The sequence below is a fragment of the Pseudomonas entomophila genome, assembly GCF_029193575.1.
GTDB lineage: Bacteria > Pseudomonadota > Gammaproteobacteria > Pseudomonadales > Pseudomonadaceae > Aquipseudomonas > Aquipseudomonas entomophila_G.
Genome location: NZ_JARGCS010000032.1, coordinates 1 through 53,753 on the forward strand (window position 1 = coordinate 1; position 53,753 = coordinate 53,753).

Annotated in this window: 59 protein-coding genes (1 of these 59 running past the window's edge); 31 read left to right on the top strand and 28 right to left on the bottom strand. The window is 66.5% G+C overall.

The genetic code is table 11. The features are described 5' to 3' along the window. Positions 1-553 (top strand): NAD-binding protein (locus tag P0Y43_RS14675; RefSeq protein WP_275637867.1); only part of this gene is annotated, 553 nt, incomplete at its 5' end. A gap of 130 nt (positions 554-683) precedes the next feature. Here the strand turns inward: P0Y43_RS14675 and glcC are convergent. Then, positions 684-1,457, bottom strand: a complete 774-nt coding sequence (gene glcC, locus P0Y43_RS14680) for a transcriptional regulator GlcC (protein ID WP_275638079.1) — start codon at positions 1,455-1,457, stop codon at positions 684-686. A 233-nt stretch (positions 1,458-1,690) separates the two neighbouring features. Between glcC and glcD the strand changes: the two genes are divergently transcribed. The 6 genes from glcD (at position 1,691) to P0Y43_RS14710 (ending at position 9,900) form a co-directional block, all read left to right on the top strand. Further along, complete coding sequence (gene glcD, locus P0Y43_RS14685; protein WP_275637976.1) at positions 1,691-3,190, top strand: glycolate oxidase subunit GlcD; 1,500 nt, start codon at positions 1,691-1,693, stop codon at positions 3,188-3,190. Next, a complete protein-coding gene (gene glcE, locus P0Y43_RS14690) occupies positions 3,190-4,242 on the top strand; it encodes a glycolate oxidase subunit GlcE (RefSeq protein WP_275637977.1) in 1,053 nt (350 codons plus the stop codon). The genes glcD and glcE overlap by 1 nt, the downstream gene beginning before the upstream one ends. Positions 4,243-4,251: 9 nt before the next feature. Continuing rightward, on the top strand, positions 4,252-5,469 hold the full coding sequence (glcF, locus tag P0Y43_RS14695; RefSeq protein ID WP_275637978.1) for a glycolate oxidase subunit GlcF: 1,218 nt from the start codon (positions 4,252-4,254) through the stop codon (positions 5,467-5,469). 11 nt (positions 5,470-5,480) lie between these two features. After that, positions 5,481-5,879 (top strand): heme-binding protein, encoded by a 399-nt coding sequence (locus P0Y43_RS14700; protein WP_275637979.1) that lies wholly within the window; start codon positions 5,481-5,483, stop codon positions 5,877-5,879. Between the two features lie 46 nt (positions 5,880-5,925). Further along, the gene (locus P0Y43_RS14705) at positions 5,926-8,103 is read left to right on the top strand and encodes a malate synthase G (RefSeq protein WP_275637980.1); all 2,178 of its coding nucleotides are present in this window, start codon (positions 5,926-5,928) and stop codon (positions 8,101-8,103) included. A 111-nt stretch (positions 8,104-8,214) separates the two neighbouring features. After that, the gene (locus tag P0Y43_RS14710) at positions 8,215-9,900 is read left to right on the top strand and encodes a lactate permease LctP family transporter (protein WP_275637981.1); all 1,686 of its coding nucleotides are present in this window, start codon (positions 8,215-8,217) and stop codon (positions 9,898-9,900) included. A gap of 3 nt (positions 9,901-9,903) precedes the next feature. Here the strand turns inward: P0Y43_RS14710 and P0Y43_RS14715 are convergent, their stop codons facing one another. After that, a complete protein-coding gene (locus P0Y43_RS14715; protein WP_275637982.1) occupies positions 9,904-10,887 on the bottom strand; it encodes a GlxA family transcriptional regulator in 984 nt (327 codons plus the stop codon). 98 nt (positions 10,888-10,985) lie between these two features. Between P0Y43_RS14715 and P0Y43_RS14720 the strand changes: the two genes are divergently transcribed. Then, positions 10,986-11,804 carry a dienelactone hydrolase family protein gene (locus P0Y43_RS14720; protein ID WP_275637983.1) on the top strand — a complete coding sequence of 273 codons (819 nt, stop codon included), beginning with the start codon at positions 10,986-10,988 and terminating at the stop codon, positions 11,802-11,804. A 308-nt stretch (positions 11,805-12,112) separates the two neighbouring features. Continuing rightward, positions 12,113-12,973 (top strand): CAP domain-containing protein, encoded by an 861-nt coding sequence (locus tag P0Y43_RS14725; RefSeq protein WP_275637984.1) that lies wholly within the window; start codon positions 12,113-12,115, stop codon positions 12,971-12,973. Between the two features lie 107 nt (positions 12,974-13,080). On the opposite strand, the gene P0Y43_RS14730 is transcribed toward P0Y43_RS14725, so the two are convergent. Continuing rightward, entirely contained in the window at positions 13,081-14,052 is a 972-nt protein-coding gene (locus tag P0Y43_RS14730) for a GlxA family transcriptional regulator (protein ID WP_275637985.1), read from the bottom strand. Positions 14,053-14,152: 100 nt separating this feature from the next. Here P0Y43_RS14730 and P0Y43_RS14735 point away from each other — a divergent pair, with 100 nt between their 5' ends. Continuing rightward, entirely contained in the window at positions 14,153-14,764 is a 612-nt protein-coding gene (locus P0Y43_RS14735; RefSeq protein ID WP_275637986.1) for a LysE family translocator, read from the top strand. Between the two features lie 60 nt (positions 14,765-14,824). Next, the gene (locus P0Y43_RS14740; protein ID WP_275637987.1) at positions 14,825-15,157 is read left to right on the top strand and encodes a cupin; all 333 of its coding nucleotides are present in this window, start codon (positions 14,825-14,827) and stop codon (positions 15,155-15,157) included. Positions 15,158-15,223: 66 nt separating this feature from the next. Here P0Y43_RS14740 and argE read toward each other — a convergent pair whose 3' ends face one another. Both argE and P0Y43_RS14750 read right to left on the bottom strand, forming a co-directional pair. Next, positions 15,224-16,384 (bottom strand): acetylornithine deacetylase, encoded by a 1,161-nt coding sequence (argE, locus tag P0Y43_RS14745; RefSeq protein WP_275637988.1) that lies wholly within the window; start codon positions 16,382-16,384, stop codon positions 15,224-15,226. Next, positions 16,377-17,054: a DUF1028 domain-containing protein gene (locus tag P0Y43_RS14750; RefSeq protein WP_275637989.1), complete on the bottom strand. Its 678-nt coding sequence runs from the start codon at positions 17,052-17,054 to the stop codon at positions 16,377-16,379. The genes argE and P0Y43_RS14750 overlap by 8 nt, the downstream gene beginning before the upstream one ends. 389 nt (positions 17,055-17,443) lie before the next feature. Between P0Y43_RS14750 and P0Y43_RS14755 the strand changes: the two genes are divergently transcribed. Together P0Y43_RS14755 and P0Y43_RS14760 are read left to right on the top strand one after the other, a co-directional pair. Next, complete coding sequence (locus tag P0Y43_RS14755; protein WP_275637990.1) at positions 17,444-18,763, top strand: flavin-containing monooxygenase; 1,320 nt, start codon at positions 17,444-17,446, stop codon at positions 18,761-18,763. Continuing rightward, positions 18,763-19,179 carry a RidA family protein gene (locus P0Y43_RS14760; protein ID WP_275637991.1) on the top strand — a complete coding sequence of 139 codons (417 nt, stop codon included), beginning with the start codon at positions 18,763-18,765 and terminating at the stop codon, positions 19,177-19,179. Before P0Y43_RS14755 ends, P0Y43_RS14760 begins: the two co-directional genes overlap by 1 nt. Before the next feature lie 152 nt (positions 19,180-19,331). Here P0Y43_RS14760 and P0Y43_RS14765 read toward each other — a convergent pair whose 3' ends face one another. From P0Y43_RS14765 to P0Y43_RS14825, 13 genes are all read right to left on the bottom strand, one after another. After that, a complete protein-coding gene (locus tag P0Y43_RS14765; protein WP_275637992.1) occupies positions 19,332-19,583 on the bottom strand; it encodes a bacteriocin immunity protein in 252 nt (83 codons plus the stop codon). Then, the gene (locus P0Y43_RS14770; protein WP_345774564.1) at positions 19,567-19,785 is read right to left on the bottom strand and encodes an S-type pyocin domain-containing protein; all 219 of its coding nucleotides are present in this window, start codon (positions 19,783-19,785) and stop codon (positions 19,567-19,569) included. Before P0Y43_RS14770 ends, P0Y43_RS14765 begins: the two co-directional genes overlap by 17 nt. A gap of 21 nt (positions 19,786-19,806) precedes the next feature. Next, positions 19,807-20,058, bottom strand: a complete 252-nt coding sequence (locus tag P0Y43_RS14775) for a bacteriocin immunity protein (RefSeq protein ID WP_275637994.1) — start codon at positions 20,056-20,058, stop codon at positions 19,807-19,809. A 120-nt stretch (positions 20,059-20,178) separates the two neighbouring features. Further along, the gene (locus P0Y43_RS14780) at positions 20,179-21,084 is read right to left on the bottom strand and encodes a LysR family transcriptional regulator (protein WP_275637995.1); all 906 of its coding nucleotides are present in this window, start codon (positions 21,082-21,084) and stop codon (positions 20,179-20,181) included. A gap of 124 nt (positions 21,085-21,208) precedes the next feature. After that, complete coding sequence (locus P0Y43_RS14785) at positions 21,209-21,679, bottom strand: hypothetical protein (RefSeq protein ID WP_275637996.1); 471 nt, start codon at positions 21,677-21,679, stop codon at positions 21,209-21,211. Between the two features lie 170 nt (positions 21,680-21,849). Beyond that, positions 21,850-22,473 carry an urease accessory protein UreG gene (gene ureG / locus P0Y43_RS14790; RefSeq protein WP_275637997.1) on the bottom strand — a complete coding sequence of 208 codons (624 nt, stop codon included), beginning with the start codon at positions 22,471-22,473 and terminating at the stop codon, positions 21,850-21,852. Positions 22,474-22,483: 10 nt separating this feature from the next. After that, entirely contained in the window at positions 22,484-23,158 is a 675-nt protein-coding gene (locus P0Y43_RS14795) for an urease accessory protein UreF (RefSeq protein ID WP_275637998.1), read from the bottom strand. Then, the gene (locus P0Y43_RS14800) at positions 23,158-23,703 is read right to left on the bottom strand and encodes a HupE/UreJ family protein (RefSeq protein WP_275637999.1); all 546 of its coding nucleotides are present in this window, start codon (positions 23,701-23,703) and stop codon (positions 23,158-23,160) included. The genes P0Y43_RS14795 and P0Y43_RS14800 overlap by 1 nt, the downstream gene beginning before the upstream one ends. Before the next feature lie 18 nt (positions 23,704-23,721). Beyond that, positions 23,722-24,201, bottom strand: coding sequence for an urease accessory protein UreE (ureE, locus tag P0Y43_RS14805; RefSeq protein ID WP_275638000.1), 480 nt, complete (start codon positions 24,199-24,201; stop codon positions 23,722-23,724). Between the two features lie 10 nt (positions 24,202-24,211). Continuing rightward, positions 24,212-25,915 (bottom strand): urease subunit alpha, encoded by a 1,704-nt coding sequence (ureC, locus tag P0Y43_RS14810; RefSeq protein ID WP_275638001.1) that lies wholly within the window; start codon positions 25,913-25,915, stop codon positions 24,212-24,214. After that, positions 25,912-26,229: an urease subunit beta gene (locus tag P0Y43_RS14815; protein WP_275638002.1), complete on the bottom strand. Its 318-nt coding sequence runs from the start codon at positions 26,227-26,229 to the stop codon at positions 25,912-25,914. The genes ureC and P0Y43_RS14815 overlap by 4 nt, the downstream gene beginning before the upstream one ends. Positions 26,230-26,242: 13 nt before the next feature. Continuing rightward, a complete protein-coding gene (locus P0Y43_RS14820) occupies positions 26,243-26,545 on the bottom strand; it encodes an urease subunit gamma (RefSeq protein ID WP_275638003.1) in 303 nt (100 codons plus the stop codon). Between the two features lie 10 nt (positions 26,546-26,555). Further along, complete coding sequence (locus P0Y43_RS14825; protein ID WP_275638004.1) at positions 26,556-27,389, bottom strand: urease accessory protein UreD; 834 nt, start codon at positions 27,387-27,389, stop codon at positions 26,556-26,558. Positions 27,390-27,702: 313 nt separating this feature from the next. Here P0Y43_RS14825 and P0Y43_RS14830 point away from each other — a divergent pair, with 313 nt between their 5' ends. From P0Y43_RS14830 to P0Y43_RS14845, 4 genes are all read left to right on the top strand, one after another. Continuing rightward, positions 27,703-28,071 carry a glyoxalase superfamily protein gene (locus P0Y43_RS14830; RefSeq protein WP_275638005.1) on the top strand — a complete coding sequence of 123 codons (369 nt, stop codon included), beginning with the start codon at positions 27,703-27,705 and terminating at the stop codon, positions 28,069-28,071. A 282-nt stretch (positions 28,072-28,353) separates the two neighbouring features. Continuing rightward, on the top strand, positions 28,354-29,370 hold the full coding sequence (locus tag P0Y43_RS14835; protein ID WP_275638006.1) for a branched-chain amino acid aminotransferase: 1,017 nt from the start codon (positions 28,354-28,356) through the stop codon (positions 29,368-29,370). A 167-nt stretch (positions 29,371-29,537) separates the two neighbouring features. Next, on the top strand, positions 29,538-30,218 hold the full coding sequence (locus P0Y43_RS14840; RefSeq protein ID WP_275638007.1) for a response regulator transcription factor: 681 nt from the start codon (positions 29,538-29,540) through the stop codon (positions 30,216-30,218). Further along, positions 30,196-31,575: a sensor histidine kinase gene (locus P0Y43_RS14845; RefSeq protein WP_275638008.1), complete on the top strand. Its 1,380-nt coding sequence runs from the start codon at positions 30,196-30,198 to the stop codon at positions 31,573-31,575. The genes P0Y43_RS14840 and P0Y43_RS14845 overlap by 23 nt, the downstream gene beginning before the upstream one ends. A gap of 118 nt (positions 31,576-31,693) precedes the next feature. On the opposite strand, the gene cysS is transcribed toward P0Y43_RS14845, so the two are convergent. Beyond that, a complete protein-coding gene (cysS, locus tag P0Y43_RS14850; protein ID WP_275638009.1) occupies positions 31,694-33,076 on the bottom strand; it encodes a cysteine--tRNA ligase in 1,383 nt (460 codons plus the stop codon). A gap of 9 nt (positions 33,077-33,085) precedes the next feature. Next, positions 33,086-34,786, bottom strand: a complete 1,701-nt coding sequence (locus P0Y43_RS14855; protein WP_275638010.1) for a glutamine--tRNA ligase/YqeY domain fusion protein — start codon at positions 34,784-34,786, stop codon at positions 33,086-33,088. A gap of 247 nt (positions 34,787-35,033) precedes the next feature. On the opposite strand from P0Y43_RS14855, the gene P0Y43_RS14860 reads away from it, so the two are divergent. The 3 genes from P0Y43_RS14860 (at position 35,034) to P0Y43_RS14870 (ending at position 36,869) form a co-directional block, all read left to right on the top strand. Then, positions 35,034-35,534 carry a peptidylprolyl isomerase gene (locus tag P0Y43_RS14860; RefSeq protein WP_275638011.1) on the top strand — a complete coding sequence of 167 codons (501 nt, stop codon included), beginning with the start codon at positions 35,034-35,036 and terminating at the stop codon, positions 35,532-35,534. Beyond that, on the top strand, positions 35,531-36,253 hold the full coding sequence (locus P0Y43_RS14865) for a UDP-2,3-diacylglucosamine diphosphatase (protein WP_275638012.1): 723 nt from the start codon (positions 35,531-35,533) through the stop codon (positions 36,251-36,253). The genes P0Y43_RS14860 and P0Y43_RS14865 overlap by 4 nt, the downstream gene beginning before the upstream one ends. A gap of 241 nt (positions 36,254-36,494) precedes the next feature. Then, complete coding sequence (locus P0Y43_RS14870) at positions 36,495-36,869, top strand: fe2+ zn2+ uptake regulation protein (RefSeq protein ID WP_275638013.1); 375 nt, start codon at positions 36,495-36,497, stop codon at positions 36,867-36,869. A gap of 36 nt (positions 36,870-36,905) precedes the next feature. On the opposite strand, the gene P0Y43_RS14875 is transcribed toward P0Y43_RS14870, so the two are convergent. Further along, positions 36,906-37,094, bottom strand: a complete 189-nt coding sequence (locus P0Y43_RS14875) for a hypothetical protein (RefSeq protein ID WP_275638014.1) — start codon at positions 37,092-37,094, stop codon at positions 36,906-36,908. A 148-nt stretch (positions 37,095-37,242) separates the two neighbouring features. Between P0Y43_RS14875 and P0Y43_RS14880 the strand changes: the two genes are divergently transcribed. The 4 genes from P0Y43_RS14880 to P0Y43_RS14895 all read left to right on the top strand — a co-directional run bounded on the left by P0Y43_RS14880 (position 37,243) and on the right by P0Y43_RS14895 (position 39,682). Continuing rightward, positions 37,243-37,701, top strand: coding sequence for a hypothetical protein (locus P0Y43_RS14880; RefSeq protein WP_275638015.1), 459 nt, complete (start codon positions 37,243-37,245; stop codon positions 37,699-37,701). A gap of 275 nt (positions 37,702-37,976) precedes the next feature. Next, positions 37,977-38,357 carry a Mor transcription activator family protein gene (locus P0Y43_RS14885; protein WP_275638017.1) on the top strand — a complete coding sequence of 127 codons (381 nt, stop codon included), beginning with the start codon at positions 37,977-37,979 and terminating at the stop codon, positions 38,355-38,357. Positions 38,358-38,404: 47 nt separating this feature from the next. After that, positions 38,405-39,037, top strand: a complete 633-nt coding sequence (locus P0Y43_RS14890; protein WP_275638018.1) for a DUF2589 domain-containing protein — start codon at positions 38,405-38,407, stop codon at positions 39,035-39,037. Positions 39,038-39,136: 99 nt separating this feature from the next. Further along, positions 39,137-39,682 carry a DUF2589 domain-containing protein gene (locus P0Y43_RS14895; protein ID WP_275638019.1) on the top strand — a complete coding sequence of 182 codons (546 nt, stop codon included), beginning with the start codon at positions 39,137-39,139 and terminating at the stop codon, positions 39,680-39,682. A gap of 15 nt (positions 39,683-39,697) precedes the next feature. Here P0Y43_RS14895 and P0Y43_RS14900 read toward each other — a convergent pair whose 3' ends face one another. Genes P0Y43_RS14900 through P0Y43_RS14910 form a run of 3 tightly spaced genes read right to left on the bottom strand, consistent with a single transcriptional unit; the run spans position 39,698 to position 45,814 of the window. Further along, positions 39,698-43,369: a translocation/assembly module TamB domain-containing protein gene (locus P0Y43_RS14900; protein ID WP_275638020.1), complete on the bottom strand. Its 3,672-nt coding sequence runs from the start codon at positions 43,367-43,369 to the stop codon at positions 39,698-39,700. Then, positions 43,369-45,111, bottom strand: a complete 1,743-nt coding sequence (locus P0Y43_RS14905) for an autotransporter assembly complex protein TamA (protein ID WP_275638021.1) — start codon at positions 45,109-45,111, stop codon at positions 43,369-43,371. The genes P0Y43_RS14900 and P0Y43_RS14905 overlap by 1 nt, the downstream gene beginning before the upstream one ends. Before the next feature lie 52 nt (positions 45,112-45,163). Beyond that, complete coding sequence (locus P0Y43_RS14910; RefSeq protein WP_275638022.1) at positions 45,164-45,814, bottom strand: GNAT family N-acetyltransferase; 651 nt, start codon at positions 45,812-45,814, stop codon at positions 45,164-45,166. Positions 45,815-45,980: 166 nt separating this feature from the next. On the opposite strand from P0Y43_RS14910, the gene xthA reads away from it, so the two are divergent. Further along, on the top strand, positions 45,981-46,793 hold the full coding sequence (gene xthA, locus P0Y43_RS14915; RefSeq protein ID WP_275638023.1) for an exodeoxyribonuclease III: 813 nt from the start codon (positions 45,981-45,983) through the stop codon (positions 46,791-46,793). A 117-nt stretch (positions 46,794-46,910) separates the two neighbouring features. On the opposite strand, the gene P0Y43_RS14920 is transcribed toward xthA, so the two are convergent. Then, positions 46,911-47,660, bottom strand: a complete 750-nt coding sequence (locus tag P0Y43_RS14920; protein WP_275638024.1) for an anti-sigma factor family protein — start codon at positions 47,658-47,660, stop codon at positions 46,911-46,913. Next, positions 47,657-48,178 (bottom strand): sigma-70 family RNA polymerase sigma factor, encoded by a 522-nt coding sequence (locus P0Y43_RS14925; protein ID WP_275638025.1) that lies wholly within the window; start codon positions 48,176-48,178, stop codon positions 47,657-47,659. Before P0Y43_RS14925 ends, P0Y43_RS14920 begins: the two co-directional genes overlap by 4 nt. Positions 48,179-48,308: 130 nt before the next feature. Here P0Y43_RS14925 and P0Y43_RS14930 point away from each other — a divergent pair, with 130 nt between their 5' ends. From P0Y43_RS14930 to P0Y43_RS14950, 5 genes are all read left to right on the top strand, one after another. Continuing rightward, positions 48,309-49,355, top strand: coding sequence for a catalase family peroxidase (locus tag P0Y43_RS14930; protein ID WP_275638026.1), 1,047 nt, complete (start codon positions 48,309-48,311; stop codon positions 49,353-49,355). Continuing rightward, positions 49,352-49,885, top strand: a complete 534-nt coding sequence (locus P0Y43_RS14935; RefSeq protein ID WP_275638027.1) for a cytochrome b — start codon at positions 49,352-49,354, stop codon at positions 49,883-49,885. The genes P0Y43_RS14930 and P0Y43_RS14935 overlap by 4 nt, the downstream gene beginning before the upstream one ends. Before the next feature lie 76 nt (positions 49,886-49,961). Further along, positions 49,962-51,152 carry an MFS transporter gene (locus P0Y43_RS14940; RefSeq protein WP_275638028.1) on the top strand — a complete coding sequence of 397 codons (1,191 nt, stop codon included), beginning with the start codon at positions 49,962-49,964 and terminating at the stop codon, positions 51,150-51,152. 87 nt (positions 51,153-51,239) lie between these two features. Next, positions 51,240-51,785, top strand: coding sequence for a cupin domain-containing protein (locus tag P0Y43_RS14945; RefSeq protein ID WP_275638029.1), 546 nt, complete (start codon positions 51,240-51,242; stop codon positions 51,783-51,785). Positions 51,786-51,791: 6 nt separating this feature from the next. Then, positions 51,792-52,088: a DUF7693 family protein gene (locus P0Y43_RS14950; protein ID WP_275638030.1), complete on the top strand. Its 297-nt coding sequence runs from the start codon at positions 51,792-51,794 to the stop codon at positions 52,086-52,088. 4 nt (positions 52,089-52,092) lie between these two features. Here the strand turns inward: P0Y43_RS14950 and P0Y43_RS14955 are convergent, their stop codons facing one another. Next, on the bottom strand, positions 52,093-52,683 hold the full coding sequence (locus tag P0Y43_RS14955; RefSeq protein WP_275638031.1) for a 2-hydroxychromene-2-carboxylate isomerase: 591 nt from the start codon (positions 52,681-52,683) through the stop codon (positions 52,093-52,095). A gap of 27 nt (positions 52,684-52,710) precedes the next feature. Then, a complete protein-coding gene (locus tag P0Y43_RS14960) occupies positions 52,711-53,442 on the bottom strand; it encodes an SDR family oxidoreductase (protein ID WP_275638032.1) in 732 nt (243 codons plus the stop codon). 110 nt (positions 53,443-53,552) lie between these two features. Here P0Y43_RS14960 and P0Y43_RS14965 point away from each other — a divergent pair, with 110 nt between their 5' ends. After that, positions 53,553-53,753, top strand: partial view of a TetR/AcrR family transcriptional regulator gene (locus P0Y43_RS14965; protein WP_275638033.1) — the beginning only. 363 nt of this gene lie beyond the right edge of the window; only the first 201 of its 564 coding nucleotides appear in the window; its start codon is at positions 53,553-53,555; the stop codon falls past the right edge of the window.

Consider the following 53,753-nt stretch of genomic DNA (forward strand, 5'->3'; position numbering starts at 1 on the left):
CTACCTCGACGCCCCGGTCTCCGGCGGCGAAGTCGGCGCCAAGGCCGCGACCCTGAGCATCATGGTCGGCGGCTGCCCGAACGCCTTCGAGCGCGCCCTGCCGCTGTTCCAGTCCATGGGCAAGAACATCACCCGCGTCGGCGGCAACGGCGACGGCCAGACCGCCAAGGTGGCCAACCAGATCATCGTCGCCCTGAACATCCAGGCCGTTGGCGAAGCGCTGCTGTTCGCCGCCAAGAACGGCGCCGACCCGGCCAAGGTGCGCGAGGCGCTGATGGGCGGCTTCGCCTCGTCGAAGATCCTCGAAGTGCATGCCGAGCGCATGATCAAGGGCACCTTCGACCCGGGCTTCCGCATCAACCTGCACCAGAAGGATTTGAACCTGGCGCTGCAAGGGGCCAAGGAACTGGGCATCAACCTGCCGAACACCTCCAACGCCCAGCAGGTGTTCAGCACCTGCGTGGCGCTGGGCGGCGGCAACTGGGACCACTCGGCGCTGATCAAGGGCCTGGAGCACATGGCCAACTTCTCGATCCGCGGTGACGACGCCTGATTCGCCGCCTTCGACGGCCTCATCGCGGGGCAAGCCCGTTCAGGCCCCCACTGTTAGCAAAGACGGTGGGGGGCCTGAGCGGGCTTGCCCCGCGATGAGGCCCTGAGCAACACCGCCGCCCCGGCGCCGTTCAACTCCACCCCTCCAAGCGCATCGTCGCGCGCACCAGCCGCTGCTCTTCCTGCTCGATCTCCCGCAAGTTGTCGCGAATGCTGTTGATATGCTCGCGCGCCGCCCGCTGCGCCTGCTCGGGCAACTGCTCCATCACCGCGTGATACAGCCGCGTATGCTGCCGGTCGATCTGGCGCATCTGCGCCGGGCGCCCATACAGGTTGTTAACCGACGCGAACACCGTACTCAGGTTCAACTCACTCAACGACTGCAACGTGTGCACCAGCACTGGGTTGTGCGACGCCTCGCTGATCGCGCGGTGAAAGGCATGGTCGCGCCGGGCATGCTCGCGCGGGTCGTGCGCCTGCGGGTCTTCGTGAGCCTTGACCATCTCGTCATAGCGGCGCTTGATCAACAGCCGATCGACGTCCGTGGCTCGCAGCGCCGCCAGCCGCGCCGACTCGCCTTCGAGCAGCGCGCGCACCTCCAACAGGTCGTACAGGGTGCGCGGCTGCGAGCTGAACAGGTGCATCAGCGGTGTGGTGTGGTCGGCGCCGCTCAGGTCGGCGACGAACGAGCCACGCCCCTGCTCGGTGTCGACGATGCCGCGCCCGCGCAACACCCGCAGCCCTTCGCGCAACGCCGAGCGCGAGCAGCCCAGTTTCTCCACCAGGCGCCGCTCCGACGGCAGCGCCTGGCCTACCTTCAGCACCCCGTCGACGATCAGCTTCTCGATGCGTTCGGCCACCTGGTCGGCGACCTGGGGTTTGCCTTGCTTGCCTGAACCGGACATTGCCATCGCCACGCTCCGCGAACTGGTAGGACCAGTGGCCATGCCGCCGCCACCTGCCAGCACTGTATACCCACGCAGCCCGCCGCTTCTACGCCTGCTCGGCCGCGCTCGATAAAAAGTGGTAGGACCAGTTCACGCCGCCATCGACGCCCGCCGCGCCCGCGCGCAGTCTGCAAGGGCCCCGCGGCGCACCGCCGCGGGTTCCAAGAACAACAACAAGCCGCGTGAGCCTCATGAACATTCTCTACGACGAGCGCGTCGATGGCGCACTGCCCAAGGTCGACAAAGCCGCCCTGCTGCAGGCCTTGCACGACGCCCTGCCCGACCTCGACATCCTCCACACCGAGGAAGACCTGCGCCCCTACGAGTGCGATGGCCTTTCCGCCTACCGCGTGGTGCCGCTGCTGGTGGTACTGCCCGAGCGCCTGGAGCAGGTGCAGGCGCTGCTGAAGATCTGCCACGCCCGCCAGGTGCCGGTGGTGGCCCGTGGCGCCGGCACCGGCCTTTCCGGCGGCGCATTGCCGCTGGAGCAAGGCATCCTGCTGGTGATGGCGCGCTTCAACCGCATCCTCGAAATCAACCCCCAGGGGCGCTTCGCCCGGGTCCAGCCTGGGGTGCGCAACCTGGCCATCTCCCAGGCCGCCGCGCCCCATGGCCTGTACTACGCCCCCGACCCGTCGTCGCAGATCGCCTGTTCGATCGGCGGCAACGTCGCCGAGAACGCCGGCGGCGTGCACTGCCTGAAGTACGGGCTGACCGTGCACAACCTGCTCAAGGTCGACATCCTCACCGTCGAGGGCGAGTACCTGACCTTGGGCAGCGACGCGCTGGACGCCCCAGGCTTCGACCTGCTGGCGCTGTTCACCGGCTCCGAGGGCATGCTCGGCATCGTCACCGAAGTCACCGTCAAGCTGCTGCCCAAGCCCCAGGTCGCGCGGGTGCTGCTGGCCAGCTTCGACTCGGTGGAAAAGGCCGGCCGCGCAGTGGCCGACATCATTGCCGCCGGCATCATCCCAGGGGGCCTGGAGATGATGGACAACCTGTCGATCCGCGCCGCCGAAGACTTCATCCACGCCGGCTACCCGGTCGAGGCCGCAGCCATCCTGCTGTGCGAGCTCGACGGTGTGGAGGCCGACGTGCGGGACGACTGCGTGCTGGTCGAAGCGGTGCTCAAGGCCGCCGGCGCCACCGACGTGCGCCTGGCCTGCGACGAGGCCGAGCGCGTGCGCTTCTGGGCCGGGCGCAAGAACGCCTTCCCGGCGGTGGGGCGCATCTCGCCGGACTACTACTGCATGGACGGCACCATCCCGCGCCGCGCCCTGCCCGGGGTGCTCAACGGCATCGCCGAGCTCTCCGAGCAGTACGGCCTGCGGGTGGCCAACGTGTTCCACGCCGGCGACGGCAACATGCACCCGCTGATCCTTTTCGATGCCAACCAGCCCGGCGAGCTTGAGCGCGCCGAGGCACTGGGCGGCAAGATCCTCGAACTGTGCGTGGCGGTCGGCGGCAGCATCACCGGCGAGCACGGCGTCGGCCGCGAGAAGATCAACCAGATGTGCGCGCAGTTCAACAGCGACGAGCTGACCTTGTTCCACGCCGTCAAGCACGCCTTCGACCCACAGGGCCTGCTCAACCCCGGCAAGAACATCCCCACCCTGCACCGCTGCGCCGAATTCGGCTCGATGCACGTGCACCACGGCAGGCTGCCCTTCCCTGAACTGGAGCGTTTCTGATGCGACACGATCACGACGCCAGCGCCGCGTTGCTGGAACAGGTCAACCAGGCGCTCAACGAACGCACCCCGCTGCGCATCCAGGGCAGCAACAGCAAGGCCATGCTCGGCCGCCCGGTCAAGGGCGAGGTGCTCGACACCCGCAGCCACCGAGGCGTCGTCAGCTACGACCCGACCGAACTGGTGCTGACCGCCCGCGCCGGCACCCCGCTGGCGGACATCGAGGCCGCGCTGGACGCCGCCGGGCAGATGCTGCCCTTCGAGCCTCCGCACCTCGGCCCTGGCGCCACCCTCGGCGGCATGGTCGCCGCCGGGCTGTCCGGCCCGCGCCGCCCCTGGGCCGGCTCGGTGCGCGACTACGTGCTCGGCACCCGCGTCATCACCGGCCACGGCAAGCTGCTGCGCTTTGGCGGCGAGGTGATGAAGAACGTCGCCGGCTACGACCTGTCGCGCCTGCTGGCCGGCAGCTTCGGCTGCCTGGGCGTGCTCACCGAAGTGTCGCTGAAAGTGCTGCCCAAGCCACGCCGCCGCCACAGCCTGCGCCTGCCCATGGACGTGCGCCAGGCCTTGGCCGAGCTGGCCGAATGGGGCCAGCAGCCCATCCCGATCAGCGCCGCCTGCCACGACGGCCAGGCCCTGCACCTGCGCCTGGAAGGTGGCGAGGGCTCGGTGGCCTCGGCGGTCGAGCGCCTGGGTGGCGACACCCTGGCCGACGACTACTGGGCCGACCTGCGCGAACAGCGCCTGGTTTTCTTCGACGCGCCCGAGCCGCTGTGGCGCCTGTCGCTGCCGCACAACAGCGCGCCCCTCGACCTGCCGGGCCAGCAGTTGCTGGACTGGGGCGGTGCGCAGCGCTGGCTGAAGTCCGACGCCACGCCGCTGCGGATCCGCCAGGCCGTGGCTCGCCTGGGCGGCCACGCGACGCTCCACGAAGCGGACCCCGAGCCGTTCCACCCGCTGCCCGCAGCGCTGCTGCGCTACCACCGCACCCTCAAGCAGCAACTCGACCCCCAGGGCATCTTCAACCCGGGCCGCTTGTACGCCGACGTCTGAGGCCGCACCATGCAAACCAACTTGAGCGAACACGCCAAACAGCTCCCCCGCGCCGCCGAGGCCGAGCGCATCCTGCGCTCCTGCGTGCACTGCGGCTTCTGCACCGCCACCTGCCCGACCTACCAGTTGCTGGGCGACGAACTGGACGGCCCGCGCGGGCGCATCTACCTGATCAAGCAGGTGCTCGAAGGCCAGCCGGTCACCGCCAAGACCCAGGCCCACCTGGACCGCTGCCTGACCTGCCGCAACTGCGAGACCACCTGCCCCTCCGGCGTGCAGTACCACAACCTGCTGGACATCGGCCGCGCCGTGGTCGAGCAGCAAGTGCCGCGCTCGCTGGGCGAGCGCCTGTTGCGCGAGGGCCTGCGCGCCGTGGTGCCGCGCCCGGCGCTGTTCAAGGCGCTGACCAGCACCGCCAAGGCGTTCCGCCCGCTGCTGCCGCAAGCCCTGCAAGCCAAGCTGCCACGTCACCCGCAGCCAGCCAAGCCACGCCCACAGTTGCTGCACGCACGCCGCGTGCTGATGCTCGAAGGCTGCGTGCAGCCGGCGCTGTCGCCCAACACCAACGCCGCCGCCGCACGGGTGCTCGACCGCCTGGGCATCTCGGTGACGCCCGCCCGCGAGGCTGGCTGCTGTGGCGCCGTGGACTACCACCTCAACGCCCAGAACAAAGGCCTGGACCGCGCCCGACGCAACATCGACGCCTGGTGGCCGGCCATCGAGGCCGGCGCCGAGGCCATCGTGCAGACCGCCAGCGGCTGCGGCGCCTTCGTGCGCGACTACGGCCACCTGCTCGAGGGCGACCCGGCCTACGCCGAGAAAGCCGCGCGGGTCAGCGCCCTGGCCCGCGACCTGGTCGAGGTGCTGCGCGCCGAGCCGCTGGAGCGCCTGGGCATCCACGGCGACCGGCGCCTGGCGTTCCACTGCCCGTGCACCCTGCAACACGCGCAAAAGCTCGGCGGCGCCGTCGAAGGCGTACTCGAGCGCCTGGGCTTCAGCCTCACCCAAGTGCCCGACGCGCACCTGTGCTGCGGCTCGGCGGGCACCTATTCGCTGACCCAGCCCGAGCTTTCCCAGCAGTTGCGCGACAACAAGCTCAACGCCCTGGAAAGCGGCAACCCGGAAGTGATCGTCACCGCCAACATCGGCTGCCAGACCCACCTCGACGGTGCCGGGCGCACGCCCGTGCGCCATTGGATCGAGCTGGTCGAAGAAGCCCTCGCCTAAGGAGAACCCCCATGCAACACAAAGCCGTGCTCGAACAGGCGGACGTCGCCCGCCTGCTCGCCGCCGCCCGCGCCGAAGCCCAGCGCAACCAGTGGCCGGTGACCATCGCCGTGGTCGACGACGGTGGTCACCTGCTGGCCCTGGAGCGCCTCGATGGCTGCGCGCCGATAGCCGCCTACATCGCCACCGAGAAAGCCCGCAGCGCCGCACTGGGCCGACGCGACACCAAGGGCTACGAGGAGATGGTCAATGGCGGGCGCACGGCGTTCGTCAGCGCGCCGTTGCTGACCTCGCTCGAAGGCGGGTTGCCGCTGCGGGTCGAGGGGCAGGTAGTCGCGGCGGTGGGCGTGTCGGGCGTGAAGGCCGAACAGGATGCCCAAGTGGCGGCGGTCGGGATCGCGGCGTTCTGAAGCCATTTTCGTGTCAGTGCCGGACACCCCTCAATTAGGAGAAAACATGACCCAGTACGTCCCCTGCCAGCACCTGCGAGTGGCCGAACCCTTCAAGCGCTTCATCGAGGATGAGGTCCTGCCCGGCACCGACCTGTCCGCCGCCGTCTTCTGGGCCGGCCTCGACACCCTGGTCCACGACCTGGCCCCGCAAAACCGCGCCTTGCTGGCCGAACGCGAGCGCCTGCAAGCCGAACTCGACACCTGGCACCGCGCCCACCCCGGCCCGGTCACCGACTTGCCCGCCTACCAGCGCTTTCTCGAAACCATCGGTTACCTGCAACCACAACCCGACGCGGTCAGCGTCACCACCACCCACGTCGACACGGAAATCACCGTGCAGGCCGGCCCACAACTGGTGGTGCCCGTGATGAACGCCCGCTACGCCCTCAACGCCGCCAACGCCCGCTGGGGCTCGCTGTACGACGCCCTCTACGGCACCGACGCCATCGCCGAAGACGGTGGCGCCAGCAAAGGCCCCGGCTACAACCCGGCACGCGGCGCACGGGTGATCGCCTTCGCCCGCGCCTTCCTCGACCAGGCCTTCCCCCTCGACGGCGCCTCGCACCGCGACGCCCGCGCCTATCACGTCGAGGCCGGCCAACTGCGGGTCAGGCTCGGCAACGACACCACCACCGGCCTGGCCCAGCCCGAGCAATTCCTCGGGCACCAAGGCAGCGCCAGCGCGCCCGTGGCCGTGCTGCTGAAGAACCACGACCTGCACGTGGAAATCCAGGTCGACCCCAGCAGCCCGATCGGCGCCAGCGACGCCGCCGGGGTCAAGGACCTGCTGCTGGAGTCGGCGCTGACCACCATCATGGACTGCGAAGATTCGGTGGCTGCCGTCGACGCCGACGACAAGGTCGCGGTCTACCGCAACTGGCTGGGCCTGATGAAAGGCGACCTTACCGAGACCGTGGACAAAGGCGGCCAGCGGTTCACCCGCGCGCTCAACCCCGACCGCCACTACCAGGGCCGCGACGGCGCGCCGCTGACCCTGCCGGGCCGCGCGCTGCTGTTCGTGCGCAACGTCGGCCACCTGATGAGCAACCCGACCCTGCTCGACCGCCACGGCGAGGAAATCCCCGAAGGCATCCTCGACGCCGTGGTCACCAGCCTGGCCGCCCTGCACGACCTGCGTCGCCAGGGCAACTCACGCAGCGGCAGCGTGTACATCGTCAAACCAAAGATGCACGGCCCCGCCGAAGTGGCCTTCGCCAACCAGCTGTTCGGCCGCGTCGAAGACCTGCTCGGCCTGCCACGCCACACCCTGAAGATGGGCATCATGGACGAGGAGCGGCGCACCAGCGTCAACCTCAAGGCCTGTATCGCCGAAGCCCGCGAACGGGTGGTGTTCATCAACACCGGCTTCCTCGACCGCACCGGCGACGAGATGCACAGCGCCATGGAAGCCGGCGCCATGCTGCGCAAGGGCGACATGAAGGCCAGCGCGTGGATCGACGCCTACGAGCGCAACAACGTACTGGTCGGGCTTGCCTGCGGCCTGCGGGGCCGGGCGCAGATCGGCAAGGGCATGTGGGCGATGCCCGACCTGATGGCCGCCATGCTCGAGCAGAAGATCGCCCACCCGCGCGCGGGCGCCAACACCGCCTGGGTACCCTCGCCGACCGCCGCCACCCTGCATGCCCTGCACTATCACCAGGTGGACGTGCGCCAGGTGCAGCAAGCCCTGGAAGGCATAGACCCGGCCAGCCAGCGCACGCGCCTGCTGCATGGCCTGCTCAGCGTGCCGGTCAGTCGCGACCGCGACTGGAGCGCGGCCGACATCCAGACGGAACTGGAGAACAACTGCCAGGGCATCCTCGGCTACGTGGTGCGTTGGGTCGAACAGGGCGTGGGGTGCTCCAAGGTGCCAGACATCCACGACGTCGGCCTGATGGAAGACCGCGCCACCCTGCGCATCTCCGCGCAGCACATCGCCAACTGGCTGCACCACCGGGTGGTCGGCGCCGGGCAAGTGCGCGCGGCGCTGGAACGCATGGCCCAGGTGGTCGACCAGCAGAACGCCGGCGACCCGGCATACCGCCCCATGGCACCGGACTTCGAGAGCTCCCATGCCTTCCGCGCGGCTTGCGACCTGGTGTTCAAGGGCCGCGAGCAACCCAGCGGCTACACCGAGCCCTTGCTGCATGCCTGGAGGTTGAGATTCAAGCAGGCGCGGTGAGCCTGTAGCGACCCTATCGCGGGTGTGGGAGCGGGCTTGCCCCGCGATAGGGCCCCGCAGAACACCCCAAAAAACCGCAGAGCTACCAACAATAAAAAGAGGCTTTTCGTCATGCAAACCTGGCAACAGCTGTACACTCCCCTGGGCAGCTTGGGCCTTTCCGCCCTGGTCGCGCTGATCCCCATCCTGTTCTTCTTCGTCGCCCTCGCCGTGCTGCGCATGAAGGGCTACATCGCCGGCACCCTGACGCTGGCGCTGTCGATCCTGGTCGCCACCCTTGCCTACGGCATGCCCGTTGACATGGCCTTCGCCGCCGCCGGCTACGGCTTCGCCTACGGCCTGTGGCCGATCGCCTGGATCATCGTCGCCGCGGTCTTTCTCTACAAACTCACGGTCAAGAGCGGCCAGTTCGAGATCATCCGCAGCTCGGTGCTGTCGATCACCGACGACCAACGCTTGCAGGTGCTGTTGATCGGCTTCTCGTTCGGGGCCTTCCTCGAAGGCGCGGCCGGTTTCGGCGCGCCGGTGGCGATCACCGGGGCACTGCTGGTGGGCCTGGGCTTCAACCCGCTGTACGCCGCTGGCCTGTGCCTGATCGCCAACACCGCGCCAGTGGCCTTCGGCGCCCTGGGCGTGCCGATCATCGTCGCCGGGCAAGTCACCGGCATCGATGCCTTCAAGATCGGCGCCATGGCCGGCCGCCAACTGCCGCTGCTGTCGATCATCGTGCCGTTCTGGCTGGTGGCGATCATGGATGGCTGGCGCGGGGTCAAGGAAACCTGGCCTGCCGCCCTGGTGGCAGGCACCAGTTTCGCCATCACCCAGTACCTGACCTCCAACTACATCGGCCCGGAACTGCCGGACATCACCTCGGCGCTGGTGAGCATCGTTTCGCTGACGCTGTTCCTCAAGGTCTGGCAACCGAGCCGCGCCGAGGACCGTGAGGTGGTCGGGGTGTCCGGCGGCGCAGCGGTGATGGGCGGTGGCTCCAGGCCTCGCGGCAGCCTGCCGTCGCCGTACGGCTTTGGGCAGATCCTCAAGGCCTGGTCGCCGTTCCTGATCCTCACCGTGCTGGTGACGATCTGGACGCTCAAGCCGTTCAAGGCGCTGTTCGCCGCGGGCGGAGCATTCGAGCGACTGGTGCTGGTGTTCAACATCCCGCACCTGGACCAACTGGTGATGAAGGCCGCGCCCATCGTCGCCCTGCCCACGCCGATGGCGGCGGTGTACAAGTTCGACCTGGTCTCGGCCGGCGGCAGTGCGATCTTCCTGTCGGCGCTGCTATCGATGCTGGTGCTGCGCATCGACTGGAAGACCGCGCTGACCAGCTTCAAGGAAACCCTGGTGGAGCTGAAGCTGCCGATCCTGTCGATCGGCATGGTGCTGGCGTTCGCCTTCGTCACCAACTACTCAGGCATGTCCACCACCCTGGCGCTGGTGCTGGCCGGCACTGGCGCGGCGTTTCCGTTCTTCTCGCCGTTCCTCGGCTGGCTGGGGGTGTTCCTGACCGGTTCGGACACCTCGTCCAACGCCCTGTTCGGCTCGCTGCAGGCCACCACAGCGCACCAGATCGGCGTCAGCGACACCCTGCTGGTGGCCGCCAACACCAGTGGCGGGGTGACCGGCAAGATGATCTCGCCGCAGTCGATCGCCGTGGCCTGCGCGGCCACCAGCATCGTCGGCAAGGAGTCGGACCTGTTCCGCTTCACCTTGAAGCACAGCCTGGTGTTCGCCGCGATCATCGGCCTGATCACCCTCTCCCAGGCCTACGTGTTCACCGGCATGTTGGTGCACTAGCGGTCAACGCCGCGCCTCGCACAGCTGCGGCCTGAGCTGACGCGGCGTGGCGCGGGTGCTCTTGCGCAACAGACGCCGCAGCGCGGTGGTGTCGGCATAGCCGACCTGTCGCGCCACCTCCTCCACCGACAAGGTGCTGGTCTCCAGCAGCATGCGCGCACGCTGGATACGCACGCTCTGCAACAGCGCCGAAACGCTGCGCCCGGTGGCGGCCTTCACATGGCGCGCCAGGGTGCGGCTGGACATGCACAGCTCGGCGGCCAGCTCGGCCACCGACGGCGGCTCGGCCAACCGCGCCTCGAAGCGCGCCACCAGGCGACTGGCCAAGTCGTTGCCAGCGGCCAGGGTGCGCGCGGCGATGTACGGCGCCTGGGACTGGCGGCCATCGACCAGCAGCGTGCGCGACACCGCCTCGGCCAGCGCCGGGTTGAAGCGGCTGCGCAGCAGGTGCAGGAGCAGGTCGACGTTGGCGAAGGCCGCGCCCGCCGTGAGCACGCTGCCGTCGGCGACCACCATCTGGTCGACGTCCACCACGCAGGTAGGCTCCAACTGTTGCAGCAGGCCACCGAGCCACCAGGTGGTGGTCACCCGTTTGCCCGCGAGCAGCCCGGCGCCCTGCAACAGGAACACCGCCGAACAGCAGGCGGCGACCGTGCCCCCTGCCGCCACCTGGGCCTGGAGCGCGCGCATCGCCCGCCGCGCATCGGGCTGGGCCAGGCGCGCGTCGATCGCTTGCGGGGTGTCGACGCACAAACCGGGCACCACCCAGATCGAGCGGTCGGCCTGGGGCTGGCGAGGCAGCAACTCGGCCTCGACCCTCACGCCATTGCTCAAGGTCACGCTGCGCGCCGGCCCGCACACCCGCCAGCGGATCGCCGCACAGCCGCGCGCATGGGCCTGGGCGGCAGCGCAGGCCAGCAGGTCGAGGGTGGCGCTGACGCCGGAGGCAAAAGCGCCGGGCAGCGCCAGGAGGGTGAAATCGTGCATTGGCTCAATCAGCCTCAAAAAGGTCGAATCGGACACTGCAAGCTAAACCTGCCCGGCGCTCCAATACAAGCCCACCCATCCCCACATGAGGACGCACCATGGGCACCCGACCGCTCGACGCCTACGACCCGCTGGAAGACTTCCAGGCCCGCAAGATCACCCTAGAGGGCAGCACCCGCACCGTGCAGGTGGCCGGCAGCGGCCCGGCGGTGATCGTCATTCCCGAACTGCCGGGCATCAGCCCGCACGTGGCGCGCTTCGCCCGCTGGGTGCGCGACGCCGGCTTCACCGTGTACATGCCTTCGCTGTGGGGTCGCGACGGCGAGCCGGTGGGGCTGGAGCTTGGCCAGGCGATCATGAAGCGTCTGTGCGTCAGCGCCGAGTTCCGCGCCTTCGGTGGCGGCGGTTCGGCGCCGGTGACGCGCTGGCTGCGGGCGCTGGCGCGCCAGGCCCACGGCGAATGCGGCGGGCCGGGGGTGGGGGCGATCGGCATGTGCTTCTCGGGCAACTTCGCCCTGAGCATGATGCTCGAACCGTCGATGCTGGCCCCGGTGCTGTCGCAACCGGCCTTGCCGCTGGACGACGAGGCCGGGTTGCAGATCGCCCCGGAAGAACTGCGCACGGTGCGCAAGCGCCTGGAGGATGAAGACCTGACCGTACTGGGGTACCGTTTCGAAGGGGACGCGTTCTGCAAGGCCCAACGCTTCGCAGCGTACCAGGAGGCGCTCGGCGCGCGCTTCGTTGCACGAGTGTTGCCCGATAGCGCGGCGAACCCGGATGTGCCGGCGTTCTTCCGCGAGGTGGTGAAGACGCCGCACAATGTGGTGACCGTGCACTTGATCGATGAAGCCGGGCAACCAACGGTACAGTCACGGGATGAGGTTCTGGCCTTCTTCGCGTTGCGCCTGAAAGGATGAGCCTGGGCTTACCGGCCCTATCGCGGCGCTAGCGGCCTCTGAGGGCCTGCCGGTCAGGCGCTATCCCCCTGCGACGGAACAGCAGACGGCGAACAGGGTCAATGCAATGTCGGCTGGGGTTTACAGTCGGCATTGCGAATTATGTCCACTTGACCGCACTTTTCCTGACACCACCGGTCTACTGGCTCCTTTGTCGTTGGCAATCGATTGCCAGCCGTGATGCACAAGGCGGGGCCAAAAGCGCCGTGCTTGTGTAGGATGGGCAGCGCATAGACCCAAGGTCGCTGCCAGTCATAGGGAGATTCTTGATGCGCGTCCTGTCATCCGTTGCCGGCCTCGCCAGCCTGTCGCTGGGCCTGATGCTCTCCACCAACGCCCAGGCCATCAGTGGCGAAGAAGCGCAACTGATCGATTCGATCAACGCCTACCGCAGCCAGGCCCAACGCTGCGGTGGCGAAGGCTCGCTGGAGCTGCCACCGCTCAACAGCGACACGCGGCTGGCGTTGTCGCCGGAAGGCACCCGTGACCTGCAGCAGGCCATGACCCGCGCCGCCTACCCGATGGTCAACGTGCAGGCGATCAGCTTGTCTGGCCCGCGCAATGCGCCGGCGGCGATGAAGGCCATCGAGGAAAGCTTCTGCCAGGTCGTGCTCGACCCGCAGTTCGTCGACATCGGCGTCAGCCAGGAAGGCCGCGACTGGCGCATCGTGCTGGCGCGCCCGTTGCTCAGCGGGCGCCTGGGCGACTGGCAGACCGAGGGCCAGAAGCTGCTGCAAGAGATCAACGCCGCGCGCAACCTGCCGCGCCAATGCGGTGGCCAGCCCTTCGCCGCGGCGCCGGCGCTGAGTTGGAGCACCACCCTGGCAGGGGTCGCGGCCAACCACACCCGGGCCATGGCCAACCAGAACTTCTTCGACCACATCGATCGCGATGGCCGCACCCCCGGCGACCGTGCGGAGTTGGCCGGCTACCTGTACCGGCAGATCGGCGAAAACATCGCCGCCGGCCGCGACACCGCGCGCAAGGTGGTCGACGGCTGGCTGGCCAGCCCCGGCCACTGCGCCACGCTGATGAACCCGGATTTCCGTGAGCTGGGCGCGGCCTATGCGGTCGACCCGAAGAGCGATGCGGGCATCTACTGGACCGGGTTGTTCGGGACGCCTCAGTAAGGCATGAGGACCTCCTCGCGGGGCAAGCCCGCTCCTACAGGCTCAGCGTTGGCACTGAAAACCGCGGGGTACTTGTGGGCGCGGGCTTGCCTCGTGATAGGGCCCGATCAGACACCACCCCCTTTGCGCAACTGCATCGCGGTACAGCCAAACCGCCGCCGCACGCACTTGCCCAGGTAACTGGCATCCCCCAATCCCACCTCCTCGGCGATCTGCCCCACCCCATGGGCGCAATTGAGCAACCGCCAACGCGCTTGCTGCAAACGCATCTCCAGCCACCAGGCCTTGGCGCTCATGCCATGCTCGACCTGGAACTGACGGTCCAACTGACGCCGACTGATGCCTAGTTGCGCCGCCAACCGCTCGGTCGACAGCCCCGAGCCCAGGTGATGACGCATCAAGGCCGTGGCCCGCTGCACGTGGCGCCCCAGCCCGCCTGCGGCCTCCAGCGAGCGCAAGGCGTGGCGGCTGTCGCGGCTCTCGTCCACCAGCATGTCGGCCAACCCCTTGAGCGCCCGCGCCCGGCCACTGGCGCGCGACAGCAACTCCACCGCCAGGTCGATGGCCGCGGTGCCGCCCGCGCAGGTGATGCGCGCGCCATCGAAGCAATACAGTTGCTCGGGCTGCAGCTCGAGCTGCGGGAACATGGCGCGGAACTCCGCCTCGTGGCGCCAGTGCACCACCACCTTATGGCCGTCGAGCAGGCCGCACGCGGCCAGCAGAAATGCGCCATTGTCCACACTCACCAGTTTCACCCCGGCCCTGGCCGCGCGTCGCAGCAACGCCCGGTAGCGAGGCGCCAGCGCCGCAGTGGCCGCCGCACCGCGCCCACCGAACAGCACCAGGTAGTCGAACCCCGACCACACCACGGTTTCGGCGCAGACCTCGACCTGCACCACAGCGCCACTGCTGGAGGGCACGGGCTCCGGCGTGAGGCCCAGGAGTGTCCACTGGCAATAGCGTTGACGGCTGTAGTCCTCGTCGTCGGCACTGAAACGCAGCTTGTCGAGGAACGCGCCAAACGGCAGCAAGGCGAATTCCGGCAACGGCAGGATCAACACGCGCAGGTCGGGGATCATTGATCATGTCCAATAATGACCGAAAGATGTCCGAATCATACCGCGCGTTCAGGCCGCCCTGCTCTAGACTGGCCACCTCTATTCCGTTGAAGGCACCTCCATGGCACTCGACACGTGGCTCATCTACCTGCTGGCCAGCATCGGCCTCTCGCTGACGCCCGGCCCCAACAGCCTGCTGGCCCTCACCCATGGCGCGCTGTATGGCGCGCGGCGTACCTTGTTCACCATCCTCGGTGGGGTGTTCGGCTTCAGCGCCCTGATCGCCCTGGCGATGTTCGGCCTCAGCGCCCTGCTGCAAACCTCGGCCTCGGTGCTGGTGGTGCTCAAGTGGGTGGGTGGCGCCTACCTGCTGTGGCTGGGCATCCAGCTCTGGCGCAGCCCGGCGCTGCACCTGGAGCTTGCCCAGGGCCAGGCGCGGCTGGGCAATGCAGGGTTGTTCCGCCAGGGGCTGCTGTCCGCCGTGGCCAACCCCAAGGTGCTGCTGTTCTATGGCGCCTTCCTGCCCCAGTTCATCGACCCACAGCGGCCGCTGGCCGTGCAGTTCGTGGTGATGGCGGCGACGTTCGCCAGCGTGGAGTGCCTGGTCGAGTACCTGCTGGCACGCTTGGCGTACAGGATTCGGCCATGGTTGGCCAAGGGGGGACGGGGCTTCAATCGGTGCTGTGGCGGGTTGTTTGCGCTGATCGGGGTGGCGCTGCCGTTGGGACGTTGACCGTGGGGTGTGCTTGGCGGCCTAATCGCGGGGCAAGTCCGCGCCTACAAGGGATCATCGATGCAAGACAATCTGTTCAGCGCGCTGCCGCGCCCCGATCCGAATGCCGACGAGTTGTTCGATGAACTGCTGCGGCGTCCGGGGCTGCGTATCGAGCGCATCGTCTCCAGCGGCCAGGCCAGCCCGCCCGGGTTCTGGTACGACCAACCCGAAGGCGAATGGGTGCTGCTGCTCAGCGGCGGTGCCGGGCTGCGCCTGGAACATGAGACAGAGCCTCGCGTGCTGCGCCCGGGCGACCACCTGGATATCCCGCCCCATTGCCGCCACCGGGTGGAATGGACCGAAGCCGGGACGAATACGGTTTGGCTGGCGGTGTTCTACGCAGGTGAGTGACGGCCTTATCGCGGGGCAAGCCCGCGCCTAGGGGCTTGCCCCGCGATAAGGCCATCACACCCCCCATCAATCAGCGCGCAGATACGCCGCCAGCCTCAGCAACATCGCATCGCACCCGTGCAACTGTTCGACACTGACGAACTCATCCGGCTTGTGCCCTTGGTCCATGCTCCCCGGCCCGCACACCACGGTGGGAATGCCGGCCTGGTCGAACAGCCCGCCCTCGGTGCCAAAGGCCACGGTGCCGAATTCATTCGAGCCACTGAGCAACGCCACCAGCCGCGCCGCCTCGCTATCAGCCGGCGTGGCCAGCCCAGGGTAGGCGCTCAACGGTTGCAGGCGAATGTCGCTGGCGGAGCTGACCGCGCGCATGCGCGGCAGCAACTCGGCTTCGGCGTAGGTCTGCAGCTGGTCGGCGACGCTCTGCGCGGCAAAGCCCGGCAAGGCGCGCACCTCGAAGTCGAACGCGCACTCGGCGGGCACGATGTTCAGCGCCCTGCCCCCTTGGATCACCCCGGTCTGCACCGTGGAGAACGGCGGGTCGAACCGCGGGTCGTGGTGTTCGGGACGGGCCAGGCCGTCGCCGATCTCGCCAAGCTTGCCGATCAGCCGGGCGGCATATTCGATGGCGTTCACGCCATAGGGCGCATAGGCCGAATGGCACGCCGCGCCCTGCACCTGGCAGCGCATCGCCAACTTGCCCTTGTGGCCGAGCACCGGCTTGAGCTCGGTGGGCTCGCCGATCAGGCACAGGCGCGGCTTGTTCGGGCGCTGTTCGAGTGCGCCGAGCAACGAGCGCACGCCCAGGCAACCGACCTCCTCGTCATAGGAAAACGCCAGGTGCACCGGCAGCTTCAATGGCTGCGCGAGAAACGCCGGCACCGCCGCCAGCACCGAGGCGATGAAGCCTTTCATGTCGGCGGTGCCGCGCCCGTACAGGCGGCCCTCGCGCTCGGTCAGCTGGAACGGCTCGACCGTCCACCCCTGGCCGTCCACCGGTACCACGTCGGTATGCCCGGAAAGCACCACGCCGCCCCGATCACTGGGCCCAAGGGTGGCGAACAGGTTGGCCTTGGTGCCCTCGTCGTTGAGAAACACCTCGCTGGCCACGCCAAACCCAGCCAGGTAGTCGCGGATGAAGGCGATCAGTTCCAGGTTGGAATCGCGGCTGACCGTGGCGAAGCCGACCAAGCGGGCGAGCAATTCGCGGCTGCTGGCTTCACTCATCGCCCGGCACCCCGTAGCTGGGCGCGGCGGTGGGGTTCAGCGCACGGGTCACGTAGTCCTGCATCTGGGGGCGGTAGGCTTGCCACAGGCGGTCGAGCTCGCCGATAGGGTCGTGCTCGGCCCAGTCCACGCGCAGGTCCACCAGCGGCCAGGTCAACTCACCGGCGACCTTGAGCGCCGCCGAATGCACCGGCCCAGCCTCGCCACCGGCGTCGATCGCCGCGCGCATGGCCGCGAGCAAGCGGTCGGCAAGGTGCCCGCCGGCTTGCTCGAACGCCTGCACCATGGCGTCGATCACCTCACGCGAGGACAACAGGTTGCCCGCCGCCGCGCACTGCTCGCCCGCCACGGCATGGTGCACGCCGAGGGCCTCCTTGCCGGTGAACAGCGCCACGCGGCCCTGGCTGTCGATCACGGTGAGCTGGCGGTACTCGCTCCAGCCATTGGCGCTGAGCACGCGGTCCAACGCGGCGGCCGGCGGCAGTTGGCCCTGCTCCAGGGCATCGAGCACCTGCGGGCCGAGCGCTGGCAGGGTGATGTTCTGGGTGGCGACAGCGCCTACCCCGGCACGCACCCAGGGGCAGCGCGCGCCGACGGCGATGCTCGACGAGCTGATGGCGATGCCGACCTGGCCGGTTTCCGGGCAGCGTCCGATGATGGAGAAGGTCATGTTGGTGCTCCTGCTGTGATTCGTGACGGGGCGATCTACGCGGGTTTGCAGGCATTCTGGGGGTAAGCGCGGGGGTGGGAAATTACGTTTTTCCTGGGTCTTGGCGAGGAAAAAAATAGGGGGTGCCCATCGCGAGGCAGGCCTGCTCCCACAGGTACACCGCAGTACTCGAGGACCACGCGGTACCTGTGGGAGCAGGCCTGCCCCGCGATGCGACGAATACCGCCCCAACCCCGCCACAGCCCACTGACGCCGGGGCCTTCGCCGTTTTATCGGCAAGCCCCAGCTAAATACTATTTTCGCTGCTTTCCCCCCTTCCCTAGTCTGGCCCCAGGCAAAGGCGGCCCCCAACCGACCTGAATAGAACCGCCTTACAAGAAGGGCTCGACATGACACTGAACAACCTCGAAATCGACACCCTCGTGGTCGGCGCCGGCCAGGCCGGCGTGGCCATGAGCGAACACCTGAGCAAACTCGGCGTGCCGCACCTGGTGCTGGAGCGCAAGCGCATCGCCGAAGCCTGGCGCAGCGGGCGCTGGGACTCCCTGGTGGCCAACGGCCCGGTCTGGCACGACCGCTTCCCAGGCCTGGAGTTCGACCTCGACCCGGACGCTTTCGCCGGCAAGGACCAGGTCGCCGACTACTTCGAGCGCTACGTACGCAAGTACAACCTGCCAGTGCGTACCGGCATCGAGGTGAAGAAGGTGGTGCGCAACGCCGACCGCCCCGGCTTCACCGTCGAGACCAACGAAGGCGTGATCCGTGCCAACCGCGTGGTGGCCGCCACCGGTCCGTTCCAGCGCCCGGTGATCCCAGCCATCGCGCCAAACGACGCCAACCTGCACCAGATCCACTCCGCCGCCTACTACAACCCGCAACAACTGCCCGAAGGCGCGGTGCTGGTGGTCGGCGCCGGCTCCTCCGGCGTGCAGATCGCCGAGGAGCTGATGCGCGCCGGGCGCCAGGTGTACCTGTCGGTCGGCGCCCACGATCGCCCGCCACGCGCCTACCGCAACCGTGATTTCTGCTGGTGGCTGGGCGTGCTCGGCGAGTGGGACGCGGAAATCGCCAAGCCCGGCCGCGAGCACGTGACCATCGCCGTGAGTGGCGCCCGTGGCGGCCACACCGTGGACTTCCGCGCCCTCGCCCACCAGGGCATGACCCTGGTCGGCCTGACCCAGTCGTTCGAGGACGGGGTGGCGCGCTTCCAGGACAACCTGGCCGAGAATATCCGCCGCGGCGACGAAAACTACCTGGCCCTGCTCGACGCCGCCGATGCCTACGTCGAACGCAACGGCCTCGACCTGCCGGAAGAACCGCAGGCCCGCGAGCGCCTGCCAGACCCGGCCTGCGTGACCGATCCCCTGCGCGAGCTGGACCTGGCCAAGGCCGGCGTGCGCTCGATCATCTGGGCCACCGGCTACGGCGTGGACTTCAGTTGGCTGCAGGTCGACACCTTCGACGCCAACGGCAAGCCCCAGCACCAGCGTGGCGTGTCCCGCGAGCCGGGCGTGTACTTCCTCGGCCTGCCCTGGCTGTCGCGCCGAGGCTCGTCGTTCATCTGGGGCGTGTGGCACGACGCCAAGCACGTCGCCGGGCATATCGCCACGCAGCGCACCTACCTTGCCTACCGCGACCGCGAGCAACGCGACGCGGATGAACAGCAACAACCCTCGACCCGCAACGTCAGCACCCTCGGAGCCCACTGATGCCTACCCATACCCGCATTCGCATGTTCAACACCAAGGCCACCTACCCCAACCAGACGCTGGACAACGACCTCTGCCAGGCCGTGCGCGCTGGTAACACTATCTACGTGCGCGGCCAGGTCGGCACCGACTTCGAAGGCCGCCTGGTGGGCCTGGGCGACCCGCGTGCGCAGGCCGAGCAGGCGATGAAGAACGTCAAGCAGTTGCTCGAAGAGGCCGGCTCCGACCTGTCACACATCGTCAAGACCACCACCTACATCACCGACCCGCGCTTCCGCGAGCCGGTGTACAAAGAGGTCGGCAAATGGCTCAAGGGGGTGTTCCCGATTTCCACCGGGCTGGTGGTCGCGGGGCTGGCGCAGGCCGAGTGGCTGATGGAGATCGATGTGATCGCGGTGGTGCCGGACGAGGCGTGACCGTTTGAAAGAATGATCGCGGGGCAAGCCCGTTCCAGGCTCACCGCCGACTCTGAGAGTAGCGCTGTACCTGTAGGAGCGGACTTGCCCCGCGATAGGGTTAGTCTGGACGACCAAATGACCCATGGTAATACCGGTCTTTGACGTTGATATCAGCTGGCTTTGAACCCGGCTTTCCCATTGGCGGTACGCCAAGCGATTACTTCCAAAACGATAGCTTGAGGCCCATCCTTTCCTGGCTCGGGATAGAAGAATAAATCGGACTTTGCCGGATGCTCAGCGATTCGCTCGAACTCAAAAACGGCATTAATGTGGTCTTGGTCTGTAGGATAGTCGGCATTGTAAATCTTAGTCGCAAACTCAAGGAATTCCGCTTGAGTGAAGTCGCTAATCAATCTTTTCATTTTTCATCTTCTTTGTGGATGTTGATTTGCGAGGCGGTATATCGGCGGTGGTGGCGCTGTAGAGCTTGCGTTGCGCATCATAGGTTGCCGCCAGCATGCGCACATCCGCCGGGATCGCCTGGCCATCGGTAGGCATCACCAGAATTTCCGAATGCCCCCGGCTTGCCCGCGATGAAGGTAGGGTGATGACTCGTTGGTGCAGATCTAGATTTTCAAATAGGGATTACTCGTCTTTGAAGCCTGGTTTACCGTTGTCCGCGCGCCAGATTTTTACTTCCTGAACAATAGCTTCAGGGCTATCTTTGTCGGCGTCGGCCGATATAAAGAGATTGGATTTTTCTGGGTGCTCTGACAGTCGCTCAAACTCGAAAAGAGCATTGATATGCTCTTGGTCGATGTCGTAGTTGGCGGTATGTATCTTCGTTACGAAATCAAGAAACTCACTTTCGGTGTAGTCGCTGATTGTTTTTTTCATTTTTCTCCTCCTACCCAATCCGAGGGGGACTCAAGAGAGATCGCCCTCTTTTCATCCGTGCAATGTTAATAAGGGTGAATTGTTTGGAACGCGTCTCATCGGGCTTGCCCCGCGATGCTTTTACATCCGCACCAGTTCCTCCCGGCAGAACTCCACGAACAGCTGCGCCGGCTTGGTCAACTGCACCCGCTTCAGGTGCGCCGCCGCCAACCCCGACAACGCCACCGGCTCGGCGATGTCCAGCATCACCAGGCGTTTGCCATCGTAGGTGCACTCCGAATGCGGCCGGGTCACCAGCAGCGAAAAGCCGAACCCCTGCCCGACCATGCCGCGCACCATCTCGATCGACGGCGAACTGAAGACGATGTTCGGGGTCAGCCCCAGTTCGTTGAACAGGCTGACGAAATAGGTGCGGCTCGGCGCCACGTCGAGCAGGATCATCGGCTCGGGGCACAGGTCGCGCAGCGATACCTGGGCCTGGCTGGCGAAGCGGTGCTTTTCCGGCAGCAGCACGTAGGGCTTCTGCGGCGGCATCAGCGGCTCGGCCTCGATAGTGCCGTCCAAATCGTGGTCGTAGAGAAAGGCCAAGTCGAAGGTGCCGGCGGTCAAGCCTTGGATCAGCTCCTGCTGTTCGCCGTCACGCAAGCGGATGTCCACCCCTGGGTAGCGTTCGCGAAAACCGGCGATCAGTCGCGGCAGGTACAGCGGCGCCACGGTCTCGAAGCAGCCGATGTCGATCTGCCCGGCCACGGTGTCGTTGTCGGCCAGGGCGTTCTGCTCGAACTCGTGGGCCATCTGCAACAGCGCCTTGGTCTTGGCGTAGAAGCGCTTGCCGCTGGGCGTCAACGACACGCCCTGGGCGTGATGGCGAATGAACAGCTGCACGCCGAAGCTCTCTTCCAGGCTCTTGATCGCCGTGGAGATCGACGGCTGGGCGATGTACAGCTGGCGCGACGCTTCGGCGACGCTGCCAGCCTCCACCGTGGTGACGAAGTACTTCAATTGACGCAAGGTGTAGGAAGCCAAGGGGCACCTCTCTGGCGCCGTGGACGGCGCGCGGGATTTTCCTCCCACCTTACCTTAGCGCCCGCCTGGCGGGTGCGCGGGCGCGCCAGCATTTGCCTAAGGCCTGAACATATTTTTACTGGACTCAGGGTTGCCGCCAGCGGATTTCAGCGGGTTCGACGATGGTGTTGACGGTGGTGGTGAAGGTCCCATGCTGGGGCGGGATGCCCTGATCGGCGTGCGTGGTGGCCTGTTGCTCGAAGACCTGGCGCTGGTTGTCGAACTTCAACTCGTGCTTGGCGACGTTGCCACCCCAGTCGTCCGATGGCAGGGATAGATAGCTGATACGGTAAGAGGGGTCGCCGATGCCCCCTTCGATGAGGTAGACGCCGTAGTGGTCCTCGCCTGGGGAGACAATCTTGTACAAGCCATTGTCGTAGTAGTAGAGCGTGGCCAGCTCGAAGGGCTTTTCGCTGTACAGCACTTCGTACCTGAGCTGGTGGATCATCGTCGGCTTGCCCACCGGAACGGTGATGTGCGGGTTCGACGCTTCGTTGGCCTGGGCCTGGGCGCAAAGGCCCAGAGCGGCGCCAAGCAGGATGGATCGTGCAGTCATGTTGGCTCCTGTGCACTACTGGAACGGGAGCGGCAAGCGTAGGCGCGGATGAGCTGGATAGCGGGCGGAAAGTATCGATACAGACAGCGCTGACGGCGTCTGCCGAACAATCCTACGACGCCATCTCGGACCGAGCCGCGCCAGTGGAGCGGCTCGGCAGCGTTCGTTGCTCAGCCTCTGACACCCAACATCCCACGGTCGACGATGAAATCGATCACCGCCTGCAATCCCTCGCCCTTTTTCAGGTTGCTGAAGGTCCACGGCCGCTCGGGGCGCATGCGGTTGGTGTCGCGCTCCATCACTTCCAGCGAAGCCCCCACGTAGGGCGCGAGGTCGGTCTTGTTGATCACCAGGAAATCCGACTTGGTGATGCCCGGCCCGCCCTTGCGCGGGATCTTCTCGCCCTCGGCGACATCGATCACGTAGATGGTCAGGTCGGCCAGCTCCGGGCTGAAGGTGGCGCTGAGGTTGTCGCCGCCGCTCTCGACGAAGATCACCTCCAGGTTGCCGAACTTGCGCGCCAGCTCCTCCACCGCCGCCAGGTTCATCGACGCGTCTTCGCGGATGGCCGTGTGCGGGCAGCCGCCGGTCTCGACGCCGACGATGCGCTCGGGCTCCAGGGCGCCGGCCTCGGTGAGGATGCGCTGGTCTTCCTTGGTGTAGATGTCGTTGGTCACCACGGCGATGTGGTAGTGGTCGCGCATGGCCTTGCACAGGGCTTCGAGCAGCGCGGTCTTGCCAGAGCCGACCGGGCCGCCGACACCGACGCGCAGGGGTTGCTGATAGCTTTGCATGGGGCAGTCCTCAGGAACGGAACAATCGGGTGTATTGGGTTTCGTGGCGTGACGAGGCGATCGCCAGCAGTGGCAAGCCACCGCCCAGCTGGTCGTCGTCCAGGGCCAGGGCCTGGTCGAGCACGGCGGGCAATTCCTCGCCCAAGTCGCGCAACAGGGTCTGCGCCGCCTGCTGGCCGAACGGCACCAGCTTGACCCCGGCCATCACCGCGCCCTCCAGCCAGGCGAAGCCATGCCCCAGCGCCAAGTCGCGCAGCGGGATGCCCCACTGCGCGCCGAGCCAGGCCATGCCGCCCAGTTGGCTGAGTTCCAGGCTGGCCCGCCAGGCCGGGGCCTGGCCCAGTTGCCAGCCATCGAGCAGGCGCGCCAGGGCGCTGCCACGCTGGCGCTCTTCAAGGCGCAGCTCGGCGGTTTCGCGGTTGGCCAGCAGAAAGCGGCTCCAGCGCGCGAAGGCCTCGGCATCCTCGGCCGCGCACGCCTGGTACAGGCGCGCCAGCACCGGCCAGTCGAGGCAGCCCAAAGTGTCGTGCAACTGCTCGCGCTGCCAGGCACAGAAACCGGTGGTATCGCGCACCCAGCCGGCCTCGACGGCCCACTCCAGGCCCTGGGAGTAGGTGAAACCACCCACCGGCAGGCCGGGGCTCGCCAGTTGCAGCAGGCGCAGCAGCGCCAGGTCGCGGTTCATCAGCCGGCCAGCACGAACGCGGCGCCTGCCAGCAGGCCGCCGCCAAACAGCTTCTGCAGCTTGGCGTGGCGACGCAGCATGCAGCCAACGCCAAAGCCCGCCACCAGCAGCAGGCCACTGACGGTCACGAAGCCCGCGCTGAACAGCCAGAAAGCGCTAGGCGTGGCTTCCACGCCATGGGCCCAGCCGTGGAACAGGGCGAACACCGGCATGGCCAGGGCCAGCAGCAGTTGGCGGTTGGGCAGCAGCATGGCGACGGCGGCCACCACCAGCGATACGCTGATCATGGTTTCCACACCGACCAGGTCACCGAACAGGTGGCCAAGCACCGCGCCGCCGAACATGGTGCCGAGGGTCGCCAGCGGCAGGCTCAGGCTGCGCCGGGTCAACGCCGCCAGCACGCCGGTGCCGAGCAGCATCAGCAGGTGGTCGAGGCCGGTCAGCGGGTGCAGCAGGCCATCCTGCAACGGGTTGCTGTCGTGGCCGGGGTGGGCGAAGGCCGGCAACGCGACCATCAGCAGAACGAGGGCGAGGGTCTTTTTCATCGGGTGCTCCTAGGCAGTTCAGGAATGAGTGGGCAAACGGACGAAGGGGTGGTCGTGGGCATGGCCATGGGGCGCGCTCTGGTAGGCGCCGGCCTCGGGCTCGAACGGCGCGCGCTCGGCCTCGACCGTCAGGCCCAGGCCAATCACCATGTCGTCCAGCACATGGTCGTGCTGGTAGCGCAAAAGGCCGGGCTCGATCTGCAGCGGCACGTGGCGGTTGCCCAGGTGATAGGCGGCGCGGGCCAGTTGCAACGGGTCGGCGCAGCGCACCGTGGACACCGACTCGGGCGCGGCGATCACTTGCACCACCTGCTGGCCCTCGGCATCGGCGAGCAGCTCGCCGCCGCGCAGCAAGTGGCCGCGTTCGAGCATCAGGCCGGCGTCGCGCCCGTCGTCCAGGGTCACCCGCAGGCGGCTCTTGATACGGCTGTCGACATCCAGGGTGACGGTGCCGGTGACCGTGGCGGCTTCGGCGACCCGGCGGGTCAGGACAATCATGCTTGCTCCTTCAGAACAGGAAATAACGCTGGGCCAGCGGCAGTTCGCGGGCCGGCTCGCACACCAGCAGCTCGCCGTCGGCGCGCACCTGGTAGGTCTGGGCATCGACTTCGATCAGCGGTTGCAGGGTGTTGTGGAGCATGTCGGCCTTGCGCACGCGGCGGCAGCCGTGGGCCACGCCGATCAGGCTGCGCAGGCCCAACTCCTCGGCCAGGCCGCGCTCCATGGCGGCCTGGGGCAGGAAGGTCATGCGCGTGGCATGGCGCGCCGCGCCCAGGGCGCCGAACATCGGCCGGTAGTGCACCGGCTGTGGCGTGGGGATCGAACCGTTGATATCGCCCATGGGCGCGGTGACGATCATCCCGCCCTTGACTACCAGGGCCGGCTTGACCGCGAAGAACGCCGGCGCCCAGAGCACCAGGTCAGCCAGCTTGCCCACCTCGATCGAGCCGACTTCGTGGGCGATGCCATGGGTCAGCGCCGGGTTCATCGTGTACTTGGCGATATAGCGCTTGACCCGGAAGTTGTCGCTGTAGTCGCTGTCCGGCGCCAATGGGCCGCGGCGCACCTTCATCTGGTGCGCCACCTGCCAGGTGCGCAGCACCACTTCGCCAACCCGGCCCATGGCCTGGGAGTCGGACGAGGTCATGGCGAAGGCGCCCATGTCGTGGAGGATGTCCTCGGCGGCGATGGTCTCGCGGCGGATGCGCGACTCGGCGAAGGCGACGTCCTCGGCGATGCTCGGGTCCAGGTGGTGGCAGACCATGAGCATGTCCAGGTGCTCGTCGACCGTGTTGATGGTGTACGGCAGGGTCGGGTTGGTCGACGACGGCAGCACGTTGGCCTGCCCAGCCGCGCGGATGATGTCCGGCGCATGGCCGCCACCAGCACCCTCGGTGTGGAAGGTGTGGATGGTGCGATCGCCGATCGCCGCCAGGGTGTCCTCGATGCAACCGGACTCGTTCAACGTGTCGGTATGGATCGCCACCTGGATGTCCATTTCCTCGGCAACGCCCAAGCAGCAATCGATGGCCGCCGGGGTCGAACCCCAGTCTTCATGCAGCTTCAAACCCACGGCGCCAGCGGCGATCTGCTCGCGCAGCGCTTCAGGGCGCGAGGCGTTGCCCTTGCCCAGCAGGCCGATGTTGATCGGCAGGCTGTCGGCGGCCTGGAGCATGCGCGCCAGGTACCAGGGGCCAGGGGTGCAGGTGGTGGCGTTGGTGCCGGTGGCCGGCCCCGTGCCGCCACCGATGAAGGTGGTGACGCCGCTGGTCAGCGCCTCCTCGACCTGCTGCGGGCAGATGAAGTGGATGTGCGAGTCGATGCCGCCAGCGGTGACGATCTTGCCTTCGGCGGCGATCACCTCGGTGCCGGGGCCGACCGGCACATTGACGCCGGGCTGCACGTCGGGGTTGCCGGCCTTGCCAATGGCGGCGATGCGCCCGTGCTTGACGCCAATGTCCGCCTTGACGATGCCCCAGTGGTCGATGATCAGCGCGTTGGTCAGCACCAGGTCCATGGCCTCGGCAGCCAGCATCTGGCCTTGGCCCATGCCGTCGCGGATGACCTTGCCGCCACCGAATTTCACCTCTTCGCCGTAGATCGTGAAGTCCTTCTCGACCTCGACCCACAGCGCGGTGTCGGCCAGCCGCACGCGGTCGCCCACGGTGGGGCCGAACATGTCGGCGTAGGCCCTGCGGGAAATACGGCTCATGCCCTGCCCTCCAACGCGCCCATCACCTTGCCCTGGAAACCGTAGACTTCGCGCTTGCCGGCGTAGGCCACCAGTTGCACGGTGCGTGACTGGCCCGGCTCGAAACGCACGGCGGTGCCAGCGGGGATGTCCAGGCGAAAGCCGCGGGTGGGCTCGCGCTCGAACACCAAGGCGTCGTTGACTTCATAGAAGTGGTAGTGCGAACCGACCTGGACCGGGCGGTCGCCGTGGTTGGCCACGCTGACGCTGACCGTGGCGCGGCCAGCGTTGAGTTCGATGTCGCCTTCGGCGACCTGGATTTCTCCGGGGATCATGGGCTGCTCCTGGTCAGACGATGGGGTCGTGCACGGTCACCAGCTTGGTGCCGTCGGGGAAGGTCGCCTCGACCTGGACGTCGTGGAGCATCTCGGCCACACCCTCCATCACCTGGTCGCGGCCCAGCACTTCGCGGCCCAGGCTCATCAGCTCGGCAACGGTGCGCCCGTCGCGCGCGCCTTCGAGCACGGCGGCGCTGATCAGCGCCACCGCCTCGGGGTAGTTGAGCTTCAGGCCACGGGCCAGGCGCCGTTCAGCCAGCAGCGCGGCGGTGAACAGCAGCAGTTTGTCTTTCTCTCTTGGGGTCAGCTCCATCGCGGCTCTCTCAGGTGGCCCAGATGCGCGGCGGGCACGGCGCCAGGCCGAGGACGGCCGGGCGCAGCAGGTGCCAGAGCCGCTGCAGGTTGCGTTGCAGGTGTTGGTTGTCGTGGTCGAGCAGGCGGATCACCAGCAGCGGGCCGAGCAAGGTGGCGCCAGCCGGGGTGCCGAGTGCGTCCAGCAGTTCGCGCACCTGTTCCAGCAGGCGGGTGTCGGCCGGCGCGGCGCAGAAGGTGGCGAGCAACGGGTGGCCGCCAAGCTTCTCCAGTTGGCCACCGGTGACACGCAGGCGTTCGTGCAGGCCAGGTTCATCGGGCAGATCGATGCGCAACCGGCTGTCGAGGGCACCGTGGTCGAAGCGCTCGTTCATCACCGGCCGACCCAGGCACAACGTTTCCCAGGCCAGCAGGCGCGCGCCAGGTTCGAGGGTGAAGCGGCTGTCGAGGCGGGCACGGGCGCCATCGAAGAAAATACTGTCCTGAGGCAGCCACTCCAGGGTGCTGCCAGCGGCCAGGTGGAAGCGTTGCTCGAGGCGCGCGGTCGGGCCGATGCTGCGGTAGAACTTGCTGGCGCCGGGCATGGTCAGCAGTGCATGGCTGCCCGGATCAAGGTGAATGTCCAGCTCCAGGCGGTCACCAGCGACGATGCCGCCCGGCGGGTGCAGGACGTAGACATGACAGGGCGCACCTTCCGGATAGAAAGGCCTTTGCACCAAAAGAGGACCAAAATGCCGGCGCGCACCAAGACGAGTCACGCCGTCGCGCTGGACGAAGCGCAGTTGCAGGTGCGCGCTCCACCCCGCCTGTTCATCCCCTGGTTCGACCCGCTCTGCCAACGACATCCTGCATTCCTTGAAATCCGCGGCCTGAAGACTGCCAGCCAGTGTTTTGCTTATCCGCCCGGCGGACAGGTCTGACCACTTGAGTCGATCTTTACGAATTGCATATAGCAGGTTACGGGCCAACTACTCAGATGAACCCAGATGAAATTCGCAGGCCGCCTCGCGCCACCTTCGCCCATGTTCGCCAACCCGCGCACCGGTCAGAGGCGCGCCGACGCCCCGTTTCAGTGCTTCACAGCCTCGGCAGCACTTTCTCATCCAGGGCCTTGAGCGCTAAAGTGGCCGTCCATTGCCCTTCTTGCAGGACGCGCCCATGCACTTCGCCCCCGCCATCCCGGTGCTGCGAATCTTCTCGGTCGACAAGGCCAAGGAGTTCTACCTCGACTTTCTCGGCTTCACGCTGGATTGGGAACACCGCTTCGCCCCAGACCTGCCGCTTTATGCGCAGATCCACCGTGACGGGCTTGTCCTGCACCTGTCCGAGCACCACGGCGATGCCTCGCCGGGTTCGACGGTGTTCGCCCGGGTCGAAGACCTGCGCGCGTTGGAGCGCGAACTGCTGGGCAAGCAGTACGGTTATGCCCGGCCCGAGGCCGAAGAGGTCGATTGGGGGTTGCAGATGCAGGTATGGGACCCGTTCGGCAATCGCCTGCGGTTCTGCCAGCAGATCGGCGAGGCATAAGCGGGTGAACTCAAGGGCCCAGCACGGCGTGGGAGCTACTGTCTTCGTTGTGTCAGTGCCGTGTCAGGAAAGCCTTTACCCAGCGCCTGCATCCAGCTTTCCCCAAAGGCATTGCGCCAACGCGCCATTAGTGCGGCCGTCCCTTCGACGGGCTGAACCGCCAGGTGGTCCGGCCAATTCATGACTGGACGTTTCCGATCCTCGGCGGATGGTTTATCGTGGCGGGGTGCGCATATAAAGGAGGCCCATTAGTCGGGCCTCGGCAAGACAATAGAGGGTGTCATGAGTAACGAAATCAACTGGGACAAGCTGGGCTTCGACTACATCAAGACCGACAAGCGCTACCTGTCCGTGTGGCGTGACGGCGAGTGGGACAAAGGCACCCTGACCGAAGACAACGTACTGCACATCAGCGAAGGCTCCACTGCCCTGCACTACGGCCAGCAGTGCTTCGAAGGCCTGAAGGCCTACCGCTGCAAGGACGGCTCGATCAACCTGTTCCGCCCCGACCAGAACGCCGCACGCATGCAGCGCAGCTGCGCACGCCTGCTGATGCCGCAGGTGCCGACCGAGGTGTTCATCGAAGCGTGCAAGCAGGTGGTCAAGGCCAACGAGAAATTCGTCCCGCCGCACGGCAAGGGCTCGCTGTACCTGCGCCCGTTCGTGATCGGCACCGGTGACAACATCGGCGTGCGCACCGCCCCCGAGTTCATTTTCTCGGTCTTCGCCATCCCGGTCGGCTCGTACTTCAAGGGCGGCATGAAGCCGCACAACTTCCAGATCTCCAGCTTCGACCGCGCCGCCCCGCAAGGCACCGGCGCGGCCAAGGTCGGTGGCAACTACGCCGCCAGCCTGCAGCCGGGCGCCGCGGCCAAGAAAGCCAACTTCGCCGACGCCATCTACCTGGACCCGCTGACCCACACCAAGATCGAGGAAGTCGGTTCGGCCAACTTCTTCGGCATCACCGCCAACAACGAGTTCGTCACCCCGAAATCGGCGTCGGTGCTGCCTGGCATCACCCGCCTGTCGCTGATGGAACTGGCGCAATCGCGCCTGGGCCTGACCGTGATCGAGGGCGATGTGGAAATCAACAAGCTCGACCGCTTCATCGAAGCCGGCGCCTGCGGCACCGCCGCAGTGATCACGCCGATCGGCGGCATCGACTACAACGGCAAGCTGCACGTGTTCCATGACCTGGAGAAGGTCGGCCCGGTCACCCAGAAGCTCTACAACGAGCTGACCGGCATCCAGAGCGGTGACGTCGAGGCACCGGCGGGCTGGATCGTCAAGGTCGCGTAAGCCTGCGCCACCCACGAGAAAGGGGCGTGCCATCACTGGCCCGCCCCTTTTTCTTTGCGATGCCGCGTCAACAGGGCAGGCGCTGTTGCGTAGATGAATTTTTCTTAAATCGCCGCTTGTCTATTCTTTGGCACAATCAGGTCTCTATCCGCCGCCCAGGAACCAGCATGCCTCGCGTACTGACCATTGAAGACGACGCCGTCACCGGCCAGGAAATCGTCGCTGAACTGTCCAGCCATGGCCTGGACGTGGATTGGGCCGACAATGGCCGCGAAGGCCTGGCCAAGGCGATTGCCGGTGGTTACGACCTGATCACCGTGGACCGCATGCTGCCGGAAGTCGATGGCCTGACCATCGTCACCACCCTGCGCAGCCTGAAGATCGCCACCCCCATCCTGATGATCAGCGCCCTCTCCGACGTCGACGAACGGGTACGCGGCCTGCGCGCCGGCGGCGATGACTACCTGACCAAACCGTTCGCCTCCGACGAGATGGCCGCGCGCGTCGAGGTGCTATTGCGGCGCAACAGCGTGCCGATGACCCAAACCCGCTTACAGGTCGCCGACCTGGAACTGGACCTGATCAGCCATGAGGCCCGCCGCGGCGACAACAGCCTCAACCTGCTGCCCACCGAGTACAAGCTGCTGGAATACCTGATGCGCCACTCCGGCCAGGTGATCACCCGCATGATGATCTTCGAGGAAGTCTGGGGTTACCACTTCGACCCCGGCACCAACCTGATCGACGTGCACATCGGCCGCCTGCGCAAGAAGATCGACCCGCCCGGGCAGACACCGCTGATCCGTACCGTACGGGGCTCCGGCTATGCCATTGCCGAACCCGTCTAAGGGCTGGAGCTCTTCGACCAGCCGCCTGCTGGCACTGTACAGTTTCCTGTTCGTGGCCTGGAGCAGCATCCTCATGGGGGTGCTGTACTTCGAGGTCTCCAGCTACCTGAACAAGCTCACGCGCCACTCCATGCTGCAACGCCAGCACCTGTTCACCCACATGACCGGCAAGCAGCTGGACGACGCACTGATCGCCAGCCAAGCCTTCGAGGAGCGCAGCTTCGACGCCTACGGCCTGTTCGACGCGCAGCTCAACCCCATCGGCGGGCGCATCCGCGCGATCCCGTCGGAACTGGGCCTGGACGGCAAGATCCACGAACTCAAGCGCTGCCTCGACGCCGACGACCCGCGCCTGCCGCCGGACAGCTGCGACGCGGTGGCGATCCACATCCCGGATGGGCGCTGGCTGGTGTTGGTGCGCGACAACGGCTCGTTGTTCGTGGTCACGCGGATCATCCTGCATGCCCTGCTCTGGGGCATCTCGCTGACCCTGATCCCCGGTTTCGCCGGCTGGTACCTGCTGCGCCGTCGCCCGCTCAAGCGCATCCGCGCAGTGCAGGCCAGCGCCGAACTGATCGTCGCCGGCGACCTCACCCACCGCCTGCCGCTGTCGGCACGGCGCGACGAGCTGGACATGCTCGCAGCCATCGTCAATGCCATGCTCGACCGCATCGAGCGGTTGATGCACGAGGTCAAGGGCGTGTGCGACAACATCGCCCATGACCTGCGCACCCCGCTGACCCGCCTGCGCGCCCAGCTCTACCGCATCCGCCAGCAGAGCGGCGCGAACTCGCCGGAGGCCGAGGCGCTGGACCAGGCCATCGGCGAGACCGACACACTGATGGCGCGCTTCCGCGGCCTGCTGCGCATCAGCGAGCTGGAAGACCGCCAACGCCGCGCCGGCTTCGTCGAACTCGACCCGCATGCGTTGCTGGCCGAGCTGCACGACTTCTACCTGCCACTGGCCGAAGATGGCGGTATTCGCCTGTCGCTGGAGCAGCCGACGCACTTGCCGGCGCTGCACGGTGACCGTGAGCTGCTGTTCGAGGCGCTGGCCAACCTGGTAGGCAACGGCATCAAGTTCACCCCCGAGGGTGGCCAAGTGCGGGTCCGGGCGCTGCAAGACGACAGCGGCGTGCACATTTCGGTGGAGGATAGCGGGCCGGGGATTCCCGAGGAGGAGCGCGCAGCGGTGTTGAAGCGCTTCTACCGCAGCGAGGAAGGCCATCGCCACCCGGGGTTCGGGCTGGGGCTGTCGATCGTCGCGGCGATCGTCGACCTGCATGGCTTCAGGCTGGAGGTAGGAGCCAGCGAGCTGGGCGGGGCCAAGTTGGTCCTGCACTGCGCGGTGGCCTGAAAGCATCGCGGGGCGAGCCCGCTCCCACAAGTTCGGCGCCGTGCTCAATGAGGGCGTAGAAACCAGTGGGAGCGGGCTTGCCCCGCGATTGGGCTGCAGCGCAGCCCGCTTGTGCGAATCAGTCAGCCAAACGCCAGGTCGTCGCGCCCTTGCTGTCTTCCAGCACCACGCCCATCGCGGTCAGCTGGTCGCGAATCCGGTCGGACTCGCCCCAGTTCTTGTCCGCACGCGCCTGCAGACGCGCCTGGATCAATGCCTCGACCTCGGCCGCATCGACCTTGCCTTCAGCGCCGGCACGCAGGAAGTCATCAGCCTCCAGTTGCAGCACGCCCAGCACATCCCCCAACTCGCGCAAGCGCCCTGCCAGGCCAGCGGCGGCCTCAGGGTCGCTGTCGCGCAGGCGGTTGATCTCACGCACCAGGTCGAACAGCACGGCGCAGGCTTCTGGCGTGCCGAAGTCGTCGTTCATCGCCACGCTGAAGCGCTCGACGAACGCCTCGCCGCCCTTGGCCTCCACCCGCGGCAGGCCACGCAGCGCATGGTAGAACCGCTCCAGCGCACCCTTGGCATCACGCAGGCTGTCTTCGGAGTAGTTGATCGCACTGCGGTAGTGGCTGGCCACCAGCAGGTAGCGCACCACCTCCGGGTGGTACTTGTCGAGCACGTCGCGGATGGTGAAGAAGTTGTTCAACGACTTGGACATCTTCTCGCCATTGATGCGGATCATGCCGCAGTGCATCCAGGCATTGGCGTAAGGCTTGCCGGTCGCCGCCTCGCTCTGGGCGATTTCGTTCTCGTGGTGCGGGAACTCCAGGTCGCTGCCGCCACCATGGATGTCGAAGCTTTCGCCCAGGCAGCAGGTGGACATCACCGAGCACTCGATATGCCAACCCGGGCGCCCCGGGCCCCACGGTGAATCCCAGTACGGCTCGCCGGGCTTGACGCCTTTCCACAGGACGAAGTCGAGCGGGTCCTGCTTGGCCTCGTCGACCTCGATGCGGGCACCGATGCGCAAGTCTTCGATCTTCTTGCGCGACAGCTTGCCGTAGCCGACGAACTTGCCGACCCGGTAATACACGTCGCCATTGCCCGGCGCGTAGGCGTAGCCTTTGTCGATCAGGGTCTGGATCATCGCGTGCATGCCCGCGATGTGGTCGGTGGCACGCGGTTCCTGGTCCGGCTTGAGGATGTTCAGGCGGCGCTCATCCTCGTGCATCGCCTCGATCATACGGGCGGTCAGCGCGTCGAACGACTCGCCGTTCTCGTTGGCCCGGTTGATGATCTTGTCGTCGATGTCGGTGATGTTGCGCACGTAGGTCAGGTCATAACCACTCTTGCGCAGCCAGCGGGTGACCAGGTCGAAGGCCACCATGCTGCGGCCGTGGCCCAGGTGGCAGTAGTCGTACACGGTCATGCCGCACACGTACATGCGCACCTTGTTGCCGTCCAGCGGTTTGAAGACTTCCTTGGCCTTGCTCAGGGTGTTGTAGATGGTAAGCACGAGGATTCCTTAGCTGCCCCACGAATCGCGCAGGGTCACGGTGCGGTTGAACACCGGGCGACCCGGCTGGCTGTCCTTCAGGTCGGCGCAGAAGTAGCCTTCGCGCTCGAACTGGAAGCGGTCTTCGGGCTGGGCCTGGCCCAGCGAAGGTTCGGCCCGACAACCACGCAGCACCTGCAGCGACTCGGGATTGATGTTATCCAGGAAGCTGCCACCCTCCTCGGCCTTCTCCGGGTTCGGCGAGCGGAACAGGCGGTCGTACAGGCGCACTTCGCACTCGACGCTGCCCTCGGCCGGCACCCAGTGGATCACACCCTTGACCTTGCGGCCCTCGGGGTTCTTGCCCAGGGTATCGGCGTCGTACGAGCAGCGCAGCTCGACGATATTGCCCTCGGCGTCCTTGATCGCTTCATCGGCGCGAATCACGTAGCTGCCACGCAGGCGCACCTCGCCGTTCGGCTCCAGGCGCTTGTAGCCCTTGGGCGGCTCTTCCATGAAGTCGTCACGGTCGATGTACAACTCACGGGCGAATGGCAGCACACGCACGCCCATGTCTTCCTTCGGGTGGCGCGGCAGTTCGAGCTGCTCGACCTGGCCCTCGGGGTAGTTGGTGATCACCACCTTCAGCGGGCGCAGCACGCACATGGCGCGTGGCGCGGTGCGGTCGAGGTCGTCACGGATGCTGAACTCGAGCATCGACATGTCGACCACGCCGTCGGAACGGTTGGTGCCGATCATTTCGCAGAAGTTGCGGATCGACGCCGGGGTGTAGCCGCGGCGGCGGTAGCCGGAGAGGGTCGACATGCGCGGGTCGTCCCAGCCTTCGACGTGCTGCTCGTCGACCAGTTGCTTGAGCTTGCGCTTGGAGGTGATGGTGTAGTTCAGGTTCAGGCGGCTGAACTCGTACTGACGCGGGTGCGCCGGCACCGGCAGGTTGTCCAGGAACCAGTCGTACAGCGGGCGATGACCTTCGAACTCCAGGGTGCAGATGGAGTGGGTGATGCCCTCGATGGCATCGGACTGGCCGTGGGTGAAGTCGTAGTTGGGGTAGATGCACCACTTGTCACCGGTCTGGTGGTGGTGGGCATGGCGGATGCGGTAGAGGATCGGGTCGCGCAGGTTCATGTTCGGCGAGGCCATGTCGATCTTGGCGCGCAGCACGCGCTCGCCATCCTTGAACTCGCCGGCCTTCATGCGCGCGAACAGGTCGAGGTTGTCCTCCACGCCACGCTCGCGGAACGGGCTGTTCTTGCCTGGCTCGGTCAGGCTGCCGCGGTATTCCTTGGCCTGCTCGGGGGTGAGGTCGCAGACGTAGGCCTTGCCGCGTTTGATCAGTTCCACGGCCCAATCGTGCAACTGGTCGAAGTAGTCCGAGGCAAAGCGCACCGGGCCGGCCCACTCGAAGCCCAGCCATTTGACGTCGCGCTGGATCGCGTCGATGTACTCCTGGTCTTCCTTGGCCGGATTGGTGTCATCGAAACGCAGGTGGCAGGCCCCCCCGAACTCCTGGGCCAGGCCGAAGTTGACGCAGATCGACTTGGCATGGCCGATGTGCAGGTAACCATTGGGCTCCGGCGGGAAACGGGTGACGATGGCGCTATGCTTGCCCGCGTCCAGGTCGGCCTGGACGATCGGCCGCAGGAAGTTCACAGGGACGGCGGGGGCGCCTTTGGCTGCGGCGTTGGGCGCGTTGTCGGTGGGCTTGCTCATAAGATCCTTGAATGCTGGTCTTCAGCCTGGGTAGGCCGATTGAATCAAAGGGCCTATCATAGCCGAAGCAGTCAAGCTGCTGACAGCCGGGCACCGACAAACTGGCGCGATTTCTCGCAGCCTGCCGGTGCAACCTGGCAGAATGGCCGCCGCGCGCCCTGCGTCGCCGCCGCCGAATCCCGCGCGAGGTGGCCGCGAGCGACCTGCGCACCCGATTCCCGTATGCCTTGAAAGAGCGAATTCCAGCATGTCCAAAGTCAAACTGAGCACCAACCACGGCGACATCATCCTGCAACTGGACGCCGAGAAGGCCCCGAAAACCACCGAGAACTTCGTTCAGTACGTCAAGGAAGGCCACTACGACGGCACCGTCTTCCACCGCGTGATCAACAACTTCATGATCCAGGGTGGCGGTTTCGAGGCTGGCATGAAGCAGAAGCCAACCCGTTCGCCGATCCAGAACGAAGCCGACAACGGCCTGAAGAACGCCAAGTACACCGTCGCCATGGCTCGCACCATGGAGCCGCACTCGGCTTCGGCGCAGTTCTTCATCAACGTCGCCGACAACGACTTCCTCAACCACAGCGGCAAGAACGTCCAGGGCTGGGGCTACGCGGTGTTCGGCGAAGTGATCGAAGGCCGTGAAGTGGTCGACGCGATCAAGGGCGTCAAGACCGCTTCGAAAGCCGGCCACCAGGACGTACCGGCCGAGGACGTGATCATCGAGAAAGCCGAGATCATTGAGTGATCCTGCTGATCTCCGATCTGCATTTGCAAGAAGAGCGCCCGGACATTACCCGGGCGTTTCTTGATCTGCTCGACGGCCGCGCGCGCCATGCCAGGGCGCTTTACATTCTTGGCGATTTCTTCGAAGCGTGGATTGGCGACGACGCCATGACGCCATTTCAGCAATCGATCTGCCAGGCCCTGCGGCAGTTGTCGGACAGCGGCACGGCGATCTACCTGATGCATGGCAACCGAGACTTCCTGATCGGCCAGGCGTTTTGCAAGGCGGCCGGCTGTACCCTGCTGGACGACCCGAGCGTGGTCGAGCTGGGTGGCGAGCCAGTATTGCTGATGCATGGCGACACCCTGTGTACTCGCGACGTCGGCTACATGAAGCTGCGCCGCTACCTGCGCCATCCGTTGACCTTGTGGATCCTGCGGCACCTGCCGCTGGCCACGCGGCAGAAACTGGCGCGCAAGCTGCGCAGCGAAAGTGCCACGCAGGTGCGCATGAAGAACACCGAGATCGTCGACGTCACCCCCGATGAAGTCCCCAAGGTAATGGCTGAGCATGGGGTTCGCACCCTCGTCCATGGCCATACCCATCGGCCGGCGATCCACAAGCTGGTGGTCGACGAGCACCCCGCACGGCGAATTGTCCTGGGTGACTGGGACCGCCGCGGCTGGGCGTTGCAGGTGGATGAGCAGGGCTTCCAGCTAGCGCCTTTCGAATTCTCCTGACGACCGCACCGACCTCATCGCGGGCGGCGATCCGTCTTGCCCCGCGATGCCCCTCCCCCTCCCCCTCCCCCGATCCTTCCCCGCCCCCGGATGAAATTTTACGGTTTCACCCCCGTTGCAACGTCTTGAAAGAGACGTGTCAGATTTTTTTCACCCGGCACTGCAGTTTTGCCGCGCTCATTCGTCCTAGTAGGTGAGCCATCTCATGATCTCCGGACAGTCCACGAAAAGGAGCGTTCATATGCACAACCCGCAACCCTCGCTGCAGAGCGGGCGTACCCTGGGCAAGGAGCCTTCGGGGCAGGTCGCAGGTACGGAAGAACGGATCGGCAACGAGCAGATCCGCGAGCTGCTGCGCGCCTATGGCCTGCGCACCAGCCTGATCCGCCTAAAAGTCATCGATGCCCTGCACAGCGCCGACCGCAACGGGCGCAGCATCGGCGTGCGCGGCGTGCATGCGCAATTGGAGCAACTGGATATCCCGCTGTCGTTCCTGAGCGTGCGTGAAGTGCTCAAGCGGCTGTGCGTGGAGGGGGTGATCAGCCTGGGCAGCGACAAGTGCTATAGCCTGCAACCCCAGGCCCGGGCTGTACTGGAGCAAGGCCCCGGGCGTTGAAGCCATGGCCGGCCAGGGCTGGCCGGCCGGTGAAGGTCACGACTTGACCTTGCGCCGCAGGATGCCGTTGATCACGACGACGACCACGGCAATGCCGATGGCCAGGTACTGGAACGTCTGCTCACTGATCGTGCCCTGGCGCTGCAAGTAGCTCAGGCCGAACATCACGCCCATCATCACGACGATGATCAGGATCGAATACTTGAAGCGCTGCATGTGAGTCATCGAAGGTTCCTTGCGACATCGGGGGCAAAAGGCTCGCGACGAGCCGCGGCCATGATACAACGCAGCTGGCATAGGCGCTGCATTTCCTGCTGAGCCGCCAGGCGAGGGGCTGAAACCATTGGGCTTTCCCACCCCATGGAGCCCAACCATGCTCAAGCACATCCTGTATTGCTACCTGCTGCTGACCTCCGCCACGAGCCTGGCACTCGATACCGCGCCCCTTACCCAACCCCAACTGCTCAGGCTAGGCAACGCCCTGGCCTACACGGCAGGCGCCAGCCAATGGCAACAACTCTGGCAACGTGTACGCGAAACCGGCCACCTGCGCATCGAACCCGAACAACGCCACTTCACCCTGCCTCAAACGCGGCTCCCGGAACTGGCACGCCAGACCCTGGAAACCGCCGACCAAGTACTCCCCGTCAACCGTACCCAAGCGCTCTACCGCCGTGATTTCAGCCCAACGACCATAGGCCAGGTGAAGGGCCAGCCCCTGAATGCCTTCTGCCTGGTGGTCGACTGGCGCAGCCTCCCTGAAGCCATGCGCGAAAACCCACATGCCTACTTGGGCCAAGCCAGCCTGCTCGAGGCCTATCCCTGTGAGTGAGGGTAGCCCCACCCTTGGCGATACCGGATTGATCGACCGACGAAACCTCGAGGCCTGCAAGGCAATGACGGCGCGATGTCCTACGTGTGCAGCCATCGATACCCGCGAGCATTGCTCACTCCAGGCTACAGCCGCCGTTCCGCTTGGCGCCTAGCGACCGTTTTCCCAGCTGTCCGAGAATCTAGCCACGCCACTGGCCGGCATTGGCCAGCGGCCTGGCTCTAGCGACGCAGATGCCCTGTCATCGCGCTGTCCAACCTGCGAGGAAGTCACATATGGAATTGCCCGACCTGGATCGAATTGATATCACCCAGCTCCCGCACTCTCTCCAATCGCTGATCGAATGCATCGGCATTGAAAACGCCTACGTGCTGACCTGTACCTATGGCGGCAGGCCCAAGTACATCCCCAAGCACCGCGAACGCACCAAGCTTGCGGACATTCTCCCTGCCGAAGCCCTCGATGCGCTGATCAAGCGTTTCTCCGGCGTGGCCCTGGAGATCCCCAAGGCCGATCACTTCCAGCGCCAGCTGCGCAACCTGCAAATTCAGAAGGAAAGCGCCGACGGCCTGTCGCGCAGCTTGCTCGCCGACAAGTACGGCCTGAGCCTGCGCCAGATCGGCAACATCCGACGCCTGGAAAACCACGCCCGTTGAAGGCACCCACCCTGCGCAACCTCCCGCAACGATAAAGAGACGCCCCCATGACTACAATCGACAATAACCTGATCGGCTCCGTCATCAACGCCTTACCCATGGACCGCATGATCGCCGCCCCTTTGCAAGCGATGATCGATGCACAGGTGACGGCCAGCAAATCCTACGCCGACTTCCTGCTGAACGTCTGCATCAAGGACGGCAAGGCCACCGCGATCGAATTCAATTACGAAGAAACGCTGGTGGACGAACAGGGCCAGACTACCGGCACGGTCACGCGCAAGATGCAGATCCCGCTGATGGCGGCGATCACCCACCCCAACATCTGCATCGAGGAAGGCAAGGTGGAGTTCGAGCTGACCATCAGCCAGATGGCCGAAAGCACCACCGCCACCAATCTCGGCGGCGAAGCGGCAGGCTCCCTCGGTTGGGGGCCGTTCAAGCTCAACGTCAAAGCCAGTGCCAGCCACAAGTCGGAACAAACCCGCAAGACCGACACCCGTGCACGCTACGCCTTCAACACCATGGTACGCCGCCAGGAACCGCCAGAGGCCTTGCAGCGGGTCATGGACTTCTTGACCGATGCTGCCACCAAACCCGTTCGACTCGACGACAAGCCCGCACCCAAACTGCAGGACAAACCGCAAGACAAACCTAAGCGTGAAACACCGTCAAACTGAGGTGCTGGATATCATCGACATGCTCCCCCGCCCAAGGCGGGGGTTCCGCTTTCTTGAGGAGCCTACCCCGTGGACCCTGTTTCTCCCAGCCAAGCCCCTATGACCTCGAATGACCTGAGCGATATCACCCGAGGCCTGCAGGAAGCCGCCGCCGCCACCAATACCTTGATCGCGCAGCAATACATCAAGCTCTTCGACCAATTCTTCGACTACAACCCCCATGCACTCGGCACGCCGATGAAAGCCAAGATGGTGGAGGTGGCCCTGGGTGAGCAACACACCTTGCAAGTACCCTTGATCGCCTTGGTCAACCCTCGAGGGTTGGCGCTGGAACGCATGCAGGTCGACCTGTCGGTGCGGATCAACGGCATCGACACCCGCGCGGCACTGGAGCAGGCCCGAACTGACGCACCAGGTGCGCGTTTCCAGGTGACCGTGGGAAGCAATGGTCGCCGGGGCGACAATCGCGACCCTGACGAGGTACAGATCCGCATGCAATTCCAGGCCAGCGAGCCCCCCGAGGCGATCAATCGCCTGATCGAGGAATACACCAACCTCATCCTCCCCCAGCGTACCGCCACAGCCCCCAACACCCCGCCGAACGGAGAACGCAACGAGTTCATCGACGCTGCGACGGTTCGTTGAACCGTCGCAGCCACTTCAGAAATCACGTTTGTAGAAGATGTCCAACGAGCTGGCCAGCCCGCTAGCCGCCTCCAGGTAGACCTTCTTGCTCAGTTTGTAGCGCAAGGCGATGGTATTGGCCGGCTCGAATACCCCAACACCGTACCGTAAGCTCAGGCGCTCGGTCAGGTTGCCGCTGGCGACCACGCTGGTGGTGTTGCCAGAGCCCTCGGTGTCCAGCTGGAAGTCATCGATACCCAGGCTCGACGCCAGGCTGCCGGTGATCCCCGCGCTACCGGCCAGGCCAAGGCCCAGCGCGGCCTCGGCGAGCATGTTGTTGTCTTCGCCCGAGGTGCCCAGCGGACGCCCCAACACCAGGTACGACAGCGCCTGCTCCTGGCTCATGGCAGGCTCGGAGAACACCTTGGTGGTCGGCTGCTCGGCACTGCCGCTCAGACGGATGCCAGCGATCACGTCGTCGACCTGGCGGATCGCCTCGATGTCCAGGTAGGGCTGGTCGATGGGGCCGGCGAACAGCAGGCGTGCGCGACGGATGGTGAGGCGCTGGCCATAAGCGCGGTAGCGGCCGTCGGCCAGGCTCAGTTCACCGCGGGTGTCGAGGTTGTCGCCAATGTGCACGTGACCGAGCAGGTTGGCGGTCAGGCCGAAGCCGCTGAATGACAGTTTGTCGCGCCCCACCTCGACGTCGATGTCCATGGCGATCGCCATGGGCGCCTTGCCCTCCTCGGTCTGGTGGCCGACGATCACCGTGTCGTCGGAGACCTTGACCGTCGACGGCGGCAACTCGCGCACGGTGATCTTGCCCTTGGGCACCTGAACCTTGCCGGTCACCGCCAACTGCTCGTTGACCAGTCGGATGTTCAGGTCCGGTGCCACCTCCAGTGCGGCATAGGGCTCGACACTGACCGGCAATTGCTGGCCTTGCAGACGCAGGTCCATGCCCAGCACCTGGCCCCAGGTCAAGTTGCCCGACAATTGCCCGCGCCCCGCGTCGCCACTGCGCCAGTCGCCGTTGAGTTGCACCTGCTCGCCGGCGATTAACGCCCGCAACGACAGCTCTTCAAGGCTCACCGGCAACTCCGCGCCGCTCACGTGGCCGCCGCTGAGCACCAGGTCGCCATTGACCTGCGGTGCCAGCAGAGTGCCGGACAAGCGCCCACTGCCATTGAGCTGACCGGCCAGGCGCTCGACCATCGGCACGAAAGGCCGAGCGACCGACACGTCCAGCCCGCTCAGGCGGAAGTCGCCGGACAACGGCTTGTCGCGGCCCAGCGGGTCGATGCGTGCAGAGAGGTTCAATTCACCCAGGCGCTCGCCACGGAAGGTCAGACGGGTATCGACCTGGCGTGGCGCCAGGGTGCTGTCCAGGCGCAAGGCCTGGTAGGGAAAGTCGACCCAGCGCTCGTTGTCGCGCACCCGAAGTGTGCCGCCACTGGCGTCGACACTGATGCTGCCCTTGGGCCCACTGGCGGGAATGTCCAGGTTGATGTCGGCATTGAGCAGGCCCTGCCAGGCGAAGTCCTTCGGCAGCCATTGCGCGAGGCTGTCCAGCGGGAATTGTTTGAGGTGATAGCGCAGGCGCGGGTCTGGGGCCAAGCGCTGGTCGTCGCCGCACAGGCTGGCCTGCCCGGAACGCCAGCAGTGGGCGCCGAAGTCCAGCTGGCCGTTGGCCAGGCGCTGCAGACGCGCCGGAGCCTGCAACTGCCAGTCCTGGCCCCCGGCCTGGACCCGCCCGCTGGCCAGGCGGCCACGCCAATCACCCTTGGCCAGGGTACCGTCCATCGCCAGGTCCAACTTGAGCTGCGGGCCGTCGAGGGCGAGGCTCAGCGCCTGCTGACGGATATCGCCCTTGCCGCTGGCGTCCAGCGTGCCCAGTGCGGTTTCGCCCAGGCGGATGTTACCGACCTTGAGGGTAACCAACCCCCGTTGTGCGCTGTCCAGGCGAGCATCGAGGTCCAGGCGCTGAACACGGTTGTCGGCCTGGGCCAACTGTTGGCCTTGCAGGGTCAGCGTGCCTTGCGGTGCGCCAAGGGTGCCGGCCAGGTCGAGACGGCCCTTCACCTGGCCCTGCAGGCGCGGCCAGAGCTGGCCCAGGCGCGGCAGGTCGAGGTCGATGCGCCCGGCCAGGCGCTGTTGCAGGCTGGCGCTGCCGTTGATGCGGTTGTCGCCCAGTTGCACCGCCAGGCTACCGAGGGTCCAGGCTTCGCCCGCACCGCTGGCCTCGGCCTTGAGCAGGGCCGGCTGGCCGCGCAGGCGGCCCTTGAGGTCGAGCAACGCCTGCAATTTCAGGTGGCCGTCTTTCATCTCGCCCTGGCTGCGCAGCGGCCCGGCGAGGGTGCCGGGCAGCTCCGCCAGCCAGTAGGCAGGGTCCAGCGCCGACAGTTGCAGGTCGACGTCCCAGGCCAGGGTGTCGGCGAAGCGCACGGCGACGCTGCCAGCGGCCTTGCCCTGCCCCGCGCTCAGGGCAAGCTGTGGAAGGCGCACCTGGGCCAGGTCGCCGTCGAACGGGCTGGTGAGGTTGAAGGCGCCCGCAGGCCCGTCCAGGTCGCCGTTGAAGCTGCCTTGGTAGGCGCCGTCGCGGTACTGCACTTGGGCGGTGAGGCGTTTGAGAGTGACTTGCGGGGCCTGCTCCAGCGGATACAGGCGCAGCCAGGGAAAGTCCAGCCATTCGACCTGCGCCTCGGCGCTCAGACCTTGCTGCCAGTCGGCACTGGCCTGCAATTTGACTCGCTGGGTGTCGCTGGCACTGAGGTCCAGGGCATCGAGCCGCGCGCCCTTGGCATCGACCTTCCCGTCAAGGGCCAGGGCGATCGGCCCCTGCTCGGCCGGCAAGCTGGCCGCGCCCTTGAGTTGGTAACCCTTGAGCAGGTCGCCCTGGGCGGTAAGCTCGAGTTGCTGCAGTTGCAAGGTGTCGGGCAACGCCGCGGAGGCTTGGAAGGCGTCGGCGCGGACTTGGAGCGTGGCTGGCAGATGCTCGGCCAGCGCCTGCAACTCGCCGTTGATGCGCGCGTCGAGGTAGCCGCTGCTGGTGGCGTCGAGGGCCAGGGTCTTTTGCAGGTCGCCCTTGGCGGTCAGCACCAGTTGCCAGGGTTTGCCGTCAACCGCTGGCAGTTGCAGACTGGCATCGGCCGTCAACGGCCAAGCGCCCTGGGGCATCAGCGTGCCTTGCAGGGTCAGTTGCAAGTCATCACGCCGCAGGTGCAGGGCGTCGATGCGCAGGCCCTGGGCGGTCCAGTGCGCCGCCAGTTGCAGGTCACCGAGCAGATCGCTGTCGTCCAGGCGCAACTGGCCGACCTTCACCTCGCCCAGCTCGATGGCCAGCGGCAGGTTCAACGTCGGCAGTTGCAGGGGGCCGTCGCCCGGCTCGGCCTGCGAAGGGGCGAAAGCCATGTCGATGCGTTCGGCGTGCAGGCGGCCGATGCACAGGGTGGCGCGCAGCAGGCAGGCAGGCGTCCAGTCGAGCAGCGGCGCCTGGACCTCGACGCGGTTGCCCTCCTGCGCCCACGACAGTCGGCTGGCCTGCCACTGCCCGCCAAGGCGGCCCTGGAAGTCTTCGACCTCGAGCCCGGGCACCCACCCCAGGGCCCAGCGGCTGCCCGCTTGGGTGCCAAGCACCAGGCCCAGGGCGAGGGTCACCAGCAGCACCAATGCCAGCAGCGTCCACAACAGCGATTTGAGCACACGCATCACAGTTCCGGCCCCATGGAGAAGTGCAGTCGCAAGCCGCCGTCGTCATCCAGCGCCCGCGCCAGGTCCAGGCGCAGCGGGCCGACCGGAGAAACCCAGCGCACGCCGATGCCGACACCGGTCTTGAGGCTGGGCAGTTCCAGCGAATTGAACGAGTTGCCCTGGTCGATGAAGGTCGCCACGCGCCATTTCTCCGTGAGCGAATATTGGTACTCGGCGCTGCCCGCCACCAGGTAGCGGCCACCGATGCGGTCGCCGTCGCTGTTCTTCGGCGACAGGGTCTGGTAGTCGTAGCCGCGCACGCTCTGGTCGCCACCGGCGAAGAAGCGCAGTGACGGCGGGATGTTGTTCTTGTAGCCATTGGTGGCACTGCCGCCGAATTGCAGGCGACCGAGGAAGCGGTGGTTCTGGCCGAGAGTGGTCAGCCCCTTGAGCAGCACGTTGCCGTGCACCAGGTTGGTGTCGGAAACCAGCCCTTGCTTGGCCACCTGCAGGTCGAACTGCAAGCGGTAGCCGTTGTGCGGGTCGATGCGGTTGTCGCTGCGCAGGTAGGCGAAGCTGATGCCAGGCATCAGCAGGTTGCTCAGGCCAGAGTCGTCGCCCAGACGGTATTCCTCGCGCTGGTACTTCAGCGAAATCACCCGTTGCCAGCCACTGGGCAGCTTGCTGTGCCACTCAGGCCCGACCGTGAGCAGCTTGCTCAAGGTATCGGTGCCCGCAATCTCCTCGTTCTGGTAACCGCCGGCAAAGCGCAGCTTGTCGGTCAAGGGCGGATCGAGCGGGATGTCGTAGAACAGCCCGACGTTCTGTCGGGGTGCGGAGAGTTCGGTTTCCCAGCCATAGCTGTGGCCTTGCGGGTTCACCCAGTGGCGCGTCCAGTTGGCCTTGCCGCGTGGGCCGACGTCGGTCGAGAAGCCCAGGCCCAGGCCCAGGGTGCGTGGTTTGCGGATGTCGAGGCGGACATCCACCGGCACTACTTCAGCAACCGCCGCGGTAGGCGCAGCATCCACGCGCACACCTTCGAAGTAGCCGCTCGATTGCAGGTCGTTGTTCAGCTCGGCGATCAGTTCCGAGTCGTAGGGCGTGCCGGGCTTGAAACCGACCATGCGTTGCAGCAGGTCGTCGTCCAGGGGCGTGTCGCCGCCGAAGGTGACCTTGCCCAGCCGGTAGCGCGGGCCGCTTTGATAGACCAGTTCGATGTCCGCCACCCCGGCCTGGGGGTCGACCGCCAGGCGCTGGCGGGTGAAGCGACCGTTGAAGAAGCCATAGCGCGAGGCCTGGTTCTGGATCAGCCGCTTGGCGTCCTCGTAGACCCCGTGGTTGAGTTGCTCGCCGGCGCGCAACGCACGGCTGTCGGGGATTCGAAAGGCCTTCATCTCGCTGGCCGGGCCCTCGATGCGCACGGTCACGTTGCGCAGCCGCACCGGCTCGCCGGGGTCGACACGCAAGAGCAACTGCGCGGGCCGCTCGGCCTTGCCTGGCGCCTTGACCTCGCTGTCGATCTGCGCCTGGTAATAGCCCAGAGCCTGGGCAGCCTTGCGCGCCTGCTCCTCGGCACCACGGCTGAAACGCAACAAGGCCTCCTCGTCGCGGTCGCCGAGGCTGCCGATGTAGCCTTCGATATTGGCCTGCAATGCCTTGTTGGCCGGTTTCACCCGCACCAACAGCTCACTCTGGCCCCATGCTGCACAACTGGCGGCCCAGAAGACCAGGCCCCAGGTAAGTCTTCCTGAATACGTCATGCGCGGCATCCTACCAGAGCCGACGCACGGAAGCCGAGGCCGGAGGGCAGGATCAGACTTGGACGACGCCCGACGACACCGGGTTGGGATGGAAAAACACTTTCTCCAGGATCGGCCCCACCGCGATCTCGCCGATTTCCTGATACCCCTGGCGCTGGTAGAACGCCAGGTAATGGGAGTTACCGGTGTCCAGCACCACCCCTTGGGTATTGGGGTCTTCCGCGCACCATTCGTGCACAGCCTGTAGCAGTTGCTCACCGTATCGCTGACCCTGGAACTGCGGGTGCACACCCAGCAATGGCAGCACGTGCACCTGCTCGCTGGGCAGGCAAGCGGCCAGGGCAGCCTGGTAGTCGAGGTAACGACGGGTGCAGCGCAGACCGGTGCCGAGGATCATCCGCAGGCGCCAGGCCCAACTGTCGGCCACGCCCAGGCGGCGCTGCGGCGGCACGATCAGCGCCAGCCCCACCAGGCGGTCGTCGACCAACAGGCCCAGCGCCGGCAACTGCAAGGCGAAATGCTGGCGTACCCATTCGCGCACCAGCACCCGCAGACGCCGCTCGTAGCCGGGACGCTGGCCCTCGAACAGGTAGGCGAAGGTGGGTTCGTGGCGGTAGGCGTGATAGAGCAGCGAACGCGCCTCGCGGCCGTAGCCATCGTCGAGCAGCACGACCCGGGCTTGTGCGGCAGTGGTTTCGGGCATTGCGACAGACCTCCTTGGAGTGGGCATACAGTGCCTTGGAGGTGTGCCGCAGGGTTATCGTTCACCTCCCCTTGAGCACGTTAGCAGTGCACATCGGCGCCCGCCACGCTGGCCGCCATCGCCGATGTCGGCTAGCATCCGAAGCTTTTACCAGGGTTGTCTTTCCATGAAGATCGTCTCGTTCAACATCAATGGCCTGCGCGCCCGCCCGCACCAGCTGGCGGCGTTGATCGACAAGCACCAACCGGACGTGATCGGCCTGCAGGAAACCAAGGTCAGCGACGATCAGTTCCCGTTGGCCGAGGTGCAGGCACTGGGTTATCACGTGCACTTCCACGGCCAGAAGGGTCATTACGGTGTCGCCCTGCTCTCGCGCCAGGCCCCCTTGTCGCTGGTCAAAGGTTTCGCCACTGACGAGGAAGACGCCCAGCGCCGCTTCATCTGGGGCGCCTTCGCCGACGCCAATGGCACGCCGGTGACGGTCATGAACGGCTACTTCCCCCAAGGCGAAAGCCGCGACCACCCCACCAAGTTCCCGGCCAAGCAACGCTTCTACAGCGACCTGCAGGCGCTGCTCGAAGGGCAGTTCAGCAACGACCAGCCGCTGGTGGTGATGGGCGACCTGAACATCTCGCCGCAGGACTGCGACATCGGCATTGGCGCGGACAACGCCAAGCGCTGGCTGAAGACCGGCAAGTGCAGCTTCCTGCCTGAAGAGCGCGAGTGGATGGAGCGCCTGAAGGGCTGGGGCCTGGTGGACAGTTTCCGGCACTTGCACCCGGAGGTGGCCGACCGCTTCAGCTGGTTCGACTACCGCAGCCGTGGGTTCGAGGATGAGCCCAAGCGGGGGCTGCGCATCGACCTGATCATGGCCTCACAGGGGTTGCTGCCGCGGGTCAAGGCGGCGGGGGTGGATTATGAATTGCGGGGGATGGAGAAGCCTTCGGACCATGCGCCGATCTGGCTGGAGCTGAACTAAGGGTGTCAGCGCCGGCCCTATCGCGGGGCGAGCCCGCTCCCACGGGCAGCGCGCCGTTTCCAGTGCCTGTGGCAGCAGGCTTGCCCCGCGATAGGGCCATCGGCGCCGACCTAACCCTTACAGGCTAACTCCCAACGCCCGCCGCACCTGCTCGCCACGCGCATCGTCCGCCGCACTGACCACGGCAAACGCATAGTCGCCATGGGACCAGTAGCGCGCTTCCAGCAACCCATCGGTACGCTGCCCATTGGGCATCTCGTAGCGTTCCCCGGGCGAGCGCATGAACAGGCTGATGCGCTGGCCATCGCCATCCTGGAACACCAGCAACGCCGCCGGGCCGTTCTCGTTGGCCAACAGCCGCGCGCCCACAGGCTTCAAGCCGTAACCGGTCAGGTCCGGCAACTGCCCGACGCGATTGAAGTGGCGCCCCAGCCAGGCCTGCAACTGCGCCGGGTCGTTGGCCTGAATGTCCAGCGCCGTCGCGTCGGCGAACAGTTTGTGCGCCTGCACCGCATCCGCCATCGGCAGGTCGCCCGCCACCAGGCTGGTGCCGCGCATCTGCCAGCCGCCCACGCCACCCAGCCCCAGCGCCAGCACCATCACCGCCGCCGTGGCCCAGCGCTGCTGGCGGCGCTGGCGCAGCCGGCGGCGCAACGGGGCCAGTTCCAGGTCAGGGTTGTGCGGCAGCTCGCCAAACCCGGCCAGGGCCGCACGCAGGCGCCGGGCATCGTTGCGCCAGGCCTCGATACGCGCCGCCTGCTCCGGGTTGGCCGTCAGCCAGGCCTCGACTTCGGCGCGCCGCGCCGGCGCCAGGCGGTCGTCGACATAAGCGTGCAGCTCTTGCTCGGTGGGGATCAGGCGTGTCATTTCAGTCTCCGCAAGGCCGGGGTCAGCGGCTTGCCTTCAGTCAGTTCGCGCAACGCGGCACGGGCGCGCGACAGCCGCGACATCACCGTGCCAATCGGGATTTCCAGGGCCTGGGCGACCTCCTTGTAGCTCAGCCCCTCGACACTGACCAACAGCAGCAAGGCGCGTTGCTCGCTGGGCAGGCGGGCAAAGGCCTGCAGGTCGGCCTGGGCCAGCACGATGCTCTCGGTCTCCCAGCCCATCGGCTCGTCGGCCTCCTGGCCGCGGCCGAACCAGCTCAGCCAGCGGGCATGCAGGCGATCGCGGCGTTTACCGTCGAGGAACAACCGGTAAAGGATGGTGAACAGCCAAGCCCGCAGGCTTTCCGCCTCGCGCTGCTGGCCACTGCGGGTCAGGGCGCGCTCGACCGTGGCCTGGACCAGGTCGTCGGCGCTGCCCGTCTCGCGGGTCAGCCATAAGGCGAAGCGGCGCAGGCAGCGCAGCAGCTCTCGCCATTGTTGTTCATCCAGATCGTGCATGGTCAGGCCTCGGCCCCATGGGCAGTCAGTGTAAGGGGCAGACGCGCCGACATGAAACGTATTCCCCAGGCGGGAATAAATTTTTCGCCCGTTCGTCGTATGGGCTCATTCACCGACGTGGACCGTCACCATGAACACTCCCCTGCAAGGCGTCGCCAAAGCCGTGCGGCTGGCCGCCATCGGCGCCGGCATCCTGGCCCTGGGCGCGGGTTTCGCCTACGCCGCCGGCTGGATCGGCCAGCCCGCATTGACTCCGCAGCGCATCATCGACACCTTCGAGGCCCAGGCCGGCCACCACCCTGGCTACCGGAAGAACCACGCCAAGGGCCTGTGCGTCAGTGGCTACTTCCAGAGCAGCGGCCTGGCCGAACCGCTTTCCACCGCCCGGGTGTTCAGCCAACTGCGGGTGCCGGTGATCGGCCGCTTCGCCATCGGCGGCGCCAACCCATATGCCCCGGACGCCGCAGTGCCCACCCGCAGCCTGGCGATCCAGCTGAGCAGCGACGACGGCCAGGTCTGGCGCACCGGCATGAACAACCCACCCGTCCTGGCCGTCAGCACCCCGCAGGGGTTCTACGAGCAGGTCCTGGCCGGTTCGCCGGACCCGGCCACCGGCAAGCCAGACCCGGCGAAGATCCAAGCCTTCTTCGCTGCCCACCCCGAGAGCGCGGCCTTTCGCCAGTGGTCAGCCAGCTACAAGGCCAGCGACAGCTTCGCCAGTACCGACTACAACAGCATCAATGCCTTCCGCCTGATCGACGCTGGCGGCAAGGCCCATCCAGTGCGCTGGCGCCTGGAGGCACAGACGCCTTTCGCCCCGTTGCCGGCGCAGGTCGACGACAAGCAGTTGCTCCAGCACGATCTGCAACAACGCCTGGCCAAGGGCCCACTGCGCTGGACCCTGCGCCTGACCCTGGCCGAGCCCGGCGACCCGGTCGACGACCCGGCGCGCCCATGGCCTGCCGAACGCGCCAGTATCGATGCCGGCACCTTGGTGATCGAACGGGTCGACGCCCCTGAGCAAGGCGCCTGCCGCGACCTGAACTTCGACCCGCTGATCCTTCCGCACGGTATCGAGCCGTCCGCCGACCCGATCCTCGCCGCCCGCTCGGCCGCCTATTCCGAGTCGTTCAACCGCCGCAGCCGGGAAACCCTCGGCGCAGGAGCCCGCCCATGAAGCCCACCGCCTTCCACCCCCTGGCCCGGTTGCTGCACTGGCTGATGGCCGCGCTGATCCTGGCGATGTTGTTCATCGGTGTGAGCATGGTCAGCGACCTGTCGAACCGCCACCCACTGCTGGTCGAGTTGCACAAGGCCACCGGCCTGGCCCTGCTGGCCTTGGTGCTGGTGCGCATCGGCCTGCGCCTCGCCCTGCCCCACCCACCGCTGCCCGCCGACTTGCCGCCCCTGCAGCGCCTGGCCGCCAGCGCCTCGCACCGGGTGTTGTACGCGCTGATGCTGGCCATGCCGCTGCTGGGCTGGGCGATGCTTTCGGCCGGCGGCTACCCGCGTCCGCTGCAACTGCCTGCCATCGCCCCCCACGACCTGCAGTTGTACGCCGTGCTGCGCCAAGCCCACGGCTGGGCCGGCTACCTGTTGTTCGCCACCGTCCTCGCCCACCTGGCGGCGGCGCTGGCGCACGCGCTGGTGCGCCGCGACGGCGTGCTACGCAGCATGTGGCCGGGGCCGCTGGGACGTGGCGAGTGAAGCGGGAAATGGGTCGACAGAGATAAAGAGGTATTACTAACATCGGGGTTTTACCTGCCTGCCCTGGAACGCCCCGATGAATACCGCGAAGGACCCCGCCGCCCCCCTCGACCTGCGCCCACTGCTGTTGGTCAACATGGCCTGCACCATGTCGATGATGGCTTTCGTCGCGCTGATCGGCCCGATCGCCCGCTTGCTGGGCATGGCCACCTGGCAGGCGGGTGCGGCCGTGACCGTGGCCGGGGTGGTCTGGGTGTTGCTCGCCCGCCCCTGGGGCCGCGCCGCCGACCGCCTGGGCCGGCGGCGCATCCTGTTGCTGGGCAGTGCGGGCTTCACCCTGGCGTACTGGCTGCTGTGCCTGTTCATCGACGGCGCTCTACGCTGGCTGCCCGGGGCGACCCTGGCCTTCGTCGGCCTGATGCTCACCCGCGGCCTGATCGGCGCCTTCTATGCCGCTCTGCCGGTGGGGGGCAACGCGCTGGTGGCCGACCACGTCGCCCCTGAGCGGCGCGCCCGCGCCATGGCCCTGCTCGGTGCGGCCAACGCCGTCGGCCTGGTGCTGGGCCCGGCGCTGGCGGCGCTGCTGGCGCGCTATAGCCTGAGCTTGCCGTTCTATCTGATGTCGTTGCTGCCAGCGGCGGCATTCGCGGTGCTGCTGTTCAAGCTCAAGCCGCACCCCCTGGCCCACAGCCATGCACCAAGCCCGGTACGGCTGAGCGACCAACGCCTGCGCAGGCCCCTGGTGGTGGCGTTCACCGCCATGCTCAGCGTGACGGTTTCGCAGATCACTGTCGGCTTCTTCGCCCTCGACCGCCTGAAGCTGGCCTCGGCCGACGCCGCCCAGGCCGCCGGTATCGCGCTGACCGCCGTGGGCGTGGCGCTGATCCTGTCGCAACTGCTGCTGCGCCGCCTGGAGTGGCCGCCACAGCGGATGATCCGCGTCGGCGCCAGCGTCTCGGCCCTGGGTTTCGCCGCAGGCGCCCTGGTGACCACAGCGCCGGCGCTGTGGGCCTGCTTCTTCGTTGCGGCCGCCGGCATGGGCTTCGTCTTCCCGGCCTTCTCGGCACTGGCGGCCAACGCCATGCATGCCTCCGAGCAGGGCGCCACCGCAGGCTCGATAAGCGCGGCCCAAGGCATGGGCGCGGTGATCGGGCCACTGGCTGGCACGCTGGTCTACGCCATCGACCCGCGCCTGCCATTCCTGGCCGTGGCCGCCCTGTTGCTGGTGGTCGGGCTATGGCCGGCGCGAGGCGACCAACGCGGCTGACAAGCACAGCGCTTTGCCGTGCAGAGTGTGTTTTAATGCGATGCCCATTATTTTTGACACCTCTGATCACTCATTCTCAAGGCGGCTATGGACACGGGGACACGACTCAAACTGGTGCGTGAACGCAACAACCTCTCCCAGCGGGAACTGGCCCGCCGCAGCGGCCTGACCAACTCGACGATCTCGCAGATCGAACAGAACCGGGTCAGCCCTTCGGTCAGTTCCCTGAAAAAACTCCTCGAAGGCATCCCCATGAGCCTGGCGGAGTTCTTCAGCTTCGACGAGCCGGCCCGTGAGGAGCGCTTCGTGTTTCGCGGTGGCGAGCAGCCGGACCTCGGCCGCAACGGCCTGCGCATGTTGCTGGTCGGCGCCAGCGTCGAGGGCCGGCAGATGCGCATGCTGCGCGAACTGTATGCCCCAGGCGCCGATTCAGGTGACCCGATCGTGCATGCCGAAGGCGAGGAATGTGGCTTGGTCACCCGTGGCACCATCGAGCTGTGGGTCGATGGCCAGGTAAGCATCCTCAACTCGGGCGACGGCTACTACATCCCCACCACCCTGCCCCACAGCTTCAAGAACATCGGCCCCGACGAGGCCGAGATCATCAGCGCCAACACCCCGGCGAACTTCTGACCGACCATGCCCGCCCCCAGCACCCGCGCGGTGTACCAGTGCCTGCGTGACGCCGCCCTCGGCGCGCGGGCGCTGGTGGTGCTCGACCAGCCAGGCAGCGGCCTGTTCGAAGTGGCCATCGACGGCTGGCGCCTGACGCTGGCCTGCGACGGCGAAGGCCTGGCTCATTGCCTGCATTGCCGTGATGACGAGGGCCAGACGGCAGGGCTGGAAGACTGGCAGCGCTACGGCACCAACCCCACCGACCTGTTGAGCATCTGGGAGCGCGGGCGCATCGAGCGATTGCTCGCGCCCCAGGGCTGACGCCTCAGGCCAGGGCCGCTTCGACGAAGTCCAACCTGTCCTGGCCAAAGAACATCTGCTCGCCGACGAAACACGTCGGCGCGCCGAACACGCCCCGCTTCACCGCATCTTCAGTCACTTGCTTGAGCACCGCCTTGACCTCGCCATCACTGGCCAGCGCTTGGAAATGCGCCGGGTCGAAGCCCGCCTCCTCCAGGGTCTGGCCCAGCACCGCGGCATCCGCCAGGTTGCGCCGCTGCACCCAGAAGCCCCTGAACAGTGCCCCGAGCAGCGCCTCGAAGCGCTCCGGCGCGTGCAGTTGCATGCCGAGTGCCCCGCGCATCAGGTTCAGGGTGTTGATCGGAAACCCCGGCGGCAGGCCGAACGCCACGCCATAGCGGTCAGCGAAGCGCTGCAGGTCGACGAACATGTAGCGCCCCTTGGCCGGCACCATCACGGGCGAGGCATTGCCGGTGGCTTGGAACACCCCACCGAGCAGCATCGGGCGGTACATCAGCGTGGCGCCGTGACGGGCGCACAGGGCGGGAAGCTGGGTCCAGGCGAGGTAGCTGGCCGGGCTGCCCAGGTCAAAGAAGAACTCGACGGTCTTGCTCATGCTTCAGTCCTTGTGTGTGAGGGCGGGTTACCAGCGTTCGATCCAGGGGCGCAGGTCGAGTTCGAAGGTCCAGGCGTCGCGAGGCTGGGCGTGCAGGAACCAGTAGCTGTCGGCGATGTGCGCAGGGTCGAGGATGCCGTCCTGGTCCTTGAGGGCGTAGCGCTCGGGGAAGCTGTCGCGAATGAACGCGGTATCGATGGCACCGTCCACCACCACGTGGGCGACATGGATGTTTCGCGGCCCCAGCTCGCGCGCCATGCTCTGGGCCAGCGCCCGCAGGGCGTGCTTGGCCCCGGCGAAGGCGGCGAAGCCGGCGGCGCCACGGGTGCCGGCGGTGGCGCCGGTGAAGAGGATGGTGCCGCGTTCGCGGGTGACCATGCGCCGGGCCACGGCCTGGGCGGTGAGGAAGCCGGCGAAGCAGGCCATTTCCCAGATCTTGAAGTATTTGCGTGGGGTTTCTTCGAGGATCGAGCACGGCACGTTGGCGCCGATATTGAAGACGAAGGCGTCGATGGGGCCGATGTCGCGCTCGATGGTTTCGACCAGTTCGGCGACCTCCTCTTCCTTGCGCGCGTCGGAGCCGAAACCGTGGGCCTGGCCACCGGCGGCGCGGATTTCGTCCACCAGCGGTTGCAGCTTCTCGGCCTGGCGGCGGGTGACGCAGGCCACGTAGCCTTCGCGGGCGAAGCGCTTGGCGATCTCACCGCCGGTGGCGTCGCCGGCGCCGATGATCAGGGCGACTTTTTGTTGTTGTGCCATGGTGCCTCCTCTGTGGTGGGTCTGTTCGAGCCCAATTAATAAACGATCATTTAGTAAACGAACGCTATGCTATGATCCGCCCACCGTCAAGCCAGCGCGAGGTTCCACGGATGCGCTATTCCACCGACCACAAACAACAGACCCGCGACAAATTGCTCGCCAGCAGCGGCGCGCTGGCCAAGCGCGGCGGGTTCGCCAGCACCGGCGTCGCCGGGCTGATGAAGGCCATCGGCCTCACTGGCGGCGCCTTCTATAACCACTTCCCGTCCAAGGATGACCTGTTCACCGAGGTGGTGCGCCGCGAGCTGTCC

Coding starts and splice junctions, on each gene's coding strand:
- P0Y43_RS14730 (WP_275637985.1), bottom strand. CDS start 14,052: ATGATCCCCGACCTGCGCGTGTTGATCCTGCCGTTGCCGGAATTCGCC.
- ureE (WP_275638000.1), bottom strand. CDS start 24,201: ATGATTGTCCTGACCCGCCGGGTCGCCGAAGCCGCCACGGTCACCGGC.
- P0Y43_RS14835 (WP_275638006.1), top strand. CDS start 28,354: ATGAGTAACGAAATCAACTGGGACAAGCTGGGCTTCGACTACATCAAG.
- glcE (WP_275637977.1), top strand. CDS start 3,190: ATGCGACACGATCACGACGCCAGCGCCGCGTTGCTGGAACAGGTCAAC.
- P0Y43_RS14740 (WP_275637987.1), top strand. CDS start 14,825: ATGCAAGACAATCTGTTCAGCGCGCTGCCGCGCCCCGATCCGAATGCC.
- P0Y43_RS14735 (WP_275637986.1), top strand. CDS start 14,153: ATGGCACTCGACACGTGGCTCATCTACCTGCTGGCCAGCATCGGCCTC.
- P0Y43_RS14820 (WP_275638003.1), bottom strand. CDS start 26,545: ATGGAGCTGACCCCAAGAGAGAAAGACAAACTGCTGCTGTTCACCGCC.
- P0Y43_RS14905 (WP_275638021.1), bottom strand. CDS start 45,111: ATGACGTATTCAGGAAGACTTACCTGGGGCCTGGTCTTCTGGGCCGCC.
- P0Y43_RS14705 (WP_275637980.1), top strand. CDS start 5,926: ATGACCCAGTACGTCCCCTGCCAGCACCTGCGAGTGGCCGAACCCTTC.
- P0Y43_RS14840 (WP_275638007.1), top strand. CDS start 29,538: ATGCCTCGCGTACTGACCATTGAAGACGACGCCGTCACCGGCCAGGAA.
- P0Y43_RS14885 (WP_275638017.1), top strand. CDS start 37,977: ATGGAATTGCCCGACCTGGATCGAATTGATATCACCCAGCTCCCGCAC.
- argE (WP_275637988.1), bottom strand. CDS start 16,384: ATGAGTGAAGCCAGCAGCCGCGAATTGCTCGCCCGCTTGGTCGGCTTC.
- P0Y43_RS14955 (WP_275638031.1), bottom strand. CDS start 52,683: ATGAGCAAGACCGTCGAGTTCTTCTTTGACCTGGGCAGCCCGGCCAGC.
- P0Y43_RS14825 (WP_275638004.1), bottom strand. CDS start 27,389: ATGTCGTTGGCAGAGCGGGTCGAACCAGGGGATGAACAGGCGGGGTGG.
- ureC (WP_275638001.1), bottom strand. CDS start 25,915: ATGAGCCGTATTTCCCGCAGGGCCTACGCCGACATGTTCGGCCCCACC.
- P0Y43_RS14830 (WP_275638005.1), top strand. CDS start 27,703: ATGCACTTCGCCCCCGCCATCCCGGTGCTGCGAATCTTCTCGGTCGAC.
- P0Y43_RS14960 (WP_275638032.1), bottom strand. CDS start 53,442: ATGGCACAACAACAAAAAGTCGCCCTGATCATCGGCGCCGGCGACGCC.
- P0Y43_RS14800 (WP_275637999.1), bottom strand. CDS start 23,703: ATGAAAAAGACCCTCGCCCTCGTTCTGCTGATGGTCGCGTTGCCGGCC.
- P0Y43_RS14910 (WP_275638022.1), bottom strand. CDS start 45,814: ATGCCCGAAACCACTGCCGCACAAGCCCGGGTCGTGCTGCTCGACGAT.
- P0Y43_RS14760 (WP_275637991.1), top strand. CDS start 18,763: ATGCCTACCCATACCCGCATTCGCATGTTCAACACCAAGGCCACCTAC.
- xthA (WP_275638023.1), top strand. CDS start 45,981: ATGAAGATCGTCTCGTTCAACATCAATGGCCTGCGCGCCCGCCCGCAC.
- P0Y43_RS14870 (WP_275638013.1), top strand. CDS start 36,495: ATGCACAACCCGCAACCCTCGCTGCAGAGCGGGCGTACCCTGGGCAAG.
- P0Y43_RS14815 (WP_275638002.1), bottom strand. CDS start 26,229: ATGATCCCCGGAGAAATCCAGGTCGCCGAAGGCGACATCGAACTCAAC.
- P0Y43_RS14890 (WP_275638018.1), top strand. CDS start 38,405: ATGACTACAATCGACAATAACCTGATCGGCTCCGTCATCAACGCCTTA.
- P0Y43_RS14795 (WP_275637998.1), bottom strand. CDS start 23,158: ATGAACCGCGACCTGGCGCTGCTGCGCCTGCTGCAACTGGCGAGCCCC.
- P0Y43_RS14715 (WP_275637982.1), bottom strand. CDS start 10,887: ATGCACGATTTCACCCTCCTGGCGCTGCCCGGCGCTTTTGCCTCCGGC.
- P0Y43_RS14950 (WP_275638030.1), top strand. CDS start 51,792: ATGCCCGCCCCCAGCACCCGCGCGGTGTACCAGTGCCTGCGTGACGCC.
- P0Y43_RS14710 (WP_275637981.1), top strand. CDS start 8,215: ATGCAAACCTGGCAACAGCTGTACACTCCCCTGGGCAGCTTGGGCCTT.
- P0Y43_RS14750 (WP_275637989.1), bottom strand. CDS start 17,054: ATGACCTTCTCCATCATCGGACGCTGCCCGGAAACCGGCCAGGTCGGC.
- P0Y43_RS14945 (WP_275638029.1), top strand. CDS start 51,240: ATGGACACGGGGACACGACTCAAACTGGTGCGTGAACGCAACAACCTC.
- P0Y43_RS14775 (WP_275637994.1), bottom strand. CDS start 20,058: ATGAAAAAAACAATCAGCGACTACACCGAAAGTGAGTTTCTTGATTTC.
- P0Y43_RS14725 (WP_275637984.1), top strand. CDS start 12,113: ATGCGCGTCCTGTCATCCGTTGCCGGCCTCGCCAGCCTGTCGCTGGGC.
- P0Y43_RS14860 (WP_275638011.1), top strand. CDS start 35,034: ATGTCCAAAGTCAAACTGAGCACCAACCACGGCGACATCATCCTGCAA.
- glcD (WP_275637976.1), top strand. CDS start 1,691: ATGAACATTCTCTACGACGAGCGCGTCGATGGCGCACTGCCCAAGGTC.
- P0Y43_RS14880 (WP_275638015.1), top strand. CDS start 37,243: ATGCTCAAGCACATCCTGTATTGCTACCTGCTGCTGACCTCCGCCACG.
- P0Y43_RS14930 (WP_275638026.1), top strand. CDS start 48,309: ATGAACACTCCCCTGCAAGGCGTCGCCAAAGCCGTGCGGCTGGCCGCC.
- ureG (WP_275637997.1), bottom strand. CDS start 22,473: ATGCAAAGCTATCAGCAACCCCTGCGCGTCGGTGTCGGCGGCCCGGTC.
- glcF (WP_275637978.1), top strand. CDS start 4,252: ATGCAAACCAACTTGAGCGAACACGCCAAACAGCTCCCCCGCGCCGCC.
- P0Y43_RS14700 (WP_275637979.1), top strand. CDS start 5,481: ATGCAACACAAAGCCGTGCTCGAACAGGCGGACGTCGCCCGCCTGCTC.
- P0Y43_RS14895 (WP_275638019.1), top strand. CDS start 39,137: ATGACCTCGAATGACCTGAGCGATATCACCCGAGGCCTGCAGGAAGCC.
- P0Y43_RS14720 (WP_275637983.1), top strand. CDS start 10,986: ATGGGCACCCGACCGCTCGACGCCTACGACCCGCTGGAAGACTTCCAG.
- P0Y43_RS14940 (WP_275638028.1), top strand. CDS start 49,962: ATGAATACCGCGAAGGACCCCGCCGCCCCCCTCGACCTGCGCCCACTG.
- P0Y43_RS14855 (WP_275638010.1), bottom strand. CDS start 34,786: ATGAGCAAGCCCACCGACAACGCGCCCAACGCCGCAGCCAAAGGCGCC.
- P0Y43_RS14765 (WP_275637992.1), bottom strand. CDS start 19,583: ATGAAAAGATTGATTAGCGACTTCACTCAAGCGGAATTCCTTGAGTTT.
- glcC (WP_275638079.1), bottom strand. CDS start 1,457: ATGTCCGGTTCAGGCAAGCAAGGCAAACCCCAGGTCGCCGACCAGGTG.
- P0Y43_RS14900 (WP_275638020.1), bottom strand. CDS start 43,369: ATGCGTGTGCTCAAATCGCTGTTGTGGACGCTGCTGGCATTGGTGCTG.
- P0Y43_RS14920 (WP_275638024.1), bottom strand. CDS start 47,660: ATGACACGCCTGATCCCCACCGAGCAAGAGCTGCACGCTTATGTCGAC.
- P0Y43_RS14935 (WP_275638027.1), top strand. CDS start 49,352: ATGAAGCCCACCGCCTTCCACCCCCTGGCCCGGTTGCTGCACTGGCTG.
- P0Y43_RS14755 (WP_275637990.1), top strand. CDS start 17,444: ATGACACTGAACAACCTCGAAATCGACACCCTCGTGGTCGGCGCCGGC.
- P0Y43_RS14875 (WP_275638014.1), bottom strand. CDS start 37,094: ATGACTCACATGCAGCGCTTCAAGTATTCGATCCTGATCATCGTCGTG.
- P0Y43_RS14925 (WP_275638025.1), bottom strand. CDS start 48,178: ATGCACGATCTGGATGAACAACAATGGCGAGAGCTGCTGCGCTGCCTG.
- P0Y43_RS14845 (WP_275638008.1), top strand. CDS start 30,196: ATGCCATTGCCGAACCCGTCTAAGGGCTGGAGCTCTTCGACCAGCCGC.
- P0Y43_RS14785 (WP_275637996.1), bottom strand. CDS start 21,679: ATGACTGCACGATCCATCCTGCTTGGCGCCGCTCTGGGCCTTTGCGCC.